General features: G+C 55.2%; 52 protein-coding genes and 1 pseudogene (2 of these 53 running past the window's edge). 24 read left to right on the forward strand and 29 right to left on the reverse strand.

Annotated elements, in window-relative coordinates:
- Nucleotides 1-1,698: the 5' portion of a TonB-dependent receptor PqqU gene (gene pqqU, locus AOY23_RS13335; RefSeq protein ID WP_054180096.1), read on the reverse strand. It extends 414 nt beyond the left edge of the window; 1,698 of the gene's 2,112 nt are visible here — the first part of the coding sequence; the start codon lies at nt 1,696-1,698; its stop codon lies beyond the left edge, outside the window.
- A 218-nt stretch (nt 1,699-1,916) separates the two neighbouring features.
- Here pqqU and AOY23_RS13340 point away from each other — a divergent pair, with 218 nt between their 5' ends.
- The 4 genes from AOY23_RS13340 to AOY23_RS13355 all read left to right on the forward strand — a co-directional run bounded on the left by AOY23_RS13340 (nt 1,917) and on the right by AOY23_RS13355 (nt 4,645).
- The gene (locus tag AOY23_RS13340) at nt 1,917-2,549 is read left to right on the forward strand and encodes a glutathione S-transferase family protein (protein WP_054180097.1); all 633 of its coding nucleotides are present in this window, start codon (nt 1,917-1,919) and stop codon (nt 2,547-2,549) included.
- 56 nt (nt 2,550-2,605) lie between these two features.
- Nucleotides 2,606-2,833 carry a tautomerase PptA gene (gene pptA, locus AOY23_RS13345; RefSeq protein WP_054180098.1) on the forward strand — a complete coding sequence of 76 codons (228 nt, stop codon included), beginning with the start codon at nt 2,606-2,608 and terminating at the stop codon, nt 2,831-2,833.
- A gap of 138 nt (nt 2,834-2,971) precedes the next feature.
- Nucleotides 2,972-3,673: a cysteine hydrolase family protein gene (locus tag AOY23_RS13350; RefSeq protein ID WP_054180099.1), complete on the forward strand. Its 702-nt coding sequence runs from the start codon at nt 2,972-2,974 to the stop codon at nt 3,671-3,673.
- 18 nt (nt 3,674-3,691) lie between these two features.
- A complete protein-coding gene (locus AOY23_RS13355) occupies nt 3,692-4,645 on the forward strand; it encodes a GlxA family transcriptional regulator (protein WP_054180100.1) in 954 nt (317 codons plus the stop codon).
- A 2-nt stretch (nt 4,646-4,647) separates the two neighbouring features.
- Here the strand turns inward: AOY23_RS13355 and AOY23_RS13360 are convergent, their stop codons facing one another.
- Complete coding sequence (locus AOY23_RS13360) at nt 4,648-5,226, reverse strand: flavin reductase family protein (RefSeq protein ID WP_054180101.1); 579 nt, start codon at nt 5,224-5,226, stop codon at nt 4,648-4,650.
- A 133-nt stretch (nt 5,227-5,359) separates the two neighbouring features.
- Here AOY23_RS13360 and nhoA point away from each other — a divergent pair, with 133 nt between their 5' ends.
- The gene (gene nhoA, locus AOY23_RS13365; protein ID WP_054180102.1) at nt 5,360-6,205 is read left to right on the forward strand and encodes an N-hydroxyarylamine O-acetyltransferase; all 846 of its coding nucleotides are present in this window, start codon (nt 5,360-5,362) and stop codon (nt 6,203-6,205) included.
- A 33-nt stretch (nt 6,206-6,238) separates the two neighbouring features.
- Here the strand turns inward: nhoA and AOY23_RS13370 are convergent, their stop codons facing one another.
- A complete protein-coding gene (locus tag AOY23_RS13370; protein WP_054180103.1) occupies nt 6,239-6,838 on the reverse strand; it encodes a TetR family transcriptional regulator in 600 nt (199 codons plus the stop codon).
- 302 nt (nt 6,839-7,140) lie between these two features.
- On the opposite strand from AOY23_RS13370, the gene AOY23_RS13375 reads away from it, so the two are divergent.
- Nucleotides 7,141-8,628, forward strand: a complete 1,488-nt coding sequence (locus tag AOY23_RS13375) for an MFS transporter (protein ID WP_054180104.1) — start codon at nt 7,141-7,143, stop codon at nt 8,626-8,628.
- A 1-nt stretch (nt 8,629) separates the two neighbouring features.
- Here the strand turns inward: AOY23_RS13375 and yddG are convergent, their stop codons facing one another.
- Nucleotides 8,630-9,508 (reverse strand): aromatic amino acid DMT transporter YddG, encoded by an 879-nt coding sequence (gene yddG / locus AOY23_RS13380; RefSeq protein ID WP_054180105.1) that lies wholly within the window; start codon nt 9,506-9,508, stop codon nt 8,630-8,632.
- Between the two features lie 226 nt (nt 9,509-9,734).
- On the opposite strand from yddG, the gene fdnG reads away from it, so the two are divergent.
- Genes fdnG through fdnI form a run of 3 tightly spaced genes read left to right on the forward strand, consistent with a single transcriptional unit; the run spans nt 9,735 to nt 14,328 of the window.
- Nucleotides 9,735-12,782, forward strand: a complete 3,048-nt coding sequence (gene fdnG, locus AOY23_RS13390; RefSeq protein WP_152958547.1) for a formate dehydrogenase-N subunit alpha — start codon at nt 9,735-9,737, stop codon at nt 12,780-12,782.
- A gap of 12 nt (nt 12,783-12,794) precedes the next feature.
- Nucleotides 12,795-13,679, forward strand: coding sequence for a formate dehydrogenase subunit beta (gene fdxH / locus AOY23_RS13395; protein ID WP_054180108.1), 885 nt, complete (start codon nt 12,795-12,797; stop codon nt 13,677-13,679).
- Nucleotides 13,672-14,328 (forward strand): formate dehydrogenase-N subunit gamma, encoded by a 657-nt coding sequence (gene fdnI / locus AOY23_RS13400; RefSeq protein ID WP_054180109.1) that lies wholly within the window; start codon nt 13,672-13,674, stop codon nt 14,326-14,328. Before fdxH ends, fdnI begins: the two co-directional genes overlap by 8 nt.
- Nucleotides 14,329-14,382: 54 nt before the next feature.
- Here fdnI and AOY23_RS13405 read toward each other — a convergent pair whose 3' ends face one another.
- The 4 genes from AOY23_RS13405 to sra form a co-directional block, all read right to left on the reverse strand.
- Nucleotides 14,383-15,156, reverse strand: coding sequence for an ATP-grasp domain-containing protein (locus AOY23_RS13405; protein WP_054180110.1), 774 nt, complete (start codon nt 15,154-15,156; stop codon nt 14,383-14,385).
- 191 nt (nt 15,157-15,347) lie between these two features.
- Nucleotides 15,348-17,051: an ABC-F family ATP-binding cassette domain-containing protein gene (locus tag AOY23_RS13410; protein ID WP_054180111.1), complete on the reverse strand. Its 1,704-nt coding sequence runs from the start codon at nt 17,049-17,051 to the stop codon at nt 15,348-15,350.
- Nucleotides 17,052-17,351: 300 nt separating this feature from the next.
- Nucleotides 17,352-19,049 (reverse strand): NAD-dependent malic enzyme, encoded by a 1,698-nt coding sequence (locus AOY23_RS13415; protein ID WP_054180112.1) that lies wholly within the window; start codon nt 19,047-19,049, stop codon nt 17,352-17,354.
- 174 nt (nt 19,050-19,223) lie between these two features.
- The gene (gene sra, locus AOY23_RS13420; protein ID WP_054180113.1) at nt 19,224-19,364 is read right to left on the reverse strand and encodes a stationary-phase-induced ribosome-associated protein; all 141 of its coding nucleotides are present in this window, start codon (nt 19,362-19,364) and stop codon (nt 19,224-19,226) included.
- Nucleotides 19,365-19,613: 249 nt separating this feature from the next.
- On the opposite strand from sra, the gene AOY23_RS13425 reads away from it, so the two are divergent.
- Together AOY23_RS13425 and AOY23_RS13430 are read left to right on the forward strand one after the other, a co-directional pair.
- A complete protein-coding gene (locus tag AOY23_RS13425; RefSeq protein ID WP_054180114.1) occupies nt 19,614-20,663 on the forward strand; it encodes an NAD(P)-dependent alcohol dehydrogenase in 1,050 nt (349 codons plus the stop codon).
- Nucleotides 20,664-20,844: 181 nt separating this feature from the next.
- On the forward strand, nt 20,845-22,104 hold the full coding sequence (locus AOY23_RS13430; protein ID WP_054180115.1) for an MFS transporter: 1,260 nt from the start codon (nt 20,845-20,847) through the stop codon (nt 22,102-22,104).
- Here the strand turns inward: AOY23_RS13430 and cho are convergent.
- The 3 genes from cho to bdcA form a co-directional block, all read right to left on the reverse strand.
- Nucleotides 22,101-22,961 carry an excinuclease Cho gene (cho, locus tag AOY23_RS13435; protein WP_054180116.1) on the reverse strand — a complete coding sequence of 287 codons (861 nt, stop codon included), beginning with the start codon at nt 22,959-22,961 and terminating at the stop codon, nt 22,101-22,103. The genes AOY23_RS13430 and cho overlap by 4 nt on opposite strands.
- Before the next feature lie 64 nt (nt 22,962-23,025).
- Nucleotides 23,026-24,390: a cytochrome P450 gene (locus AOY23_RS13440; RefSeq protein WP_054180117.1), complete on the reverse strand. Its 1,365-nt coding sequence runs from the start codon at nt 24,388-24,390 to the stop codon at nt 23,026-23,028.
- Between the two features lie 154 nt (nt 24,391-24,544).
- Nucleotides 24,545-25,258 (reverse strand): SDR family oxidoreductase, encoded by a 714-nt coding sequence (bdcA, locus tag AOY23_RS13445; RefSeq protein WP_054180118.1) that lies wholly within the window; start codon nt 25,256-25,258, stop codon nt 24,545-24,547.
- Nucleotides 25,259-25,335: 77 nt separating this feature from the next.
- Between bdcA and AOY23_RS13450 the strand changes: the two genes are divergently transcribed.
- Nucleotides 25,336-25,926, forward strand: coding sequence for a TetR/AcrR family transcriptional regulator (locus AOY23_RS13450; protein WP_054180119.1), 591 nt, complete (start codon nt 25,336-25,338; stop codon nt 25,924-25,926).
- 13 nt (nt 25,927-25,939) lie between these two features.
- Here the strand turns inward: AOY23_RS13450 and AOY23_RS13455 are convergent, their stop codons facing one another.
- From AOY23_RS13455 to AOY23_RS13475, 5 genes are all read right to left on the reverse strand, one after another.
- On the reverse strand, nt 25,940-27,016 hold the full coding sequence (locus tag AOY23_RS13455; protein ID WP_054180120.1) for an ABC transporter ATP-binding protein: 1,077 nt from the start codon (nt 27,014-27,016) through the stop codon (nt 25,940-25,942).
- The gene (locus AOY23_RS13460; protein ID WP_054180121.1) at nt 27,009-28,778 is read right to left on the reverse strand and encodes an ABC transporter permease; all 1,770 of its coding nucleotides are present in this window, start codon (nt 28,776-28,778) and stop codon (nt 27,009-27,011) included. Before AOY23_RS13460 ends, AOY23_RS13455 begins: the two co-directional genes overlap by 8 nt.
- Before the next feature lie 89 nt (nt 28,779-28,867).
- On the reverse strand, nt 28,868-29,956 hold the full coding sequence (locus tag AOY23_RS13465; protein WP_054180122.1) for an ABC transporter substrate-binding protein: 1,089 nt from the start codon (nt 29,954-29,956) through the stop codon (nt 28,868-28,870).
- 157 nt (nt 29,957-30,113) lie between these two features.
- Nucleotides 30,114-30,815, reverse strand: coding sequence for a response regulator (locus tag AOY23_RS13470; protein ID WP_054180123.1), 702 nt, complete (start codon nt 30,813-30,815; stop codon nt 30,114-30,116).
- A gap of 3 nt (nt 30,816-30,818) precedes the next feature.
- A complete protein-coding gene (locus tag AOY23_RS13475; protein WP_054180124.1) occupies nt 30,819-32,444 on the reverse strand; it encodes an ATP-binding protein in 1,626 nt (541 codons plus the stop codon).
- 187 nt (nt 32,445-32,631) lie between these two features.
- Between AOY23_RS13475 and AOY23_RS23145 the strand changes: the two genes are divergently transcribed.
- Both AOY23_RS23145 and AOY23_RS13485 read left to right on the forward strand, forming a co-directional pair.
- Entirely contained in the window at nt 32,632-32,820 is a 189-nt protein-coding gene (locus AOY23_RS23145) for a hypothetical protein (protein ID WP_054180125.1), read from the forward strand.
- A 311-nt stretch (nt 32,821-33,131) separates the two neighbouring features.
- Nucleotides 33,132-33,506, forward strand: coding sequence for a VOC family protein (locus tag AOY23_RS13485; RefSeq protein WP_054180126.1), 375 nt, complete (start codon nt 33,132-33,134; stop codon nt 33,504-33,506).
- Nucleotides 33,507-33,654: 148 nt separating this feature from the next.
- Here AOY23_RS13485 and AOY23_RS13490 read toward each other — a convergent pair whose 3' ends face one another.
- The 7 genes from AOY23_RS13490 to sad form a co-directional block, all read right to left on the reverse strand.
- Nucleotides 33,655-35,106, reverse strand: coding sequence for a tagaturonate reductase (locus AOY23_RS13490; protein WP_054180127.1), 1,452 nt, complete (start codon nt 35,104-35,106; stop codon nt 33,655-33,657).
- Nucleotides 35,107-35,194: 88 nt separating this feature from the next.
- Complete coding sequence (locus tag AOY23_RS13495; RefSeq protein ID WP_054180128.1) at nt 35,195-36,178, reverse strand: sensor domain-containing diguanylate cyclase; 984 nt, start codon at nt 36,176-36,178, stop codon at nt 35,195-35,197.
- 105 nt (nt 36,179-36,283) lie between these two features.
- Nucleotides 36,284-37,702 (reverse strand): GGDEF domain-containing protein, encoded by a 1,419-nt coding sequence (locus AOY23_RS13500; RefSeq protein WP_054180129.1) that lies wholly within the window; start codon nt 37,700-37,702, stop codon nt 36,284-36,286.
- A gap of 104 nt (nt 37,703-37,806) precedes the next feature.
- Nucleotides 37,807-38,166, reverse strand: a complete 360-nt coding sequence (locus AOY23_RS13505; RefSeq protein WP_054180130.1) for a DUF4186 domain-containing protein — start codon at nt 38,164-38,166, stop codon at nt 37,807-37,809.
- Between the two features lie 6 nt (nt 38,167-38,172).
- Entirely contained in the window at nt 38,173-39,099 is a 927-nt protein-coding gene (glsB, locus tag AOY23_RS13510) for a glutaminase B (RefSeq protein WP_054180131.1), read from the reverse strand.
- Nucleotides 39,100-39,162: 63 nt separating this feature from the next.
- Nucleotides 39,163-40,752: a methyl-accepting chemotaxis protein gene (locus tag AOY23_RS13515; RefSeq protein WP_054180132.1), complete on the reverse strand. Its 1,590-nt coding sequence runs from the start codon at nt 40,750-40,752 to the stop codon at nt 39,163-39,165.
- A 102-nt stretch (nt 40,753-40,854) separates the two neighbouring features.
- Nucleotides 40,855-42,240, reverse strand: a complete 1,386-nt coding sequence (gene sad / locus AOY23_RS13520) for a succinate-semialdehyde dehydrogenase (RefSeq protein WP_054180133.1) — start codon at nt 42,238-42,240, stop codon at nt 40,855-40,857.
- A 103-nt stretch (nt 42,241-42,343) separates the two neighbouring features.
- Here sad and ptrR point away from each other — a divergent pair, with 103 nt between their 5' ends.
- Nucleotides 42,344-43,219: a putrescine utilization regulator PtrR gene (gene ptrR / locus AOY23_RS13525; RefSeq protein WP_054180134.1), complete on the forward strand. Its 876-nt coding sequence runs from the start codon at nt 42,344-42,346 to the stop codon at nt 43,217-43,219.
- 100 nt (nt 43,220-43,319) lie between these two features.
- Nucleotides 43,320-44,516 (forward strand): sugar transporter, encoded by a 1,197-nt coding sequence (locus AOY23_RS13530; protein WP_054180135.1) that lies wholly within the window; start codon nt 43,320-43,322, stop codon nt 44,514-44,516.
- Between the two features lie 27 nt (nt 44,517-44,543).
- On the opposite strand, the gene AOY23_RS13535 is transcribed toward AOY23_RS13530, so the two are convergent.
- The gene (locus AOY23_RS13535; RefSeq protein WP_054180136.1) at nt 44,544-45,212 is read right to left on the reverse strand and encodes a MarC family NAAT transporter; all 669 of its coding nucleotides are present in this window, start codon (nt 45,210-45,212) and stop codon (nt 44,544-44,546) included.
- A 228-nt stretch (nt 45,213-45,440) separates the two neighbouring features.
- On the opposite strand from AOY23_RS13535, the gene marR reads away from it, so the two are divergent.
- From marR to marB, 3 genes are read left to right on the forward strand one after another with little or no spacing between them, the layout of a single operon-like run.
- A complete protein-coding gene (gene marR, locus AOY23_RS13540; RefSeq protein WP_054180137.1) occupies nt 45,441-45,875 on the forward strand; it encodes a multiple antibiotic resistance transcriptional regulator MarR in 435 nt (144 codons plus the stop codon).
- 17 nt (nt 45,876-45,892) lie between these two features.
- Entirely contained in the window at nt 45,893-46,276 is a 384-nt protein-coding gene (marA, locus tag AOY23_RS13545) for an MDR efflux pump AcrAB transcriptional activator MarA (protein ID WP_054180138.1), read from the forward strand.
- A 29-nt stretch (nt 46,277-46,305) separates the two neighbouring features.
- Complete coding sequence (gene marB / locus AOY23_RS13550) at nt 46,306-46,524, forward strand: multiple antibiotic resistance protein MarB (RefSeq protein WP_054180139.1); 219 nt, start codon at nt 46,306-46,308, stop codon at nt 46,522-46,524.
- A gap of 31 nt (nt 46,525-46,555) precedes the next feature.
- On the opposite strand, the gene eamA is transcribed toward marB, so the two are convergent.
- On the reverse strand, nt 46,556-47,458 hold the full coding sequence (eamA, locus tag AOY23_RS13555) for an O-acetylserine/cysteine exporter (protein WP_054180140.1): 903 nt from the start codon (nt 47,456-47,458) through the stop codon (nt 46,556-46,558).
- A 191-nt stretch (nt 47,459-47,649) separates the two neighbouring features.
- Between eamA and ydeE the strand changes: the two genes are divergently transcribed.
- The gene (gene ydeE / locus AOY23_RS13560; RefSeq protein WP_054180141.1) at nt 47,650-48,840 is read left to right on the forward strand and encodes an efflux MFS transporter YdeE; all 1,191 of its coding nucleotides are present in this window, start codon (nt 47,650-47,652) and stop codon (nt 48,838-48,840) included.
- Nucleotides 48,841-48,943: 103 nt separating this feature from the next.
- A complete protein-coding gene (locus tag AOY23_RS13565; RefSeq protein ID WP_054180142.1) occupies nt 48,944-49,411 on the forward strand; it encodes a helix-turn-helix domain-containing protein in 468 nt (155 codons plus the stop codon).
- Between the two features lie 13 nt (nt 49,412-49,424).
- Here AOY23_RS13565 and AOY23_RS13570 read toward each other — a convergent pair.
- Nucleotides 49,425-50,436, reverse strand: a pseudogene (locus tag AOY23_RS13570) (MFS transporter).
- Between the two features lie 134 nt (nt 50,437-50,570).
- Here AOY23_RS13570 and AOY23_RS13575 point away from each other — a divergent pair.
- Entirely contained in the window at nt 50,571-51,350 is a 780-nt protein-coding gene (locus tag AOY23_RS13575) for a hypothetical protein (protein WP_054180143.1), read from the forward strand.
- A 156-nt stretch (nt 51,351-51,506) separates the two neighbouring features.
- Here AOY23_RS13575 and dcp read toward each other — a convergent pair whose 3' ends face one another.
- A complete protein-coding gene (dcp, locus tag AOY23_RS13580; protein ID WP_054180192.1) occupies nt 51,507-53,558 on the reverse strand; it encodes a peptidyl-dipeptidase Dcp in 2,052 nt (683 codons plus the stop codon).
- Between the two features lie 143 nt (nt 53,559-53,701).
- Here dcp and ydfG point away from each other — a divergent pair, with 143 nt between their 5' ends.
- Both ydfG and AOY23_RS13590 read left to right on the forward strand, forming a co-directional pair.
- Nucleotides 53,702-54,448 carry a bifunctional NADP-dependent 3-hydroxy acid dehydrogenase/3-hydroxypropionate dehydrogenase YdfG gene (gene ydfG, locus AOY23_RS13585; RefSeq protein ID WP_054180144.1) on the forward strand — a complete coding sequence of 249 codons (747 nt, stop codon included), beginning with the start codon at nt 53,702-53,704 and terminating at the stop codon, nt 54,446-54,448.
- A 90-nt stretch (nt 54,449-54,538) separates the two neighbouring features.
- Nucleotides 54,539-55,225, forward strand: coding sequence for a GntR family transcriptional regulator (locus AOY23_RS13590; RefSeq protein ID WP_054180145.1), 687 nt, complete (start codon nt 54,539-54,541; stop codon nt 55,223-55,225).
- A gap of 43 nt (nt 55,226-55,268) precedes the next feature.
- On the opposite strand, the gene AOY23_RS13595 is transcribed toward AOY23_RS13590, so the two are convergent.
- Together AOY23_RS13595 and AOY23_RS13600 are read right to left on the reverse strand one after the other, a co-directional pair.
- Nucleotides 55,269-56,729: a mannitol dehydrogenase family protein gene (locus AOY23_RS13595; protein WP_054180146.1), complete on the reverse strand. Its 1,461-nt coding sequence runs from the start codon at nt 56,727-56,729 to the stop codon at nt 55,269-55,271.
- 165 nt (nt 56,730-56,894) lie between these two features.
- A protein-coding gene (locus AOY23_RS13600; RefSeq protein WP_054180147.1) for an MFS transporter crosses the window boundary here: on the reverse strand, nt 56,895-57,509 show its end. Its footprint extends 930 nt past the window's final position; only the last 615 of its 1,545 coding nucleotides appear in the window; the start codon falls outside the window, past its right edge; its stop codon occupies nt 56,895-56,897.

Below are 57,509 nucleotides of genomic sequence, written 5' to 3' on the forward strand. Positions count from 1 at the left end.
CCGCCAGTTTTCAGCAAACTGCTGATCCAGCGACAGCTCCGCGCCCTGACGGCGGGTTTTCCCGGCATTTTTGTAGCTGGCGCGCCCGCTGTTGTTGCCGTTAACCACGATTTCGTTATCGGTGTCGGTCTGGAACAACGCGGCTGTCAGCAGGCCGTTGCCAATGCGGGTTTTGCTGCCCACTTCGACCGTGGTGTTGGTTGACGGTTTCAGATCCAGATTCAGGCCGTCCGTAGTGCCTGATTTATAGGACAGTTCACTGATGGTCGGCGTTTCAAAGCCGCGACCGGCAGAAGCGTAGAGATTCCAGGCGTCAGTCACCGCATATTTCAGCGAGCCTGCCGGTAGCCATTCATGGTAATTCGACTCGCCGCTGGAGTCAGCATTGCCCGTTGTGACGTAATGATCATTGGAATCGAACCACACCGAGCTGTAACGCACGCCCGCATCCAGCGTCAGCTTTTCGGTGAGCTGCCATTGCGTTTGCAGATAAGGGTCGAGGTTCCACATCAGGTTACGCTCATCACGGCGTAACGCGCCTTTTTCGCCAAACTGCGGTGCGCCATCCACCATCACGAAGTTCTCAAAGCCCTTGCGCTTTTCGCTCATATTTTCGTAATCAAGCCCGGTGGTGAAGGTCACCGGCACGCCGAGCTCGCCCTGGTGCGTCCAGCGGGTATCAATGCCCTGATAATGACGTTCAAGATCGATAACGCCACCGGAATGGGAAGAGCGCAGCTGCGGCGCCATCGGTATGGACTGATATTGCGTGGTCTGCCGTTCCCCGGCGTACATCATCACGCTGAGCGCATCCTGTTCGCTCAACTGGCGGTCATAGCGCAGGCCCGCCTGGGTCTGTTTGATGTCTTTGCGGGTATTAAAGCTATCACCGCGCGGTGACTGGCGTGGGTTCGCCTGCCATTCGCTGTACGTCAGACCGCCAGGATCGTTCGCTTTCACATCGACGCTGTTAAATAGCAGCGTCAGTTTGCTGTCTTCGTTCAGCCGGACACCCAGCTTAGCGTTAGCGAGATTTTTGCGCGCACCGCTGTGGTCACGATAGCCGTGAGTGGCAAAACGGCTGGTGGAGACAGTGTAATCGACATCGCCGGATTGCGTACCGTCGCCCACGGCACCGGTGGCTTTCAGCCCGTAGCGCCAGGAGCCATAGCTGCCGTAATAGCTGCTGGCCTCAATGGTGGCAGGCTGTTTCCCGGTCTCGGTAGTGACGTTCAGCACGCCACCCGAGGAGTTGCCATACAGCGCGGAGAACGGGCCGCGCAGCACGTCGATATGATCGATGCTGTTGATATCAATATTCGACGTCTGCCCCTGTCCGTCGGGCATGGTGGCCGGAATGCCATCCACATACATCCGTACGCCGCGCGTACCGTAGGTTGAGCGCGAACCGAAACCGCGGATTGACAGTTGCAGATCCTGCGCATAATTCTGCCGGTTTTGTACCTGTAACCCCGGCACGCCGCTGAGGGACTCTGACAGATTCACGCGCGGGGTGGCATGACGCATATCATCACCCGTCACCACGCTGACGGCGGCAGGGGTATCCAGTTCAGAGACCGCCTGTGGTGTGGCGGTGACGATAAGCGTTTGCTCGTCGTCTGCCCGGGCGTCTGAAAGGGAGATAAAGGGAAGGAGAAGAGCCGGAAACGCAACCCGGCGAACAGAACTTATTTTCATGACACTCACTTGTGCGGAGGAACCCAAAAAAAACAACCCGGGAATGGTAATAAATTTGTTAACAACAAGAAAAGTTTAACGGCACATTTGGTTAATTCCAGGATTAAAAATGTTTCTCTGGCGTAACCTGATGATGTGATAAGGATTGCGTTGTAAGGCGAGGCAAGCAGAAGCAGTCATCCGCACCTATACTCTGTTTTTGTCTGAGGAGGTCGCTGATGATTACCGTTTATGGCGTACCGGGCTGGGGATCTGCCATCAGTGAAGTGATGCTGACGCTGGCGAAAATCCCCTATAAATTCGTCGATGTCGCCGGATTTGACCAGCCCGGTCCGCAGCAGGACGCGCTTTCGGCGCTGAATCCGCTGTGTCAGATCCCCACATTGAAAATGACCGATGGCAGTGTGATGACCGAAACCGCCGCCATCGCGTTGATGATCCTCGATGAGTATCCGACGCTGGCACCACCGCCCGATACGCCGCAGCGCCGCCAGTTTCAGCGGTTGCTGATCTGGCTGGTGGCGAACGTCTACCCGACATTTACCTACGCGGATTACCCTGAACGCTGGACCGAAACCGGCGCCCGTGAACTGGTGGAAAGCTGTCACAAATACCGCAAAACGCTTTATCTGTGGCTCGAAAACCAGCTCGCAGCCGCGCCGTATGCGCTGGGGGAACACCTGACGCTGATTGATGTGTATATTGCCGTCATGCGCAGTTGGGGACCGCGCCACGACTGGTTTAAAGCCAATACGCCAAAACTCTATGCCATCGCGGAGACGGTGTACCAGCACCCTGAGTTGCAGGACGTACTGCGGCGCAATGACATTATTCCCGGCACGAACGGGTAAAGCGCGGATTAAAGGTGTGTTAGTGTTTAACGCTCACCACCCTAAGGAGTCCTGCTATGCCGCATATCGACATCAAATGCTTTCCCCGCGATCTGACTGACGAACAAAAAACGGCGCTGGCCGCTGCTATCACCGACGTCATCGTTCGTCATCTCAACAGCAAGGACCGCTCCGTCAGCATCGCGCTGAACCAGGTGCAGGAAGCGGACTGGAAACAGGTGTGGGACAGCGAAATCGCGCCACAACTGGAGACGCTTATCAAGAAACCCGGCTACAGCATGTAGTTGCCCAGGCACGGCCTGCGGGCCGTGCACATTTCCTTCCGTTTGGCCCAAAACGATCGCTTTTGGGGATGCAGATACCTGCTGCGCCACGTTATTTACAGGAATAATGACCGCATCCATCACACAAGGAGTGCCATGATGAAGATGCTGTTATGCAAAACATTCTTGTTCGCCGCGATGCTTTCTGCACCTGCGCTGGCAAATACTGAGGAGTTGTCACCTGTGAATACCCAAACCATTCGTACCATGAGTGGCGCGACCGCCACCACATCGCTCTCTGCGCCCGCTACCGGGCTGCTGGTCATTGATATCCAGAACGAATATTTTCCTGGCGGCAGGATGGTGATCCCGGACGGCATGAAAGCACTCAACAACAGCAAAAAGCTGGTGGAATTCGCGCACCAGAAGGGAATTCCGGTGTGGTTTGTGCGCCACGTTGGCGCGAAAGGCGGCCCGTTGTTCGCTGAAGGCTCCGTTTTTGCTGAGTTTCATAAAGATCTTCAGCCGACAAAAGACGATCGTATAATTACCAAAGCGACGCCCAGCGCCTTTGTCGGCACTGATCTTGAGCAACAGCTCAAGGCGAAAGGGATTAAACAGCTGATTGTCACCGGCCTGATGACGCATATGTGTGTTTCCACCACCTCGCGCGATGCCGTGCCGAAGGGCTTCAGCGTTATCATTCCTGAAGATGCGACAGCCACGCGCAATATTGATGATTCTCGCGGCGGAGTGATTGATCACGCGTTGTTGCAACGTGCGGCGATTGCCGGTGTTGCGGATGTGTTTGCTGAAATACGCACCACGCAGGAGGTCCTGGATCTGCCGGTGACACCGTAACGTTATCTGAAGGGAGTGATGATGACCCGTATTGGTATTGTGGTATTTGAAGGCATTATTCCATTTCATCTGTCCGTGCCCTGCGCCGTTTTCGAACTGGTGGTTTCACCGGCCGGGGCGCCGCTGTGCGAGGTCACCATCTGTGCCACGATGCCGGGGCAGATGAAAACCAATACCGGGTTTTCGATTGTTGTCGATAAAGGGCTGGATGCGCTGAGCGGCATGGATATCGTCGTGGTGCCGAGCTGGGATCCGGCAGTGGTCCGGCCCGACGAGCGGCTGCTGGCGGCGTTGCGCGCTGCGCATCAGGCTGGCGCCCGTATCGTTGGTCTCTGCATGGGCGCATTTGTGCTGGCGGCGGCGGGGTTGCTGGATCATCGTCCGGCCACCACCCACTGGCGCTGGGCGGCGGATTTTCAGCAGTTGTATCCGTCAGTCCGTATGGATCGTGATGTGCTGTACGTTGACGATGGTGATGTAGTGACCTCGGCGGGAACCGCCGCCAGCATCGACTGCTGCCTGCATCTGGTGCGGCAAAAGTGGGGCGCGGAAATCGCAAACAGCGTCGCGCGTCTGCTGGTCGTGCCGCCGCACCGTCAGGGCGGGCAGGCGCAATATGTGGAATTACCGGTGCAGAATACGCGGCGCGGCGACAGTTTTTCCGTGGCGCTTTCCTGGGCGACGGAAAATCTCCATCAGCCGTTGACGATCGATATGCTGGCCGATCGCGCCTGTATGAGCCGCCGCAGCTTTACCCGACGCTTTCAGCAGACCACCGGCGAGAGCTTTTCACGCTGGCTGCTGGATCAGCGCATCATCGTGGCGCAGCGTTTTCTGGAGAAAACCGACCAGCCCATCGATCTTATCGCCAGTCAGGTGGGTTTTGCCTCAGCCACGTCACTTCGCCGCCATTTCCTGAAATCGCTGAAAACCTCGCCGTCCCGCTATCGCAAGGAATTTCGCGGCGTCTGAGGTTAGTCCTGTGTGCTGGCTTTCAGCAACCTGCCGCTGCTGACGAAGGTGCCAGCGCCGAGGTGATGCAGCGTGTTGCGCTTGTCGTCATCAAACTGCCAGCGACCATTGATAAACGCATTCTCATCGGCGGCTGCGGCGACCACTTCACCAAATAAGGTGTCGTATTTCTCCTGCGCGGCGGTGGGCGGCAACAGGCGACACTCCATCCACGCCAGGCATTTTTCTTCGATCAGCGGTAGCCCCAGTACCGGTCCTCTTATCACCGGAATGCCATAGCAGTTGAATTTGTCTTCATCGCGACCGGTGACGCTACCCACGGCGTAAGTCCAGTTGGTGGCCTCCACGCAGGGAACGACGATGCCAAACTGACCGCTACGCTCGATAAGCTCCCGCGACCAGGTGGATTTATCCACCACAATGGCGATTCGCGGCGGATCGAACTCCACCGGCATTGACCACGCTGCCGCCATCACGTTGCGGCGTTCGGTCTGCTCGTCATAACTGGTGATGAGTATCGTCGGACCATGGTTGAGCAGACGGCTGGCATGGGTTAACTCCACCGGGCGAAAACGGCTCATAGCGACTCCTCAGAAAGGTCATTCAGCGGGTAAGGGTTTGTTTAGCATAGCATCGCCAGTCAACCGCACAAATTCACCGCTTACAATGAAAAAATACGTTATAAACAAGGGATACCGATAGCAGGAGATCCTGATGAGTCCTTTTTTAATGGCGTATTTATCTCGTCTTGGCTGGAGCGGCGAGACTGGCGTGACCCTTGAAACCCTGCAGGCACTGCATTTAGCGCACAACTGCACCATTCCTTTTGAAAACATCGATGTTCTGTTACCCCGTGAAATTCATCTTGATGACAGCGCGCTGGAGGACAAACTGGTTATGGCCCGTCGCGGCGGGTATTGCTTCGAACAAAACGGGCTGTTTGAACGGGCGCTGCGTGAACTGGGTTTCAACGTGCAAAGCCTGTTGGGGCGCGTCATTCTGGCGAATCCGCCGCAAATGCCGCCACGCACGCACCGGTTGCTGCTGGTTGATCTCGCCGGAGAACGCTGGATTGCCGATGTGGGCTTTGGCGGTCAGACGCTCACCGCGCCGATCCGCCTGTTATCAGATGTTCCGCAGCAAACGCCGCACGGCCTGTACCGGTTGCTGAACGAAGGCAACGACTGGACGCTGCAGATCAATCATCACGAGCACTGGCAGTCGATGTACCAGTTCGATCTCACGAAACCGTATTTTACCGATTATGTGATGGGCAATTTCTGGTCGGCCCACTGGCCGCAGTCGCATTTCCGCCACCATTTGTTGATGAGTCGCCATCTGCCTGACGGCGGCAAGCTGACGCTGACCAATTTCAGTTTTACCCATTGGGGAAACAGCCACGTGATTGAAAAGAGAGAACTGCCTGACGTCGAAGCGCTGTATGAGGTTATCCAGCAGCGTTTTGGCCTGGGGGTCGATAGCCGTAAACACGGTTTCAGCGTTCCGGAACTGGCGGCGATTATGGCGGCGTTTGAAACGCACCCGGAAGCGGGGAAATAGTGATTTGCCCGGTGGCGCTTCGCTTACCGGGCCTCACACCTTATGACGAGATGAGGGCGTAAAAAGCTCCACCGTAATAGCCTGCTGGAGGTGGTGGACGAATGCGGCATCATCCATTCCTTCCAGCCCCAGGGCGTAGATGCCATCCAGCCCGCAGACCAGCGAGATCAAACGCCAGGCAATACCGGAAGGGGTATCATTAAGCGTAAACTCTTTCGCTTCAACACCATTCTGGATAATCGCGACTGTTTCATCATGCCACATGGTCATTGTTAACAGATAAGCGGCTTTAATATCACTGTCACTGTCAGCCAGTATCTGCGCTTCACGCCAGAGCCGCAGATGCGGGCCGAGCTTTCCTTCTTCGCTGTAGAGCATGACGAACAGTTTTTCGCGCCAGCTGGCGCAGTCGGCAGCCAGCGGGACATCCAGCATTTCGCGGACCACGCGCACAAAAGCTTCAGCCTTTAACTCGCCGGAAGAGGTGAAATGGTGGTGGACCTGGCCGGAAGCCATACTGGCCTCCTGGGCGATATGTCGCACCGTCATGGCGGAGAACCCGCGGGAAAGTGCGACACGCATCGCCGCCTGTACAATGGCTTCACGGCGCGCTTCCCGATTCAGATAGCTCATGATGACCCCGCCCGTAATGATGATATCGCGATGATAACAAATCCCTGGACGGGCGTTCAATTTGCTTTGTTCTCTTACCGACTAAGCGGATGGATTGATACTCTGGAAAAAGGCTGCCTTTGCAGCCCTGATGATGGCGCTACTTCACACCCGGAAAGGTAAATGTTTCGGGTTGGTAATTGAAGGCTGACCAGTATTTGAGATACGAAACCGATTTAATAAAAATTGGACAGTTGTTCAAATTTCACGGAGAATTGCCGTGTTGGACGCTTGTCCAGGATTTGTCACGAAAGGAAAGTAGTATGTTTCGCCAATGGTTAACGTTAGTTGCGATCGTGCTGGTGTATATCCCCGTCGCAATTGATGCCACCGTTTTACACGTAGCCGCCCCGACACTGAGCGTGTCACTGGGGGCCAGCGGTAATGAATTACTCTGGATCATTGATATCTATTCCCTGGTGATGGCTGGCATGGTGCTGCCGATGGGGGCGCTGGGGGATAAAATTGGCTTCAAACGCCTGCTGCTCACCGGTAGCGGGCTGTTTGGTCTGGCATCGCTGGGGGCGGCAATGGCCGACAATGCGCTGTGGCTAATTGCTGCCCGGGCGCTGCTGGCTATCGGCGCGGCGATGATCGTGCCCGCGACGCTCGCAGGGATCCGCAATACCTTCGCTGACGCGCGTCATCGCAATATGGCGCTCGGTCTGTGGGCCGCGGTCGGTTCAGGCGGCGCCGCGTTTGGTCCGCTGGTCGGCGGGATGCTGCTGGAGCATTTCTACTGGGGATCGGTATTCCTGATTAACGTACCGATTGTGCTGGTGGTGATGGCGCTTGGCTGGCGAGTGGTGCCAGCGCAGCAAGGACGTCACGACCAACCCATACACATCGGTCAGGCATTAATGCTGATTATCGCCATCCTGATGCTGGTCTACAGCGCAAAAACGGCGTTGAAAGGGCAGCAGGCGATATGGCTGACCGGGCTGATCCTGACGGTGGGGGCGATATTACTGGTCAGGTTTGTCCGCATTCAACTGGCGGCCCGTACGCCGATGATTGACATGCGCCTGTTTCTGCACCCGATCATCCTGAGCGGGGTGATGATGGCGATGACATCGATGATCACCCTGGTGGGTTTCGAGCTGCTGATGGCGCAGGAGTTACAGTTTGTCCACGGTAAAACGCCGTTCGGGGCGGGAATGTTTATGTTGCCGGTGATGCTCGCCAGCGGTTTCAGCGGCCCGATTGCCGGGATGCTGGTTTCCCGCTTTGGTCTGCGTCGGGTGGCGACGGCCGGGATGGCGATGAGTGCCCTGAGCTTCCTCGGCTTGTCAGCCCTCGATTTCAGCACGCAACAATTGCAGGCATGGATACTGATGACCCTGCTGGGCTTTAGCGCCGCCAGTGCGCTGCTGGCCTCGACGGCGGCGATCATGGCGGCAGCGCCAAAAGCGAAAGCGGCCGCCGCCGGGGCGATTGAAACCATGGCCTATGAGCTGGGCGCCGGTCTGGGTATCGCGCTGTTTGGTCTGATCCTGACCCGCAGCTACCACGATTCTATCGTACTGCCGAACGGGCTGGATGGCGCTATCGCTACACGAGCGGCGTCATCCATTGGTGAAGCGATGCAAGTGGCGAACAATCTGCCTGCGTCGGTCGCGGATGCGCTGGTGAGCGCCGCTAAAACGGCATTTATCACCTCACACAGTGTGGCGCTGTTTAGCGCGGGCGCAATGCTACTGGTGCTGGCGGTGGGGATCTGGTTTGGGCTGGCGAAAGCGTCAGAGCGTTAAGTCACTTTCGCGTCGCATACCAGCACAGCAGGGAGCCGAGGCACACCATTCCGGCGCCCTGCCAGAAGGACCAGGACAACGGCGCATTGAGTAAAAATGAGGCCAGCGCTGAAGAGAGTACCGGAGTGAAATAGGAGCCGACCGCCAGCAGGCTAACATTGCCGTGGAGAATGCCGATATTCCACGCCGCATAGGCAAATCCCAATGACAATGCGCACATCAGCATTTTTATTGTCACCGGCCAGCTAAAATGCATCGGCGGCTGATCGGTCAGCAAATAGTGGATCCAGAGACTGAGCCCGGTCAGTAAAACAAAAAAAGTAATGCCGTTTTTTCCCTTCGCATAGCGTGCGGTGACCGTACAGTACGCTGCCCAGATAAACGCGCCGATAAAGGCGAGAATATAACTCAGCGGGCTGGAAATAATATTACTGATGATGTCATCGATATTCAGCCCCTGTTCACCGCCGAGCACCCAACTGACGCCAAACAGCGCCAGAATCAACCCCGGAATTACCCACAGCGTGGATTTTTGTCCGTTGAAGAGAATAGCGAAAAGGATTGTCAGACTCGGCCAGAGGTAATTCACCATCCCGACTTCAATCGCCTGCTGGCGCGTGGCGGCATAGCCCAGTGACAGGGCAAGGCATATTTCGTAACTGACAAACAGAAAGCAGCCTGCCAGCAGATAACGCGCGGAGAACTGGCGGATTTTCGGGATACCGACGGTGAAAACCAGTAACAGCCCGCTCAAAGAGTAGATCATCGCCGCACCCGCGACAGGGCCGAGCCCCTCGCTGACACCACGAATTAACCCGACCATGGTGCTCCAGAGAATAATGGCAACCAGGCCAATTAATGTTGCGCGTTGTGTCGTCATCTTTTTTTTCTTAATTCAGCGTCAATCTTAACAGCAGAATTTATAACACTTTTTTGCCGTTTTCGGGATTAAAATTTCCAGAAATTACTCCTTTGGGAGTAACGGGAATCAACAAATCAAACTATTTAGTGGGCATCAGAGATCGTTATTGATTTGCCGCAAAAAAAACCACACCTGCGCTGTTACTTTTCCCCGTGAAGTCACCCCATCAATAATGAGGAAAACAATGGACGTCAGCCGCAGACAGTTTTTTAAAATCTGCGCGGGCGGTATGGCCGGGACGACGGTAGCTGCGCTGGGTTTTGCACCCAAAATGGCGCTGGCACAGGCGCGAAATTATAAATTAATGCGTGCCAAAGAGGTTCGTAATACCTGCACATATTGTTCCGTAGGTTGTGGGCTTTTGATGTATAGCCTTGGCGACGGTGCGAAAAACACCCGAGAATCGATTTACCACATCGAAGGAGATTCCGACCATCCCGTCAGCCGGGGGGCGTTGTGCCCGAAAGGGGCCGGGTTGCTGGACTATGTCCACAGCGAGAACCGACTGCGTTATCCCGAGTATCGTGCGCCAGGCTCTGACAAATGGCAGCGCATTTCGTGGGATGAGGCTTTCAGCCGTATCGCTAAGCTGATGAAAGCGGACCGTGATGCCAACTTTATTGAGCAAAACGCGGCTGGCGTGACGGTCAATCGCTGGCTTTCCACCGGCATGCTGTGCGCCTCCGCGGCGAGTAATGAGACCGGTATGCTGACGCAGAAATTTGTGCGTTCGCTTGGCATGCTGGCGGTAGACAACCAGGCACGCGTCTGACACGGACCAACGGTAGCAAGTCTTGCTCCAACATTTGGTCGCGGTGCGATGACCAACCACTGGGTGGATATCAAAAACGCCAACGTGGTGATGGTGATGGGCGGTAACGCCGCTGAAGCGCATCCGGTGGGTTTCCGCTGGGCGATGGAAGCGAAAAATAACAACGATGCCACGCTCATCGTTGTCGATCCGCGCTTTACCCGTACCGCGTCAGTCGCTGATATCTATGCGCCGATTCGTTCTGGTACCGACATTACGTTCCTGTCGGGCGTTCTGTTGTACCTTATCGAAAACAACAAGATTAACGCCGAATACGTTAAACACTACACCAACGCCGCGCTGCTGGTGCGGGATGACTTTACGTTTGATGACGGGCTGTTCAGCGGCTATGACGCGGAAAAACGTCAGTACGATAAGTCCTCCTGGAGTTACCAGTTCGACGAAAGCGGCATGGCGAAACGTGACGATTCGCTGACGCATCCGCGCTGTGTATGGCAGTTGCTGAAAAAACATGTTTCCCGCTATACACCGGACGTGGTGGAAAACATCTGCGGTACGCCAAAAGCGGATTTCCTGCGGGTGTGCGCCGTGCTGGCCTCAACCAGCGCGGCGGATCGCACCACCACGTTCCTGTATGCGCTGGGCTGGACGCAGCATACCGTCGGTGCGCAAAACATCCGTACCATGGCGATGATCCAGTTGCTGCTCGGGAATATGGGCATGGCGGGCGGTGGTGTTAACGCGCTGCGCGGTCACTCCAATATTCAGGGCTTAACGGATCTGGGACTGCTGTCTACCAGTCTGCCGGGCTATCTGACGTTGCCGTCCGAGAAGCACACTGATCTGCAAAGCTATCTGGCGGCCAATACGCCAAAAGCGATGCTCGCGGAGCAGGTGAACTACTGGAGCAACTATCCCAAATTCTTCGTCAGCCTGATGAAAGCGTTCTACGGCGATGCGGCGCAGCCGGAGAATAACTGGGGTTACGACTGGTTGCCGAAATGGGATCAGGCCTGGGACGTCATCAAGTATTTCAACAAGATGGACAAAGGCGAAGTCAATGGCTACATCTGCCAGGGCTTCAATCCGGTCGCCTCGTTCCCGGACAAAAACCGCGTCGTCAGTAGCCTGAGTAAGCTGAAATACCTGGTGATCATCGATCCACTGGTGACGGAAACCGCTAACTTCTGGCAGAACCACGGCGAGATGAATGACGTCGATACCGCGTCCATTCAGACTGAAGTGTTCCGTCTGCCGTCGACCTGCTTTGCAGAAGAAGATGGCTCCATCGCCAACTCCGGCCGCTGGCTGCAGTGGCACTGGAAAGGAGGCGAAGCGCCAGGGGAAGCGCGTACCGATGGCGAAATTCTGGCCGGGATCTTCCATCGCCTGCGGGATATGTACCGCAACGAAGGTGGAAAAGGGGCGGAGCCGCTGCTCAACATGCGCTGGGCGTATAAACAGCCGGATCACCCGGAATCAGACGAAGTGGCGAAAGAGAACAACGGCTATGCGCTGGCGGATCTTTACGATGCTAACGGCGTGCTGGTGGCGAAAAAAGGCCAGTTGCTGAGCAGTTTTGCGCTGTTGCGTGATGATGGCAGCACATCGTCGTCATGCTGGATCTACACCGGCAGCTGGACCGAGAAAGGCAACCAGATGGCGAACCGCGACAACGCCGATCCGTCCGGTCTTGGTAATACGCTGGGCTGGGCATGGGCGTGGCCACTGAACCGCCGTGTACTGTACAACCGTGCATCGGCCGATCCGCAGGGTAGACCGTGGGATCCGAAACGGATGTTGATCCAGTGGGATGGGGCGAAGTGGAGCGGGAATGACATTCCTGACTTCAGCACCGCCGCACCGGGCAGCGCTACCGGGCCGTTCATCATGCAGCAGGAAGGTCTGGGGCGTTTGTTTGCGCTCGACAAACTGGCGGAAGGGCCATTCCCCGAGCATTACGAGCCGATGGAAACGCCGCTGGGTACCAACCCGTTGCACCCGAACGTGATCTCCAGTCCGGTCGTACGTTTGTACGAAGAAGATGCGCAGCGGATGGGTAAGAAAGAGCAGTTCCCGTACGTCGGCACCACTTATCGTCTGACCGAACATTTCCACACCTGGACGAAACATGCGCGTCTGAATGCAATTGCTCAGCCGCAGCAGTTTGTCGAAATCAGTGACACGCTGGCGAAGTCCAAAGGCATCGCTAACGGCGACAGCGTTAAGGTCAGCAACAAGCGAGGTTTTATTCGTGCAGTTGCGGTGGTTACACGCCGTTTGCAGGCGCTGAACGTTCATGGTCAGCAGGTGGAAACCATCGGTATTCCGCTGCACTGGGGCTTTGAAGGGGTGACGCAGAAAGGTTACCTCGCCAACACCCTGACCCCGAACGTGGGCGATTCCAACTCGCAAACGCCGGAGTACAAAGCGTTTCTGGTCAACATCGAGAAGGCGTAAAGGAGCGTATTTATGTCAATGGAAACACAGGACATTCTCAAGCGCTCCGCCACCAATCCCATCACGCCCGCGCCGCGTGCGCGTGATTACAAAGAGGAAGTGGCGAAGCTTATCGATGTCTCCTCCTGCGTAGGCTGTAAAGCCTGCCAGGTGGCCTGCTCTGAGTGGAACGATATTCGCGATGAGGTAGGGCACTGCGTCGGCGTGTACGACAATCCCGCCGATCTGAGCGCCAAATCCTGGACGGTGATGCGTTTTAGCGAAACCGAACAGAACGGCAAGCTGGAGTGGCTGATCCGCAAAGATGGCTGTATGCATTGTGAGGATCCGGGCTGCCTGAAAGCCTGCCCGTCCGCGGGGGCTATCATTCAGTACGCTAACGGGATCGTCGATTTCCAGCAGGAAAACTGCATCGGCTGCGGCTACTGCATCGCGGGCTGCCCGTTCAATGTTCCGCGTCTCAATAAAGAGGACAACCGCGTCTACAAATGTACGCTCTGTGTCGATCGCGTCAGCGTCGGCCAGGAGCCGGCATGCGTGAAAACCTGTCCGACGGGTGCCATTCACTTTGGCACCAAAAAAGAGATGCTGGAGGTGGCGCAGGCGCGGGTCGATAAGCTGAAAGCGCGCGGTTATCCGCAGGCGGGGATCTACAACCCGGAAGGCGTTGGCGGTACGCACGTCATGTACGTTCTGCATCATGCCGACGAACCTGAGCTGTACCACAACCTGCCAAAAGAACCGAACATTGATACCAGCATCAATTTGTGGAAAGGGGCGCTGAAACCGCTAGCGGCGGCAGGGTTTATCGCGACCTTCGCCGGGCTGATTTATCACTACATCGGTATTGGTCCTAACAAGGAAGTGGACGACGACGAGGAAGGCCATGATGAATAAATCGAAAATGATTGTGCGGACAAAATTCATTGACCGCGCCTGTCACTGGACGGTGGTCATCTGCTTCTTTCTGGTTTCGCTGTCGGGGATTTCGTTTTTCTTTCCGACCCTGCAATGGCTGACGGAAACCTTCGGGACGCCGCAGATGGGGCGCATTCTGCATCCTTTTTTCGGCGTGGTGATCTTCTTCGCACTGATGTTTATGTTTGTGCGTTTCGTTCGTCACAATATCCCTGACAAAAAGGATATTCCGTGGCTGAAAGGGATAGTCGAAGTCCTGAAAGGCAACGAGCATAAAGTGGCCGATGTCGGCAAATACAATGCCGGGCAAAAGATGATGTTCTGGTCGATCATGAGCATGATTTTCGTGCTGCTGGTCACCGGTATTATTATCTGGCGTCCGTACTTTGCCGACTATTTCCCGATGCAGGTGATTCGCTACAGCCTGCTGCTTCATGCGACCTCGGCCATTATTTTAATCCACGCCATTCTGATCCACGTTTATATGGCGTTCTGGGTGAAAGGGTCCATTAAAGGCATGATCGAAGGGAAGGTGAGTCGCCGCTGGGCGAAGAAACATCACCCGCGCTGGTATCGCGACGTCGAGAAAATGGAAGCGAAAAAGGAGAGCACAGAAGGGATTAAATAACACCTGTGCTGATGAAATCCCCGCGCTCTTAACGGAGGCGGGGATTTTTGCTGTTTAGCGAAATATCGCGACAAATTTTTCGACATTCCACTCTTTGACGTCAGATACCTGTCCATCGCCAATCTCAACCAGTCGCAATTCACCGTCGGTATTCATCACCACGTCAATCGAGTAAAACGGCGTATCCACACAGTGGGCGATGGCGGCAACCTGTTCAGGGACCTGGTCGTCAGCGGAAAACACATGACCGTTAAGCACAAAATACCGGCGTTCTGTATCGTTGACGAAGTGCTCGAAACGACGCAGGCTGACACCGCCTTCAAGGGTGCCACGGTAGTGCGCAATCAGCTTCAGTACCTCGCGGATCTCTTCTGCGTTGTGAGCCACTGATCCGCGGGACGTAGTCAGCGATTTTACGTAATCCTTCACAAAATAGGCAGGCCACTGCAACTGGCCGGTCAGCGCGTCAAAATCGGCCTCTGGCGTCGTCAGCACAGTTTCCGGGGTGAAGGCTTTGCAGCGATCATACCAGCCGTTAATGTGATGGTTGCGCAAATACTGCTCTGTCGATTCGAGCATCTTTCCGCCGCGCGCCTCCACGGCACGAGCCAGCTGGCGATATTCAACCTCACTGAGCATCCATCCGCGCCAGATAACGGGAACATCAGGTTCAATCGCGCCGGAGAATTTGTACTTACCCACGGCGGCCGCTTCGGAAGCCAACAACAGGCAGGTTATGCCGCGTTGTTGGGCACAAAAATACTCCTGCGCGAAGGTTTCGTCCGGTCTGGCCTGACTGGAATAATCATCGGGATAAATAATTTGCATACCTTGCTCCTTAGAATAGTAAGTCCTTTCGCTGACGCTATCACCGTGTCAGTTTGGGTTAAATAAACCCATCCGAAGTGTGGATACAGGATGCGGCTGTTGCAACAGCGCGTTATCAGGTAACCGATGAGGCTCGCAAAATTCCGATCGTCAGGTAACAAAAAGGCGGCGACTCGCGCCGCCGCCATGGCTTACAGTTTCGCGTTAAGCCGCGCAATCTCGCGTCGCCATTGCGCTTGCAGCGCGGGTTTTTGATGTTTCGGCTTGCGCGCCAGATCCTCCGCCAGGCGGGTTTCCAGCTCGATAAGCCGTTCCAGCAGATGCTCTTCCTGCGTCGGTACTACGGCAGGTTCAGGCTTAGCGATGGCGTCGCTCACCGCTGCTGTTGTTCGCAGTTGCTCTGCTACCGCTTCCAGGTCGTGCCACTCGCTAAGCGTGCCGTTATCAATCAGCCAGAAACGGTTGCAGCTTTCGCTAATCAGTTTCCGGTCATGACTGACCAGCAGCACGCCACCCGCGTAATCTCGCAAGGTCTCCGCCAGCGCTTCTTTGCCCTCCATATCCAGGTGGTTGGTTGGCTCATCCAGCATCAGCAGGCTGTAGCGCGCCAGCGACAGGCCGACGAACAGCAGACGCGATCGCTCGCCGCCGCTCAGCGTACTGACATTCTGACCGTGCTGTGCCCAGGGAAAACCGGCACTGATCAGCGCTTTCTTGCGTACCTCGGCGGCCGGGGCGAACGGCTCCAGCGCCTCCAGCAGCGTGGCGTTATCCGGCAACTGATGCAGCGTCTGGTCGTAATAACCTGGGCTGACGCGGGGATGAAGCTTTATCTGTGCGTTCTGAACGCCCTGATAGTGCTGCCAGATCTGCCTGAGTAGCGTTGATTTTCCGCAACCGTTGCGACCCATAATAGCCACCCGATCACCGCTTTTCAGGCGGGCGAGCGGGGCGGTGAACAGCGGCGGCACGCCGGGCGCCGGAGAGACGCTCAACGCTTCCATTTCCAGCAGACGGTCAGCGCGAAGCGCGTCACCATGCAGTTGCAACTGCCAGTGGCTACCGGCAGTGACCTCCGTCTGGTTCTCCTTCAGCCGTTCAATCTGCTTTTCCATCTGTTTGGCTTTCCGTGACAGGTCTTCGTTGTCGTATGTGCGCCCCCATATCGCCAGCCGTTTCGCGCTGGTGGTGATGCGCTCAATCTCCTTTTGTTCAGCTTTGAAACGCAGCGCATCGCTCTCATCCTGCGCGGCTCGCGCTTCTCGTGCTGCTGTACATGGCAGGGTAAAGCTGTAGAGCGTGTTATCGCGCAGGAGTAAAGTTCCATTAGTTACAACATCCAATAACTGGCTATCATGGGAGACCAGTATGAAGCTTCCATGCCAGTTTTTAAGGAAGCTTTCCAGCCATAACAGGGTCGGAAGATCGAGGTGGTTACTGGGTTCGTCCAGCAACAACAGATCGGGCTGGAGGATTAATGCCCGGGCTAACAACAGCCGGGTATGCTGGCCGCCACTGAGCGTGGCCGATTGCAACCGGATATCCGCGTCGCTGAACCCCATTTCTGCCAGCAACGCATCGGCGCGCCAGCCCTGGTTTTCGCGTTCGCCGGGCGGCAGTTGCGTCAGAACGGCATCACGCATCGTCAGCGGGTAAATTTCAGCGGGAAGGTGCTGCTCAACGCGGGCCAGCAGACAATGATTTGCCCGTGAAACGCTGCCCGAGGTGGGTGAGAGAGTACCGTCCAGCACCTTTAACAGCGTGCTTTTGCCGCAGCCATTGTAGCCAATTAAGCCGAGGCGATCGCCTTTTTTCAGCGTGAAAGAGATGTCAGAAAACAGCGGACCGAACGCGGTGTCCACGTGGAGAGATTGTACAGTCAGTAATGTGCTCATTGCTTACTCAAGAGTTACAGGTACAGTCGTACCTCGTCATACATCGCTGACGATAACCCGGTAAGCCCGAGGGAAGGGTTTAAGACAGTGTTTCTTCGCTCAAGCCGAAGTTATCGCAGCACGAAACCGATAACGCTTGAGCTGGCACGATCGCCAAATGCACGTGAAACAATAAGATGTTCACAGTACAGCATGGGGATCCTCCTTTTTTATTCAGTAAGTTGACGGGTGAAAGGAGTGTAGCGGGGAAAAGCGCGCTTGACCAGCCCGGCAGACCGCGCTGCCGGGAGGAAAGGGGGATTAAATGGAGGTTCTGCGGTAGCTGCGGTATTCCGGTAACCAGAAGTTATCGTCAATCGCCTGATGCAGTGCTTCGGCGGACGTTTTCACCGCCACACCCTGTTGCTGCGCCATTTTACCCACGGCGAAGGCGATAGCCCGGGAAACGTCTTTGATCTCTTTCAGTGGCGGCAGCACCATCCCTTCGCCATTATTGACCAGCGGCGAGTACTCGGCCAGCGTTTCACTGGCGGCCATCAGCATTTCATCGGTAATGCGTGATGCGCCGGAGGCGATGACGCCAAGACCGATACCGGGGAAAATATAGGCGTTGTTGCACTGGGCGATGGGGTAAATTTTATCTTTCCACACCACCGGGGCAAACGGGCTGCCGGTCGCCACCAGGGCGTTGCCTTCCGTCCAGGCGATAATATCCTGCGGCGTCGCTTCCACGCGTGACGTGGGGTTTGACAGCGGCATAACGATAGGGCGCGGGCAATGCTTATGCATTTCACGGATGATCTCTTCCGAGAACAGCCCAATCTGGCCCGATACGCCAATCAGAATATCCGGTTTAACGTTACGCACCACGTCAAGTAGCGACAGGGCGTCGTTTGCCGTGTCCCAGCAACTCAGATTTTCGCGTTTCTGCACCAGTTTTGTCTGGAACGACAGCAAGTTTGGCATCTGATCGGTCAGCAACCCGAAGCGGTCGACCATAAAGACGCGCTGGCGAGCCTGCTCCTCACTGAGTCCTTCGCGCTGGATCTGCGCCACAATTTGCTCGGCGATACCGCAACCCGCGGATCCTGCGCCGAGAAAAACAATCTTTTGCTCGCTTAACTGGCTGCCAGCCGCGCGACTGGCGGCGATCAGCGTGCCAACGGTCACCGCCGCAGTGCCCTGAATATCGTCGTTAAACGAACAGATTTCGTCGCGATAGCGGGTCAGCACCGGCATGGCGTTGTTCTGTGCGAAATCTTCAAACTGCAACAGCACATCAGGCCAGCGATGTTTGACGGCCTGAATGAAATCATCAACGAACTGGTAATACTCTTCGCCGGTAATGCGCGGATGACGCCAGCCCATATACAGCGGATCATTCAGCAATTGCTGATTGTTGGTGCCGACATCCAGTACCACCGGCAGCGTATAGGCCGGGCTGATGCCACCGCAGGCGGTGTACAGCGACAGTTTGCCGATAGGAATGCCCATCCCGCCGATACCCTGATCGCCAAGGCCGAGGATGCGCTCGCCGTCGGTCACCACGATCACTTTGATATTGTGGTTAGGGACGTTTTGCAGAATGTCGTCCATGTACTGCCGGTTTTCGTAGGAGATGAACACCCCGCGCGCGCGGCGGTAGATCTCAGAGAAGCGTTCACAGGCAGCGCCCACCGTCGGGGTGTAGATCACCGGCATCATCTCTTCGAGATGGTTTTCGACCAGCCGGTAGAAAAGGGTTTCGTTGGTGTCCTGGATATTGCGCAGGTAAATATGTTTGTCGATTTCCGTCTTAAAGCCCTGATACTGGATCCAGGCGCGTTCTGCCTGCTCTTCGATGGATTCCACCACTTCAGGCAGCAGCCCAAGCAGGTTAAAACTGCGACGTTCTTCCATACTGAAAGCACTGCCTTTATTCAGCAGCGGAAATTCGAGCAGAACGGGGCCAGCGTAAGGGATATAAAGGGAACGGTTTTTTTTATGATTTAGTAACATCTCACTTCACTCCTTTGTCATCTTTCCAGTCCATGACAGGGTTTTGTAGGTACGACAGAAGCGCCAAAGTATAAATCAAATGTTAATGAAAAGGGTAAATCTGTATTTTTTACCCATAAAAAAACACCACCTTCAGCGGAAGATGGTGTTATGCGTCATCCTTTCAGCGAACGGTTACCCTTCGCGGCGTTTACGGCCGGTAGAGTGGGCGTGGTTGACCAGCGTTTCGTGATTGTCTTCGATAAGCACTTTTTTCTGATTCGAAAGCTTATAGTTCAAGCCGAGGATGTGACGTGCCTGACGGTTCGATTTCATTCTTACTCCTTAATCCTGTTCTGGTTTCAAGGACAAGCCCGGCGCTGCCGGACGAAATGTAACCCCATAGTGCATTGCAGCTATTTGATGCAGTAATGATAGTCGATCATCTCAACAGAAATAGCAAATTGCGCCACCGGCTTTAAGAACATTCACCTGCTGATTTCGCCTTTCTGCATTTGGCGTTATCATCGGGCGAGCATGCTTTGAGCCGTTACTCACCTTGTTATCATAATGAGGACGTTAACCATGAAAGTACTGGGTTATGCTGCACAAACACCGTCTGCGCCGCTGGCACCGTTTTTGTTCGACCGCCGTGCGCCGCGCTCTGATGATGTCACCATCGAAATTCTCTACTGTGGCGTTTGCCATTCTGATCTCCACCAGGCCCGCAATGACTGGGGTTTCAGCGAATATCCCATCGTGCCGGGCCATGAAATCGTCGGGCGGGTGACCGCTGTTGGTGACAGTGTCACTAAATTTAAGCCCGGCGATCTGGCGGCGATTGGCTGTATGGTCGATTCCTGCCGTGTCTGCGCACCCTGCAAAGAGGGGCTGGAGCAATATTGTGAAGAGGGTAATACGCAGACCTACAACGGCCGCGATCGCCACGACCACACGCAAACTTTCGGCGGCTACTCGCAAGTCATTCTCGCCAGTCAGGACTTCGTTCTGCATCTGCCAAAAGAGATGGATCTGAAGGGGGCGGCGCCGCTGCTGTGCGCCGGGATCACCACCTGGTCGCCGCTACGTCACTGGCAAATTGGCGCTGACAGTAAAGTCGCGGTGATTGGTCTTGGCGGGCTTGGTCATATGGCGCTGAAGCTGGCGCATGCGCTGGGCGCGGAGGTGACGCTGTTTACGCGCTCGCCAGGCAAAGAAGCGGATGCCCGTCGTCTCGGCGCGCACAACGTGGTGTTGTCAACGGACAATGCGCAGATGCAGTCCGTGCATAATCAGTTCGACCTGATTATCGACACCGTGCCCTATGAGCATGACATCAACCCGTATCTGCCGACGCTGACACGCGACGGCACGCTGGTTTTTGTTGGCCTGCTGGGCGACAGCCCGACCTTTAACACCATGCCGATGATCACCGGGCGCCGCAGCATTGCCGGTTCCTGTATTGGCGGTATCGCCGAAACACAGGAGATGCTCGATTTCTGCGGGGAACACGGCATTGTCTCGGACGTGGAAGTGATCAACATTCAGGATATCAATGCCGCGTATGAACGGCTGCTGAAGAGCGACGTGAAATACCGCTTTGTGATTGATATGGCGTCACTCTCCGCCGCGTAAACTCTGGTATCACTCTTTCGCCCGCGCTTGCGGGCGAATCAATTCCCTCTCAATTCCATGTCAATAATGTGACAAATCATGTGCAAAGCGGAAAGTGTTAACAAAATGTAATCATTAGCTTCGCGCTGACGTAAATTTACATGCTATATACAAAAAGATAACAACTGCCGGACATTATCTCATGTATACACCTTTCGACTGGAGCTCTAGACAACGGCACGTAGCGTTTGCCAGCTTTACCAGCTGGATGCTCGATGCCTTTGATTTCTTCATCCTTGTGTTTGTTTTAAGCGACCTCGCGGACTGGTTTCACGCCTCGGTCTCCGACGTTTCTATCGCCATAATGCTGACGCTGGCGGTGCGGCCGATCGGCGCATTGCTGTTTGGGCGACTGGCGGAAAAGTATGGTCGCCGTCCGATCCTGATGCTCAACATCCTGTTCTTCACCGTGTTTGAGCTGCTTTCCGCATGGTCACCAAGCTTTACCGCGTTTCTGGCGTTTCGCGTACTTTACGGCGTCGCGATGGGCGGGATCTGGGGTGTTGCGTCATCACTGGCGATGGAGACCATCCCTGACCGTTCGCGCGGGCTGATGTCCGGAATATTCCAGGCTGGCTACCCCTGTGGTTATCTGTTGGCGTCGATTATTTTCGGCCTGTTCTACAGCATGGTGGGCTGGCGCGGTATGTTCCTGATCGGCGCGCTGCCGATTGTGCTGCTGCCGTATATCTGGTTTAAAGTGCCGGAATCACCGGTGTGGCTGGCCGCCCGTGAGCGCAAAGAGAGTACCGCGCTGCTGCCGGTACTGCGCAGCCAGTGGAAATTGTGTCTGTATCTGGTGCTGGTGATGGCGTGCTTTAATTTCTTCAGCCACGGCACCCAGGATCTTTACCCGACGTTCCTGAAAGTTCAGCACGGGTTTGATCCGCACACGGTCAGCATTATCGCCATCGCCTATAACATCGCCGCGATGCTTGGCGGGATCCTTTTCGGTGCCATGTCGGAGCGGATAGGGCGCAAAAAAGCGATCATGATTGGCGCGTTTCTGGCGCTACCGGTGATCCCGCTGTGGGCGTTCTCCACCGGCTCGTTTAACATCGGTCTCGGCGCTTTCCTGATGCAGTTTGTGGTGCAGGGCGCGTGGGGCGTGGTGCCGACGTGGCTGAACGAACTGGTGCCGTCGAATGCGCGTGCCGTGCTGCCAGGTTTTGTCTATCAACTGGGTAACCTGCTGGCATCGGTCAACGCCACGTTGCAGGCGCGGATCGCGGAAACGCATGACGGTAATTATGGTCTGGCCATGGCACTGGTCGCGGGCGTTGTCGCCGTGTTGATCTGCGCGTTCGTCGCGTTTGGCCGCGAAACCCAGGGCGTGGTGATTTCAGGAGAAGGGCAACGCCGGGGAGCGGCAGGCGCGGTGCGTCACCAGCATCATCATTAAAGCGGGTGAAGGGTGAATGCCCCGCTGAGCATAGGGCGGCAAAGGATCTTGTAGCCGTCCTGATCGAACCCCGCGGGTAACTGCGTCAGCGTACTGGCCTGTGCCAGCGAATCGACAGCCCCCAGCCACAGCCAGTTATTAACGATATGAAACTGGGTCATGGTGTCGCCTTTTTCCTCCAGCGCCACGGCGCCCGCCCACGGCCAGCAAATCAGCTGAAGGTGCGCCATGGCCTCGCGAAGCCGTTGATTGTGCGCCGCGAGCGTTTCGCGGCCACAGCAGGCGCCTGCGCACCGGCCCAGCGACGAACGAAAACACGCCCGACCACGGTTTAACGGCTCCAGCCCCATTACGCTGTAGCAAAGCTTTTGTTCATCGGCGACCGATTTAAGCGCTTCCAGTGCGGCTCTGCGGTTCGCAAACAGGCCAAACAGGTTCTCTTTCAGGGCAAAATTGATTTCGTGCGCATAGACTACCTGCGGGCGATCGTCATTAAGCTGCAGCGAACAGAGCTGTTTGTTTCTTCTCAGCCGTTTGTTGAACAACGGCTGCATTTCTTTGATGAGCCTGGCTTCAAGCAACAGCGCGCCCAGTTCGCCTGCGGCAGGCTGCCAGCTGATGCGCCGGGCCTGCCGTAACATGGCCGCTTCATCAGGATTCCGCAGATGCGATAACACACGACTGCGGATATTGACACTCTTGCCGATGTAAAGCGGCATCGCGTCGCTTTCGCCGTGAAACAGGTATACGCCGGGCTGACCGGGCAGTTCATCGAGCCACGGACGCAGATGCTCGGGGTACTGGTAAATCGCCGCTGCTTCAAACTCAAGCCGCGGTGTGGAACTTCGCCTTGCCACGCTGACTCCTTATACTGATAATTTATCCAGTATACCCAGGAATTCAGCGCAAGGAAACGCAGCGTTAGCGCCTGATGATGGTGGCCCGGAAGTTTTGCGGCGCCATGGTGAAAGCAAACCGCTCCTGCACGGTTTCCGGCTCCTGCATCGGCACAATTTTGAATCTGCTGTAGATGGCATGCAGCGCCATTTTAATCTCCGTCAGCGCCAGGGAACGCCCGGGGCACATTCTGGCTCCGCCGCCAAACGGAAACAGTGCGCTTGTTGAGGCGCCTTCGCGTTTTATCCAGCGTGAGGGATCAAAAGTCTGCGGGTCAGAAAAGCTGGTGTCATCCAGAGTGCCTGCATGTAACGCCAGAAACAGCGGTGTTCCTTTAGTGACTTCAACGTCGCCGATCCGGGTATCCCGTACCGGCTCCAGATAAATCTGCGGCGCCACGGGTTTGAGTCGCATCGATTCCTTTATCACGGCATTCATCCACGGCAGGGACGGCAGCGGCCAGGGAAGCGGAGCGCCGTCATTGTATTGCTCAATCTCCTGAACCAGCGCCTGTTCCGCCTCCGGGCGACAACTGAGCAGATATGCCGTCCACGCCAGCGTGTTCGCCGTAGTATCTTCCCCGGCCAGGAGCAGTGTCAGCGCGTTGGCGACAATGTCCCGGTCGGTCAGCATCCGATGTTCCATTTGCTGAAACACCATGGCCTGCAAAAAATTCTCCGGCGTGGTGACGTCGCCGGCTGCAATGATCCGCCGTTGATCGTCAATTAACGTTGCAAGCGTGGCTTTGATCCGCCCCAGTCCTTCATCAAACGCTTTGTCTTCCGGACTGCGATACAGCCGCCAGAGCGGGAAGGGTGAGCGGCAGCGGCGGTGCAGAACAGGAAATACGGATTGCAGGGCAGACGATACCGGGTTGTCGCTGCTGCCTGTCAGGTTCATGTCTTTGCCGAAAGCCAGCATGGTGGTGATATCGGCGGTATAACGCCGGAATTCATCTGTCAGGAATACGCCCTGCGTCGCTGATGTTAATGAATCAAGCCGTTCGCTGAACCGGGCGGTGATGCTCTGCATATGCGGGTGAAACCGCGCGAGCTGTGCAGGTTGAAGTGCGCCCTCGACAATACGGCGACTGAATTTCCAGTTTTCGCCTTCGGAGGAGAAGACACCATTCATCCCCGCTTCCTCAAAAACCGCCTCAATGTTGCTGATACGCCTGAAGTCATGGGGCCGGGCTTTGAGTATCTCGCGAATGAGATCCACATCGGCAATGACCAGCGCTTTTTTCAGCCCGGCGCGCAGACGATACAGCGAGCCGTAGCGGTGCTGCCATTCCATCATTTGCCGGTGGATGTTTCCTTTCTTTAAATAGTGTACGTGGCCCAATAAGCCTTTTTCGGGGGGAGCAGGGAGCTGGCTTAGCTTTCGCATCGTTTATCTCCAGTAGCTTCAATGTTGTCGGTGAAAATGTTGTCGGTAAACATAACACCCGGCATTGAAGGGAGAGGAGCGCTTAGCGATAGGATTTTCTGATACTCAGCCACGCTGCAACGGCGCAGCATGGCTTTTTACACAGGCGGGAGAGTTACGCGCCAAACGCGCCATCGATGGTGTGCATCGCGCCGGTCACGAAAGAGGCCTCCGGCCCGGCAAGCCACGCCACCATTCCGGCGACTTCGTCCGGGGTTCCGTGCCGTTTTATCGCCATAAAGCTGTGCATCAGCTCTTTCATCGGGCCGTCTGCCGGGTTGGCATCAGTATCGATAGGACCGGGTTGCACGATGTTGATCGTTATCCCTCGCGGGCCAAAATCGCGTGCTAAGCCACGCGCCAGCCCCTGAAGCGCCGATTTGCTGACAGCATACGATGCCATTCCCGGGACGGGCATCCGATCGCCATTCACAGAACCAATAACGATAATGCGTCCGCCGTCTGGCATCTGACGGGCCGCCTCAACCGAAGCATGATAGGGCGCGTGGATATTAATACGGAACAGACGATCGACCGCGTCGATGTCCTGTTCCAGCGCATCACCAAAAATGGCAATGCCTGAGTTAACTACCAGAATATCCAGCGCTCCGGCGTCACGAACCAGTTTTATTACCGCGTCGCGATCGGCACTGTCCGCCTGGACAGCCGTGCTGCCGGTTTCTTTCGCCAGTTGTTCCGCTGCGTCATGCGACCCGGCATAACTGAAAACAACCGATGCGCCTTCGGCAGTAAAGCGTCGCACGATAGCTGCGCCAATACCGCGACTACCACCGATAACCAGAACAGATTTATTGTGAAAAGCAGCCATAGGAGTGTCCTTTGTGATATTGTAGTGGTGATTACAATATGTCGCAGTCGAACAGACTGTCAAGGAGTTATGTAGTAATGACTACAAAAAATAACCGCACGCCGGGGCGCCCCCGTAAATTTGATGCGGAGCAGGCAGTTGAAATTGCACAACATCTTTTTCATTCAAAAGGTTATGACGCACTGAGTGTGGCCGATCTGACAAAAGCATTCGGTATTAATCCGCCGAGTTTCTATGCCGCGTTCGGCAGCAAGCTCGGGTTATATGAGCGTGTGCTGGCGCGTTATTCCTGTACCGCCGCGATTCCGTTTGCGGTGCTTTTACGTGATGATCGCCCCGTCGCGCAGGGGCTTATCGGGGTATTAACAGAGGCCGCCCGGCGCTATGTTGCTGATCCGGTCGCGACCGGTTGCCTGGTTCTTGAGGGCACGCACAGTAATGATCAGCAGGCGCGTGAGGCCGCCTGTGATTTGCACAACGCGGCAGAAGCTCAGATTCGGGCTTTTATCGCCAGACGTTACCCGGACGATGCCGCCCGGATAACGGATTTTATGGTGACGATGATGGCGGGCCTTTCGATCAAGGCGCGGGCAGGGTATTCCCTGGAGCGTCTTCAGGAAACCGTGCGCCTGAGCGGCCTGGCGCTGGAACAGTTGCTTCCGGACTGAGACGTGAGGATGCTTATCCTTTTTTGGCGAAAACCCACACGTGTTTCTCAGGCAGCGAGAGGTGGCAATGCTGGGGATCGCGAACCTCGTGGCCATAGGCGCGGATCACTAAGTCATCGCCGCCTGACGGGCGGAACAGGTATTCCCACCGGTCGCCCAGATACATGCTGGTGAGCAACGGCAGTTCAAGCTGATTTTCTCCCGGGCCGTCCACTACCGCCACCCGCTCAACGCGGATCACCGCTGTGGCATCCTGACCGATTTGCACGCCTTCTGCCGCCTGGCCCCACAACGTCCAGCCGTTTCCCTCTATACGTGCTTTGCCATCGCGCATGTCGGTGATTTTGCCGTTCAGGCGATTGTTGCTGCCCATAAACTCTGCCGTAAACAATGTCTTTGGCGAGCCGTACATTTCCTGCGGCGTGCCTTGCTGCTCTATTTTGCCATTGTTGAGCAGCAGGATGCGGTCGGAAATGGACATCGCTTCATTCTGATCATGCGTCACCATCAACGCGGATAAACCCAATTTGATGATCAGTTCACGAAGGAATACGCGGGCTTCTTCACGCAGTTTGGCATCCAGGTTAGACAGCGGCTCATCAAGCAGGATCACCGGCGGGTTGTAAACCAGCGCCCGGCCAATCGCCACGCGCTGCTGCTGACCGCCGGAAAGCTGGTGCGGGTGACGTTTGCCAAGATGCCCAAGACCTAACTGATCCAGCACATCCTGAACCCGCTGGTTGATCTCGTTGGTGGCGACTTTGCGCAGTTTTAGCGGGTACGCCACGTTCTCAAAAACCGTTTTGTGCGGCCACAGCGCATAGGACTGAAATACCAGCCCCAGATTACGTTCTTCCGCCGGAATTTCGCTGCGGGGTGTGCCGTCATAGACTTTGTTTTTGCCAATAACAATCGACCCCTGAGTCGGTTTTTCCAGCCCCGCGACGGCGCGCAGCAGGGTGGTTTTACCGCTGCCGGAGGGCCCCAGCAGCGAGACCACTTCACCACGTTTCAGATCCATGGACACGCCTTTTAACACCGGGTTGTCGCCGTAAGTTAAATGCAGATTCTCGACCGCTAATTCAATCATGTAATTTGACTCCAAAACGAAGGGCAATACCCAGTCCGATCACGACCAGCAGGATGTTAATGAAGGAGAGCGCCGCCACGATATCAATGGCTCCGGCCGCCCACAGTGAAACCAGCATTGAACCAATGGTTTCCGTACCTGGTGAGAGCAGATAAACACCCGTTGAGTATTCGCGTTCAAAGATCAGGAACATCAGCAGCCACGACCCGATCAGACCATAGCGGGACAGCGGAATCGTGACGTGACGGGTGATTTGCCCGCGCGTTGCCCCTGTGCTGCGTGCCGCTTCTTCAAGCTCTGGCCCTACCTGCAACAGTGTTGATGAGATAAGCCTCAGCCCGTACGCCATCCACACCACGGTGTAAGCCAGCCAGACGCTGAAAATTGTGTTACGTAGCGAGCGCAACCAGACGATCAGGTTTTCGCGCATCCAGTCAGACCAGGCGAACTCAGAAAGCCAGCCGGATTTCAGCGAGTTATCGAGCCACATCGGCAGGAACAGGAAAACCCACAGAAACGCCAGCCCGGCGAGCAGACCAGGAACCGCACGCGGAACCAGCACGCTGTAATCGAGAAAACGCGTGATGTTGTCCGGTTTGCGGTGCATGGCAATGCCGACAAACAGATAACAGGTCACCGCCAGCGCACCACCAATCACGCCGATAGCCATTGAGTTGACGATGGCGCGCAGCAGGTTCGGTTGTGCCCAGATGGTGCGGAATGTGCTGAGAGAAAGCTCATCCCAAACTGAAACACCGACGCCCCAGTTAGAGATAAATGCGCGCAAAACCACGCCAAGCAGGGGAACGCCGATGGTGACGGTCAGCCAGAACACCACCACCGCACCGGCAACCCAGCGCCATTTCCCCAGCGGTAAGGCACGTGCTTGCGACGCTTTGCCTTTCACCGTCACGAAACGGTTAGCGGTGCGCATCAGCCGACGCTGTAACATCACCAGCGGGATGGTGATACAGATCAGTACCACGGCCACCGCTGCCATCAGGTGATAAGACGGGGTGCCGAGCTTGTTGGTGAGCTGGTACAGATAGGTCGCCAGCACCATGTTACCTTCCGGATCGCCGAGCACCAGCATCAGACCAAACACTTCCAGACCGAGAAAGAACAGCAGCACAATAGCGTAGAGGATCGACGGGCGTACCATCGGCAAACTGACGGACGTCATCACCTGTAAAGGGGAGGCGCCAGCCGTGCGCGCGGCCTCTTCAACATCAGAACCGACGCTGCGCAGCGCCGAGGAGATATAAAGATAGGCGTGCGGAACATGGGTCAGGCCAGCGATGACCACAATGCTCGACATGTCATAAATATTCCACGGCACAAAGCCGATCAGCGATTGCGCCCATAGCGATAAAAAGCCCACCGGCCCGGCCGCTACCACATAGCCAAACCCCAGCACCATCGGCGAAACAAAAATCGGCACCAGGATCAGAGGCTCAATCAGACGACGCCCTGGTAAATCGGTACGTACCATCAGAAACGCCAGCACGCCGCCGAGCGGTATGGCGATAATCACCAGCCCGAACGCGAGAATAAAACCACTTCTCAGCGCCTTATAAAAATCAGGATCGGTAAAAATGAAACCGAATGATTCCAGGCTCCATTCTTTTGCCGGTGAAAAGAAGGGGGCGGATAAGAAACTCTGGATCACGATAAACGACAAAGGAATGTAGATAACCAGCGCGGTTATCAACACCACAACGCCGCGCGGCAGACGTTGCCACTTTCTGTGTAATGTATTCATGGAGTATCCCTGGTACTGAAACCCGGAAAAACAAAATCAGGTCAGTGAAAAAGAGGCGCGACGGCACGCGTCGCGCTCAGGGCATCGCCTTATTTGGCGGCAGCTGTACGCCACTGTTTGATGTAATCCAGACGTTTTTTCGGCTGCAGGTACTCCAGCAGGCTTTCATCTACCGGGATCGGTTTCAGTGCGCTGCCCAGGACTTTTGTCAGACCGTCGATATCATTCTTGCCTTCGATATCGTTACGAATGGACGGAATATCCGCCTGACTGGCGAGAATGCTTTGTCCTTTTTCAGACAGAACATAGTCCAGCCACAGTTTTGCGGCGTTACTGTTTTGTGCCTGCTGACTGATGAAAGAGACGCGTGATAAGACCAGGGTATAATCTTTCGGGTAGGAAATCCCCAGTGACGGATCGTTCTTCGCGCGCGCTTCGGCGTAAGATCCCAGGATGTTAAAGCCAATCAGGTTTTCACCCGATGAAACCCTTTCCATCATGGTGCCGGTAGATGACTGCACCGCTAAGCCGCCTTTGGCGACGTCAGCCAGCGTTTTGAAATAGTTGGGATCAGCTTTGTAATCCTGCACGGAAAGCATAAAGCCAAGACCTGACTTTTCGATGTCATAGGTGGTGACTTTGCTCTTGAATTTGTCCGTCTGGCTGGCGATAAGTTTTGCCAGCGCCGCGTGTGAATCGGGCACATCACCGGCCGGGATCAGCCGTTTGTTGTAGATGAATACCACCGGCTCGTAGGTGGTGCCGTAAGCCTTATCACTCCAGACCGCCCATTTTGGCAACTGGCTTTGCTCAGGAGATTTGTATTCCATGGCATAGTCCGTGGCGAGTTTCAGCGCGGTATCCATGGACGAGCTCCAGACCACATCGCCGCTACCGCCGCCGGAGGCCTGTTCGCTGATAAAACGGTTGTACAGCTCGGTGCTGTTCATGTCGTTGTATTCAACTTTAATGCCCGGATAAGCCTTTTCAAAGCCCGCGATCAGCGGCCCGGCAGCTTTGGTATCGGTGGTGGAATAGATAACCACTTTGCCTTCTTTGGTCGCGGCATCCACGACTTTTTGATACTCAGCAGGGTAGCCCTGCGGTAACGCAGACAGTGCGGAAGATGAGATCAGTACGGTTGCGGTAAGCAGAGAAATTCGGAATGTGTTCGACATTATAGTTAACCTTTTAGTTACATTTAATGAACTAATCGTCAACATAGCCTATAGAATTGAGCAGGCAATAGGAGGAAGATGATCCAGCCCTTGAAGTGTGATTTTCGGCGTTGTTTAGGCAATTAACACCATTAAATCCGCGAAAATGAGCAATCGATCAGAGCTTGTCCGGCACTTTGCGATACAGCCTCCTCGGGTGGCCAATATTACCGTACAGCATTTCGATGCTGACAAATCCGCTTTCCACGCAATATTCGAGGTACCGGCGCCCGGTTGTTTTGCTGATCCCGACGTTTTCCACAACCTGTTCCACGGACATATTGCTCTCCGGATTATCCGCGAAAAATCGCTTAATGCGTTCCAGCGTATTAGGCTCAATTCCTTTGGTGGACGGAGGGTGAGGGGATTCAGCGGCAGGCAGATTAAACAGGCGATCCAGCGCATGCTGATCGACCACTTTGACTTTCTGTACGGTATGGATAAAACGCATAAACCGCTCCAGCGAGGCATGCAGGCGCTGGAAAAAGACCGGTTTGATCAGATAGTCAAACGCGCCGCTACGCATCGCATGGCTACAGGTTTGCATGTCGCTGGCGGCCGTGATGAAGATGACCGAACACTCAACGCTTTTCAGCAGCGGGCTGTCGATGAGCTCGACGCCTTTACCATCCGGGAGATAGTTGTCGAGAAGGATCAGCCGTGGGCGATGCTCACGGATCAGGCTATGCGCCTGTTCAATCGACGCGGCAATACCAACAACACGTAAATGAAAATTCTGTTCGATATACTCACGATGCAGTTCCGCGAGGTGGGGTTCATCCTCGACAATAACCACATTCAGTGCGCGGGTCGTCGTCATGTTTTAATCCTGCCGATAGGGAATAAACACTGAAAAAATAGTGCCTTGTGGGTTGTTATCGGTGATTTCTATATTGCCGCCAGCCTTATCAATATATCCTGCCACCAGAAACAGACCGATACCGTGCTCTGCACCGATGATTTCGTTACCGTTTTCAGGTTTACTGCTGAATCCCTGCCTGAAGATATGAGGCTTCATGGCGTCATCCACGCCGCAGCCCCGATCGGCCACTTCGATCAACAGCTCCTGGTTTCTGTCAGAAATATAGAGTTCGACGGGGTCGGTGGCAGCGGCTTTGAGGGTGGCATCAACCGCGTTATCCAGCAGATTACCGATGATGGACATCAGTTCCGTTTCGTTGATCGTGGCGGGCATCCGGGTGAGATGACACGCGGGATCAAACTGCAGTTCAATGCCTTTCTCCCGCGCGCTGACATACTTGCCCAAAAGCAGTCCGCACAAGGCCGGGGAGGCGAAATGAGCAGAGACGAAATCCAGCACTTTCTGTGCGCCTTCCGACTGCACCTGGATATAGCGTATCGCTTCGTCATAGTGTTTCATCTGCAACAGCCCGACCAGCGTCGCGGTCCAGTTCAGCTGTTCATGACGCATCATGCGTAAGTTATCCGCGTAGCGTTTGATCTGACTCAGCTGGCTACTGAGCGTGTTAATGTCATTTTTGTCGCGGAAACTATAGACCCAGCCGCTTTCAACACCGGGCTCGACCTCTATCGCCACGCGGTTAACAATCACTTCCCGCTGGTTAAGCACGGCAATCTGGTCATGGCTGCCGCTGCTTACCGACGCAAAACGCTGTGATAAAAAGCCTGGTGCCGTTTGCAGAACCGCTTCCAGAGGTTTACCGATAAGTTCTTTCTCACTTTGACGAATATCCAGCAACTCTCTGGCGGCACGGTTAATTAAAATCAGCCGCTTTTCATCGTTAACGGCAAATACGCCTTCATACATCGCCTCAAGCAATGCTTTTTGTTGCAGAACCAACTGAGCGATATCTTTCGGTTCGAGCCGGAACATCTGCTTTTTGAGGTTGCGGGTGAACAGCCAGGAAAAAATAAACAGCGACAGCAGAAGGGCGATGCCATACAGCCCGGACTGCCAAAGGATGCGGGCATTGACATTGGCAATATACGACGTCAGATAACCGACCGAGACAATCCCGATCACCTGATGCTGTGCATTAAAAATGGGCGCCTTGCTGCGTAATGAAACCCCAATTCCGCCTTTACGAACGGAAATGATAGTTTTACCCTTCAACACCTCGGCATTATCCCCACCAATCATCGGTAAATTAAGGCGTTCCGGTGATTCCGAGTGATACAGATGCTGCTCGTGGGTATCGCCGATAACAACATAACTGGCATCACTCTCATTACGCAGAGGCTGAATTAAACGGGCGATGGCGGGGATGTCTCTGGCGGCAACTTTTTCCGCAAGCCCTGGCATCAATGCTATTTGACTTGCCTGAACGCGGGCGCGTTGGCCAAGGTCGTGATGAAGTTGTCGGTCAATGAAATGAAACAGGATCACCCCAAGCAGGGCTAACAGCAGGCAGGAAAAGAACACCAGCGCCAGAAAAAGTTTTACCTGAAAAGAGAGTCTGCGTTTCATATGACCTGTGACAGGACAGAAGGAAAAACATCTGTGCAGACTAGCATGTGTAAATGGATGGTGTGATTTGTTAAGGAGAAGTTGTGAGCTGGAGCGGTGTAAAATTATTTGAGCGGGGTGAGGCGTTTAAAGCACAATGGGGCTCAGATAGTGAAATTGCAGACATCATTACCAGGATGGTTCGATAATGATGAATCTCATTAAAAGATTTTTCAGGCGGATGTTCAGGTCATTGATTTCGTATTATGGCCCGGCCGTACTGACAATAATGTTTGCTTTGGTTCAGGGGGTGTTATTTCCAGATAGCCCAATCTGGCTTATCCCCGTGTTCTTCGTGTTTGTGATCGTTATTTTTTATCGATATGTGGAATGGTAAGCTTCAAAAGCTATCACATTGAAGTAAAGGCGAAGACCAGCAGGTAAAGCAGGCAAGGGTTGCAAGGGTTATGAGTTGGTAAGCATTACAGTCAATTTAACATAATATTCATTATGCGTACCAACATAGAATCAGGCGGAATCCAGCGTTTTGCGGACCTGATTTGCCCTGGTCGACATGGGTTGTTTTTTTGTTCTATTCACTGCGGCCGTCGTGTCCTCGTCGAAAACTAACTGCAAATCACCCGGTACCTGCATCGAACTCCGTTTTTGCTAAACTCTATCCTTTACACATTCGGATCCGGAGATGCTATGTTCGACCACGTTAAGTTCGGCGTCAGCGATTTTGAAGCCAGCAAGACATTCTACCTCAATGCACTCGAACCTCTTGGCATCAGGCTGGTTTCTGAAGGCACACCCGATTACGGCGTTGAACTTAGCACGGATGACAAATCGTCGTTGTGTCTGTTCCTGTCTGATGAAAAACCCGCACACCTGCATATTGCGTTTGTCGCCGACACTCGACAGCAAGTTGATGCGTTTTACCATCAGGCGCTCGACGCTGGCGGTAAAGATAATGGCGCTCCGGGTTTACGTTCGCATTATCACGCGAATTACTACGCCGCCTTCGTTATTGATCCCGATGGACACAATATTGAGGTCGTCTGCCATCAACCTGCGCCCTGACCTTCTTTAACCTGATTGTCAGTTCACCCAATTAATCATCTCGTGTCCAGCAACAACATCCTCTCTGTGTTTTATCATCAGCTCGTATCCTTTCCAATAAAAAAGCGGAGAATACCAATATATCCTCCGCTTAAATAATTAAACTACCTTAGCACAGCGGCTGAACGGCGTTGCGCATGCCTTTTGTCAGGATGGTATCCAGGTCATGTGTCACCTGCTCTGCCAGCCCGGAAACGGTGCTGAGATCCTGTTCCCAGTGGGATGCCACTGACAGGACGCTGTCGACCAGTTGACGAGTGGTGATCTGATGATCGCGATGTTGCGCCCACAGCAGCTGGTAACGCTCAATCCACTCTGCATCGTCCTGCACCGGATACGTTTCTCCGCCACGTTCCGCACGGTAAAACGCGATCAATGCCGCCAGCGCAAAAGTCAGACGCGGCGGCAGTTTGCCGTTGGTTTTCTGGCCTGCCAGCAACTGAGGCAGAATGCGGGTGCGGAATTTGGTCATCCCGTTCAGGGCGATCGATAACAGCTGATGTTTGATGTACGGGTTACGGAAACGGCCGGTGACCGCACTGGCAAAAGATTCCAGCTCATTACGCGGCAAATCCAGTACCGGAATAATCTCTTCGTGAATCGCTTTCTCAACAAAAGCGCAGATTTCCGCATCGCTCATCGCTTCGCCGACAGTATTCAGCCCGGCCTGGAATGCCACCGGCACCAGTGCGGTATGCGCACCGTTGAGGATCGCGACTTTGCGTTCTTTATACGGCTTGATGTCGTCAACGATCAGTACGTTCAGTGGATATTTGTCCAGGTGCAGTTCAGCGGCCAGTGATTTTGGCCCCTGGATCACAAACAGGTAGAAGTGTTCCGCTGTGTCGAGGAAGCTGTCTTTATATCCCAGTCCGGCCTCGATGCTGGCCGCTTCATCACGCGGATAACCGGTCACAATGCGGTCAACCAGTGTTGAGCAGAAATGGTTGGCGCTGTTGAGCCATGCCACAAACGCCTGCGGCAGCGCCCATTCCTGTGCATAGTGCAGCACCAGCTCGCGCAACGCATCACCATTATAATCAATCAGTTCGCACGGAATAATCATCCAGCCTTTATCCTGTGCGCCGTTGAAATGGGTGAAACGCTCGAACAAGAGACGGGTCAGTTTCGCCGGGTAACTCACCGCTGGCGCATCATCAAACTTATCCCCTTCGTGATAGCTGATGCCGGCCTCGGTGGTATTAGAAAAGACAAAGCGCATCTCCGGGTTATGCGCCAGTTTCAGGAACTCCTGATAGTGTGAATAAACGCTGATTTCGCGACTGACCGAACGGATCAACCGGGCTTCGCTGACTGCCTCGCCCTTCTCATTCAGACCGCGAATGATGGTGGTATACAGGCCATCCTGCGTGCTGAGCGATGGCGGGAAATCGCTGCCGATCGGGCGAACCACCACCACACCTGAATTCAGACCGGTATGTTCGTTCAGCAGATCGATCTGCCAGTCGATGAAGGCGCGTAAGAAGTTGCCTTCACCGAACTGGATGATGCGCTCAGGGTACTGCGCGCCCGGAAAATCACGGCGGTTTAACGTTTTCACTATGGGTTCCCTCGGTTATTGGTAATACAACCTGTGTTATTGGTCTAATAACTTATCAGATTTATAAACCAAGGAACCCTGTTTTGAATCAAATATTATTGTTCCACTGATTAATATCGCGCTGGATTTTCATCTCATACATGCGTTTATCCGTTACCCGGAGCCAGCTTTGCAGGTCGCTATACTCGGCATGGTCGAACTCAGTAACGCCCCAGGAAAAGGCTAGACGCCAGGGTTTACCGGACGTGTTGTTGTATTCATCGGTGACTTCGGCCATATGTTGCATGGCGATAAACGCGCCGTCCTCATCAGTATCGAGAAACAGAATCGCAAACTCATCCCCGCCGTGTCGCACCAGCAGGTCGGATTCACGGAAGGTTTTACGCATCAGTTCGGCCAGCGCCCGGAGCGCGGCATCGCCCTGATCATGACCAAAGTTGTCATTAATCTCCTTGAACTTATCAAGATCGATCCAGCCTAGCGTCAGTGGTTCTGCACGGCGACTGGATGACGCAATGGCGTAATTTGCCAGATGCTCAAACCCGCGGCGGTTCAGTAATCCGGTCAGATCATCGGTGGTGGCCACGCTGAATACCGCAAAATCGTCTTCCACGATCGACGCCAGGTCTTTGAGCATCTCCTGCTCGGCAGGCGCGAAGCTACGGGTATCATGGTCAATCAGGCAGAATGACCCCACGATGGCGCCATCAGGCAGGCGCAGCGGATATCCGGCATAAAAGCGAATATGAGGACTCCCCGTCACCAGCGGATTATCGCTGAAGCGCTCGTCGGCGACAGCATCGGGAACAATCAGCGGACGCTCGCTGAGGATCGCGTGTCCGCAGAACGAAATATTACGCGGCAGTGATTTCCAGCTCACGCCTTCGGAAGATTTGAACACCAGTGTGGTCTCGTCAACCAGCGTCACCAGCGCCATCGGGACGTTAAACAGATGCTTCGCCAGCCGCGTGAGCCGGTCAAAGCGATGTGGATCGCCCGCGTCCAGCAAGCCGGAGTCACGTAATGCGGCCAGACGCTGGGCTTCATTTTTGGGGATTTCTGGCGTTTTCATGACTTTTCTCCAGAGGGAAGTCATTAAATTTTAGCGCAATATCGCCAAAAGCCCGGGAAATGCAGGTACGATTTTCAGGTATAAAGTGACAGTGTCACCTGTTAATTAAAATAACACCGGCTCATCCCGGCGGATACTGGTGCGATTGCGCCCCATCTTCTTCGAGCGGTAGAGATATTCATCTGCTTCCACCAACAACAGATTGAACGTCTCTGAGATCGGTGTGTTTCCCGGACTACGGGTGCCAATACCAATACTGACGGTCAGTCGCAGCGTGTCCTCACGCCAGCGGAACGGACAGGCCTCAATAGCACTGCGGATCCGCTCCGCCAGCGCATAACCCTCGGCGGCATCGGCGGTGAGCGTGGCGATAGCAAATTCCTCACCCCCCATACGCGCCACCAGCCCTTTTTCACCGACCAATGTTTTCACCTGCTGCGCGAACGAGGCCAGCACATAATCACCACATTCATGACCGTAGCTGTCGTTGATGCTCTTGAAATAGTCGAGATCCAGCAGCATCACGGTCAGATGACTATCATCCGTGTGCTCTATCTTTTTCAGCGCTTCATAAAGGCCGGAACGGGAATAAACGCGGGTCAGAAAATCGAAATCGGCGCGCAGCGCGACCTGTTTCATCAGGCGGCTGATGGCGTCAACGCTGGCGGCGACCATCACCGGGCTCATCACCAGCGCAGCGATACCAAGGCGTGTGGAAAACAGTTGCGGCGTCTGCAGCGGCGCCGCAACAGAGAGATTAATAATATTGTTGGCGACCAGCAGGATTTCAGCGCACCCGGCCACCAGCGTCAGCAGACAGGTCAACGGTAGCGGGTAACGCACGGCGCACCAGATAAGCGCTGGCAGAGGAAAGGCCAGGCTCCCTGCTCCGCCCACCAGGATTGAAGCGGCAATCGCGAGGAGCAGCGCCGCCACCGGAATCAGCGTACGTAAACGAAAACCGGACAGGTTCCCGGGCCATGTCAGCGTCATGATACAGGGCAAAAACAGCACGCCGGTGGAGAACTGCTCGCTGAACCAGTCCGCAAATAGTGGAAGAAAAGTTTGCCGATCAATACCCACTGATCCAACGGCACCAAGCAAAGAAGATAATATGGCAGCAAGCAGACAATAATAAAATAAATGCAAGGTACTTAGCGGACCGGGCATATAGTTTGTTCGTCTTTTATCGCGTAATACCAGTTGAGCTACGGTAACGATAAAAACCATATTTGACAGATTAATGACCAGCGATGCCATTCCCCATTGTGTGGTTATTGCATCATAGATGAGCATTGCAGCATAACAGATGGCGTAATGAATACCGCGATTGAGAAACGCGTAACGGGCGAAAACCCCGGCCATCACAGCGTTCAGCGGCCAGAACAGCGACAACTCCTGCACCATTCTCAGCATCGCGCCAAAGAAATAGAACAGCGTCGTTAAAATAAATACTACCAGCGCATCCCGCACGGGTTGTTCTTCACGAAACAACGTGAAAGACGTAAGTGAAAATGAGCGCATGAATATTTATCCGGTAATTACTTGCGTAATTAGTTTACGGTAGCAGGTGCAGCCATAATATTATCATGAAAAAAAATTACACGATATTTTGACCGGAAAATTAACTACCGCGAATTCATCTGAATGACCAGCCAGTGGTGGATCACCGCCACAATATAGCGCTGCTGTGCTTCACTCAGCGCCGCCCCCTGCGGGATCTGATGCCACTTTTGCAGGCAACCGCGGCAACAGGTGGCTGTCGCATGCTGCGCAATAAACACCGGATGACCGCGCATCGGCGTTTGTTTCCCGTCATTCTTCGGCTGGGCGGGCGCCAGGCGGCTGGCGATGAAATCAGCGGCGTGACGGTCGATCACCTCCGGGCCCTTATCAATGCAGTACTGCCGCTCTTTCGGGCCGAGACGAAACCGGGCGCGAAACGTCGAGCGCGCCAGGCGGGCAAAGAGAGAATCAAGAGGATCCATAATCAACTAGTAAACCGAGTGACCCATCTGTCGGGTCAGTTTTTCAAGAACAGCGATCCCTGCCAGTGAGTTCCCCGCGTCATCCAGTTCAGGGCACCATACTGCGATAGCCATCTCCTGTGGCACAATCGCCACGATCCCCCCGCCGACGCCGGATTTGGCCGGTAACCCCACGCGCCAGGCAAACTCCCCGGCGTTCTGATACATCCCACTGGTGGCCATCAGGGCATTGACCTGACGTGTCTGCAACGGCGTGATCACCGGTGAAGTGAGGTGCGGCGCCCTTCCCCTGTCCGCCAGAAACAGAAAGGTGCGCGCCAGTTCGGAGCAGCTCATTTTCAGGGAACAATAGTGAAAGTAGTTCTGCAACACCGTCGTCACGTCATGGTGAAAATTGCCAAACGACTTCATCAACCAGGCGATAGCGGCATTACGGGCAGCGTTTTCAAATTCAGAGCGGGCAACCACGGCATCATAACTGATGTTGTTTTCACCGCTGAGTTTGCGGACGATTTCCAGCATGCGCTGTCTGGGCGCGCTCAGCCGCCCCTGCAGCATATCGCACACCACCAGCGCTCCGGCGTTGATGAACGGATTGCGCGGAATGCCCTGCTCCATTTCCAGCTGTAACAGGGAGTTGAACGGCTGCCCGGAAGGATCTTTCCCCACCCGCTGCCAGATCTCCGCTTCCTGATAGTGGTTCATGGCGACAATCAGGCTGAGCACTTTAGAAATCGACTGGATAGAGAAACGTTCGTGCGCATCGCCCGCAGAAAAATGCTGACCGTCGACGGTGCTGATGGCTATGCCCAGTTTGTTTCCCGGTACACGGGCCAGCGCCGGAATGTAGTCCGCCACCTTGCCGCGCCCGATCAGCGGCCGGACGTCAGTCAGAATGGCGTCCAGCATAGTGTTATTGATGACCGTAGCCACTTACTGCTCCTTGCCCACAGGCCAGATTCGGCCTGCGAGTATACCAGAGCGACATGTCTGACGTCAGGCGGGAAGTCGAAAACGGGTGACGGCCTGCTTCAGCAGTTGCGAGCTTTCCTGCAACTTATCCGACGATTTCGTCGCATAGTCGACCAGTTCACCGGTCTGGCGTGCCACCTGGTTCAGCGTGTGCAGCTGTCGGGTCATCTGATGGATACTGTCTCCCTGGCTGAGGGTGGCCTGTGAGATCTCATTCAGTAAGCCGCTCAAATGGCCCACCAGTCCGGTGACTTTTTGCAGGTTATCTTCCAGGCGGTTTACTGCCCGCGATCCCTGTTCAATACCATCCAGCGAGTGGTTAATCAGCTCCTGAATGGTTTGCGTTGACTGACTGCTCTTGCGCGCCAGCAATCCAACCTCTTTGGCGACCACCGCAAAGCCGCGCCCCTGATTGCCTGCATGGGCCGCTTCAATGGCGGCATTCAGCGCCAGAATATTGGTCTGAAAGGCAACGCTGTCGATCATCGCCACGATCCCGCGCATTTCTGCGGAGCGGTCGACAATCGCCTGCATGGATTCATTCACCGTAACCATCATCCGGTCACCGCCTGCCGCCACCTGGCGCGCTTCATCCGCACGCTGGCTGGCGAGCTGCGCATAGCCGGTGTTGCCTTCAACGTGCGATTCCATACGGGCGATATGGGTAGTGACTTCATCGAGTTCCTGCGCCTGTTTAACCGACTGCTGGAGGAGTTTCTCATTCCCTTCTACCAGATGATCGATCTGCGTCATCATCGAGCCGGTAGCCTGGTTAACGCGGGTGACCAGTTGTTGCAGCCCGCGCTGCATGTCGCCAATGCTGAGACTCAACTGATCGATTTCGCGGTTAAAACGGGTAACGCCAGGCAGCGGACTGGAGAGATCGCCTGCTGCCAGGGTGTTGATATGGGCAATCAACCGTCGCAATGGAGAAATAACCCAGCGCGACATGCCGACCCATACCACCGCGGCAATCACCACCAGTAAAGCCGGGGCCAGCAAAAACAGTGTCTGCAGGGTGGACAGATTATTCATCAACGCCTGCCGACCCGCTTCCGCCTGGGTTTCGCTGGCCTGCTGAAAACGGGCGTAGTTGTCGTTAAAGTCAGACTGAAACGCCTGCACCGGCACAGCAAAAAAGGCATCGATTGACTGGGTTTTCGTCAGCCCGTCCGCCTGTTCCTTAATGGCGCCGTAAAACAGCTGATAGCTGTTGATCAATCCCTCGTCTTTCGCCGGATTCAGCGCCAGCCAGGCCTGCCAGGCGGTTTGCGACTGCACAAGCGCTTTCTGCGCCTCATCCATCAGGCTGTTCCAGCTTCCTACCGAGCCGGTTTCTTTATCCTGCATAAAGTAGACGCCTGCGCGGTTGAGCAGATCGCTCGCCGCCAGCAACGACACGCGCGCTTCGTCCACTTTCACTTGCTGAAGATGCGCCTGCTGATTGCGCTGTTCGTTACGCTGCGCATCTTTTAAGGAAAATGTGAGTAGAAATGAGGAGGTAATCTGCAACGCAGAGAATAAACCAATGATGCAAAAAATCCCTGCCAGCAGGCCGAACTGCCGTGGAAAAAAGCGCTGTGTGAAACGCCGAAAAGTTTGAGTTAAGTTCATGATTTTCATCTGTTACGACTAGACAGTCGCGAGTCTACGGAATGAAAATGACAGAACCATGACAGCAAAATGACGGGACGCCGTACGGCGCCCCGGGAGGGTTTAGCGGCGGTCTTTCCACACCGTTTGTACGTTGCAGAATTCCCGCAAACCGAAATGTGACAGTTCGCGACCAAAGCCGCTTTTCTTCACGCCACCGAATGCCACGCGTGCATCGCTGGCGCTGTAGCCGTTAATAAAGACGCCGCCGCATTCCAGCTCGCGGGCAAAACGCTGCGCCTGTGCATCGCTGGCAGTGAAGATGGTAGCGGACAGCCCGAACTCGCTGTCGTTCGCCAGTTCCAGCGCATGGTCGGCGTCGCGGGCGACAATGATCGCCGCGACCGGGCCAAACATCTCCTGGCGAAACGCGGTCATCTCGCGGGTGACGTTGCCGAGCACGGTCGGCGCATAATAGTTACCCTGCCCGGCAATCTTTTCTCCGCCCAGCAGCAGGGTGGCACCTTCGGCCAGCGTTTTCTGTACCTGTTGATCCAGTTCATCGCGCAGATCAAACCGCGCCATCGGGCCGAGGTAGTTCTGCTCCTCTTCCGGCGATCCCATTTTCAGCTTCGCCGTCGCGGCGACAAATTTCTCTGTAAAGGCGTCGGCAACACCCGCTTCGACGATAAAGCGCTTCGCGGCGGCACACACCTGCCCGGTGTTCTGATAACGGCCGGTGACGGCGGCCTGCACCGCAAAATCCAGATCCGCATCATTCAGCACGATAAACGGATCGGAACCGCCCAGTTCGAGTACGCATTTTTTCAGCGCCGCGCCGGACTGGGCGCCAATCGCTTTGCCTGCCCGTACGCTGCCGGTGACGGTCACTGCGGCAATACGTGCATCGTTAATCGCCTGGCTGACACCGTCGTTCGTGGCATTGACCCAGCCGAAAACGCCCTGTGGGATCCCGGCTTTTGTGAAGATCTCGCCGATTAATGCCGCGCAGCCCATCACGTTTGGCGCGTGTTTCAGTAAATAGCTGTTACCGGCCAGCAGAATCGGTACTGCGCCACGCACCACCTGCCACAGCGGGAAGTTCCATGGCATTACCGCCAGGATCGGGCCCAGCGGACGGTATTCAATGACCGCCTGCTGATCCTCGACCATCGTCGGTTCGGTCGCCAGCATCGCCGGGCCGTGTTCGGCATACCAGTCAAACAGGCTGGCGGATTTCGTCACTTCGCCACGTGCCTGGGCGATCGGCTTACCCATTTCACGAGTGATCAGTAACGCCATTTCATCGGCATGTTCGCGCAATGTCTTACCGACCGCACGCAGCGCATCGGCCCGTTCCGCGACGGTTTTCTGCCGCCACTGGCGATAGCCGCTGTCAGCATGCGCGATGGCGCTGTCGACCTGATCGGCGGTAGCCCACGGCAACGACGAGAGCACGTCGCCGGTTGCCGGGTTAACGGAAATTGCGTGGGTTGCAGGTGAGCTCATGTTTTCTCTCTCAGTCGATTGCGTTGTGCTCTCATCCTGGCCTACTCTTTCGTTTATGAAAAATGAATAATATTAACCATCCTGTTCACGAATCGAGAATGCTATGGATCTGACTCAGCTTGAGATGTTCAATGCCGTCGCCCACACGGGCAGCATTACCCTCGCCGCGCAAAAAGTTCACCGGGTGCCTTCTAACCTGACGACCCGTATCCGCCAACTGGAGGCCGATCTCGGCGTTGAGTTGTTTATCCGTGAGAATCAGCGTTTGCGGCTTTCTCCCGCGGGGCACAGTTTCTTGCGCTACAGTCAGCAAATCCTCGCCTTAGTGGATGAAGCCCGAATGGTGGTCGCGGGCGATGAACCGCAGGGCCTGTTCGCGCTGGGTTCGCTGGAGAGCACGGCGGCGGTGCGCATTCCGGAAACGCTGGCGCGCTATAACCAGCGCTACCCGAAAATTCAGTTTGATCTGGCGACCGGCCCGTCCGGTACCATGATTGACGGTGTGACCGAGGGTACGCTGAGTGCGGCGTTTGTCGATGGCCCGGTAATGCACCCCGGGCTGGACGGTATTCCGGTGTATCGTGAAGAGATGATGATTGTCACTCCGCATGGGCATGCGCCGGTTAAACGGGCCAGCGAAGTGAACGGCGCCAGCATTTATGCGTTTCGCGCCAACTGCTCCTATCGCCGTCATTTTGAGAGCTGGTTTCACGCCGACCGCGCCACGCCGGGGCGGATCCATGAAATGGAGTCCTACCACGGTATGCTGGCCTGCGTGATTGCCGGGGCCGGGCTGGCGATGATCCCCCGCAGTATGCTGGAAAGTATGCCCGGTCATCATCAGGTCGATGCCTGGCCGCTGGCGGAAAAGTGGCGCTGGCTGACCACCTGGCTTATCTGGCGGCGCGGCGCGATGACCCGCCAGCTGGAAGCGTTTATCGAACTGCTCAATGAACCGCTGCCGATGAAGGCGTCATAGCAAAAGAAAATGAGAGGTAAATCACAAAACGATTGTCTTTTCACCAGCAATCGCTTTAAGATCCCCTTCTCTTCTTTTGTAACCAATCCAGAACATTGTTATGACAACGAGCACAGTTTCACGCAGGCTTGCGTGGCTTCGGGTGGTCACGCTGGCGATTGCCGCTTTTATCTTTAACACCACCGAGTTTGTGCCGGTTGGGTTGCTGTCCGATATCGCCAGCAGTTTTCAGATGGAGACGGCGCAGGTGGGCATTATGCTGACCATCTACGCCTGGGTGGTGGCGCTGATGTCACTGCCGTTCATGCTGCTGACGCGTCAGGTGGAGCGACGAAAACTCCTCATTGCGTTATTTATCCTGTTTATCGCCAGCCATGTGCTGTCGTTTCTGGCGTGGAATTTCCAGGTGCTGGTGATTAGCCGTATCGGCATCGCGTTCGCCCATGCGGTGTTCTGGTCGATCACCGCGTCGCTGGCGATCCGCATGGCGCCCGCCGGGAAACGTGCGCAGGCGTTAAGCCTGATCGCTACCGGCACGGCACTGGCGATGGTGCTAGGCATTCCGGTGGGCCGCGTGGTCGGGCAACTCTTCGGCTGGCGGATCACCTTCTTTGCCATTGGCGTGGGCGCGCTGCTCACCCTGCTGGCGCTGATTAAACTATTACCGACGCTGCCAAGTGAACATTCCGGATCACTGAAAAGTCTGCCGGTGCTGTTCCGCCGCCCGGCGCTGGTCAGCATCTACATTCTGACGGTAGTAGTGGTGACGGCGCATTACACGGCCTACAGCTACATCGAACCGTTTGTGCAAAACGTTGCGGGACTGAGTGGTCAGTTTGCCACGGTACTGCTGCTGATCCTCGGCGGCGCCGGAATTGTCGGCAGTATTCTGTTTGGCCGTCTGGGCAACAATCACTCATCCATACTGATTAGCAGCGCGATTGCCCTGCTGCTAATCTGCCTGTTGTTACTGTTGCCTGCCGCACAGGGCGAAATGCACCTGGCTGTGCTCAGCATCTTCTGGGGCATCGCGATCATGATTATCGGCCTGGGCATGCAGGTGAAAGTGCTGGCACTGGCACCGGACGCCACTGACGTGGCGATGTCGCTGTTTTCTGGCATTTTCAACATTGGTATTGGCGCGGGTGCGCTGGTCGGGAGCCAGGTCAGCCTGTGGCTGTCAATGTCGTCGATAGGTTATGTCGGTGCGGTACCGGCGCTGGCGGCGCTCATCTGGGCAATTATCATCTTCCGCCGCTGGCCGGTGGCGATGCTGGAACCCCAGCATCATTCCTGATACGACCGGGGCGCAATGCGCCCTTTTTTATGCGTGATAATGGGTAATAATTTCCAGCACCCCATTAATAATAAACTGTACGCCCATGCAGACCAGCAGAAAGCCCATCAGCCGGGAAATGGCTTCGATGCCCCCTTTCCCGACCATGCGCATGATGGCGCCGGAACTGCGTAAACAGCCCCACAGGATCAACGCCACCGCGGCAAAAATCAGTGGCGGCGCAACCATAACCACCCAGGATGAAAAATTGACACCCTCTTTCACCGTGGAGGCGGAACTGATGATCATCGCAATCGTCCCTGGCCCGGCGGTGCTCGGCATGGCGAGCGGAACAAAGGCGATATTGGCATCCGGTTCATCCAGTAACTCTTCGGATTTGCTCTTCGCTTCCGGAGATTCATGCGCTTTCTGCTGCGGGAAAAGCATACGAAAACCAATGAACGCGACGATCAGGCCCCCGGCAATGCGCAGGCCTGGAATCGAAATGCCGAAGGTATTCATCACCAGCTGTCCGGCATAGTACGCCACCATCATAATCGCAAAGACATAAATCGATGCCATCATCGACTGGCGGTTACGTTCCGCGCTGTTCATGTTTCCGGCAAGGCCGAGAAACAGCGCCACGGTGGTGAGCGGGTTTGCCAGCGGCAACAGAACGACCAGCCCAAGGCCGATCGCCTGGAAAAGTTCCATCATAAGTGACCAGATTCCTGAAGGTTAATACTGAATTATATCGGCTTAAGTCAGTTTTGTGACCTTTTAAACATGTAATAAGCCCTGCATTTTATGTCGAAAATTCTTAGCAAATGCGACCCGTTGTAAACGATTTAGCAAATTGTGGCATCGGATAATTCATTCAGTTGACTTATGCTTGCCTGGGCAATAATATCCATCGCAATTAAACTACTTGCCAGGGCAACCATTGTGAAAAGCACAAGTGATCTGTTTAACGAAATCATTCCACTTGGACGCTTAATCCATATGGTCAACCAGAAAAAAGATCGTTTACTCAACGACTATCTGTCGCCGCTGGACATCACCGCTACGCAGTTCAAAGTGCTGTGTTCCATTCGCTGCCAGGTGTGTATTCCCCCGGTTGAACTGAAAAAGGTGTTGTCCGTTGATTTAGGCGCCCTGACCAGAATGCTCGATCGGCTGATTAGCAGGGGATGGATCGAGCGCCTGCCTAACCCGAATGACAAGCGTGGCGTGCTGGTGCAACTGACACCAGAAGGCGCCGCAATATGTGAGCAATGCCACCAACGCGTGGGCCAGGACCTGCACCAGGAATTAATTAAAAACCTAACGGCAGACGAACTTACTCAACTCGAACTGCTGCTCAAAAAAATTCTGTTATAAGCAGAAAGAGGTAGACGATGTCCAGACGAAATACCGACGCCATAACCATTCATAGCATTTTGGACTGGATCGAAGACAACCTGGAGACGCCGCTGTCGCTGGAAAAAGTGTCAGAGCGTTCCGGTTATTCGAAATGGCACCTGCAACGAATGTTTAAAAAAGAGACCGGTCATTCACTTGGTCAATATATTCGCAGCCGCAAGCTGACCGAGATCGCGCAGCAACTCAAACAGAGTAACGAGCCGATCCTCTATCTCGCTGAGCGCTACGGCTTTGAGTCACAGCAGACGCTGACGCGGACGTTCAAGAACTATTTCGACGTGCCGCCGCACAAGTACCGCGTGACCAATATGCCCGGTGAATCGCGTTATCTCTACCCTATTAATAACTGTAACTGTTAATCGCCTGCATTAGACGTATTGAGGAAATCATGAAACTGTTCGTCTCCGCCGCCCTCGCCTTACTGGCGCTGGCTTCCGGCCAGAGTTTTGCGGAGCAATCCACAACCCATGCCAGTCAACCCGCGCGTGACGCCATGATGATGCCGACCGCGCAGAACCAGTCGCCGTTTGATTTTAATCATATGGCGGCCGGTAGTGACAAATCCGACGAACTGGGTGTGCCTTATTACAATAAGCACAGCCAGTAACTCGTCTTGCCCCGCGATGCGGGGCTTTTTTTTAACCTCTCACCGCCTTCACCCGCCGCCGGAACCGCAGTCCGAATACGTTGATAAACAGTCCTGCCATAATCAGTACCGCGCCGACCATCTGCAGCCCTGTCAACTTTTCGCCCAGTAATATCGCGGCGCTCGCCAGCCCGACTACCGGCACCAGCAACGACAACGGCGCCACACGCCAGGTTTCATACCGCCCGAGCAGCGAACCCCAGATGCCATATCCCACAATGGTGGCGATGAACGCCAGATAGACCAGCGATAAAATCGTCGTCATGTCGATCTCCACCACGCTCTGCAGCATCGCCGCCGGGCCATCCAGTAACAGTGAGGCCAGCATAAACGGCACAATCGGGATCAGCGCACTCCACACCACCAGTGACATCACCGCCGGACGGCTTTCGTGTTGCATGATGATTTTATTGAAGATATTGCCGCTGGCCCAGCACAGCGCCGCCGCCAGGGTCAGGAAAAAGCCCAACATAGAGACATCCTGCCCGGTCAGGCTGCCTTCAATCAGCACCAGCACGCCGAACACCGCGAGCGTGATCCCGGCGAATTGTTTGCCCTGCAGACGTTCGCCAAAAACAAAGGCGCCGAGAATAATTGAAAAGAAGGCCTGCGCCTGCAGTACCAGCGAGGCGAGCCCGGCGGGCATGCCAAATTTAATGGCGCTGAACAGAAAAGCAAATTGCCCGAAACTAATGGTCAGCCCGTAGCCCAGCAGCAGCCGGAACGGGATCTTCGGTCTCATAACAAACAGCAAGGCCGGAAACGCCACCAGCATAAAGCGTAACCCCGCCAGCATCAGTGGCGGCATATTGTGTAAACCCACTTTGATGACGACAAAATTGAGCCCCCAAACCACAACCACCAGCAACGCCAGTAGCCCGTCTTTTCGCGTCATACCTCGCTCCGTTTGTTCAATTTATGTAAACAGAATTAAAGTAACGAAAAAATCAATGCGCTGATAGATCATTAAATCCAGGAGGGTCAAAAAGCACGTGTCGACATGTGTTCAGCTATACAACACCCCGCATGCCGTGTTACTCCTGATATGACACAACCTCATGACAAAAAAAATATCTGGGCAGGAAAATGAACTCAAACACCCGGCGCTCAACCTCAGCGCTGCTGGCGTCGTCGTTGCTGTTAACCATTGGCCGTGGCGCAACATTACCGTTTATGACCATCTACCTGACGCGGCAGTTTGCGCTTGGCGTCGATCAGATTGGTTACGCGATGACGGTCGCGATGACCATTGGCGTGGTCTTCAGTCTGGCGTTCGGCATTCTCGCCGATAAGTTTGATAAAAAACGCTACATGCTGATTTCCATCGCCGCATTTATTAGCGGTTTTGTCGCTATTCCGCTGGTGAATAACGTTGTGTTGGTGGTGCTTTTTTTCGCCGTCATCAACTGTGCCTATTCCGTTTTTGCGACAGTACTGAAAGCCTACTTTGCCGATACGCTGGAGTCCGCCGCGAAAGCGCGCATTTTCTCGCTCAACTACACTTTCCTGAATATGGGCTGGACCGTCGGGCCGCCGCTCGGCACCTGGCTTGTCATGTACAGCATCAACCTGCCGTTCTGGCTGGCCGCCATTTGCGCCGCTTTCCCGATGGTGTTTATTCAGCTGTGGGTGCAACGCATTGCGGTAACCGCATCGCAAGAAAACGCCAGTGCCTGGTCGCCGTCGGTGTTGCTGCATGATCGCGCGTTATTCTGGTTCACCCTCTCCGGGCTGCTGGCCTCGTTTGTGGGCGGATCGTTCGCCTCGTGCCTGTCACAGTATGTGCTGGCGGTGGCCAACAGTGATTTTGCCGAAAAAGTGATTGCCGTGATCCTGCCGGTAAACGCGGCGGTGGTGGTCACGTTGCAGTACGCCATTGGCCGTAAGCTGACGGCGAATAACATTCGCCCGCTGATGACCGTCGGTACGCTCTTTTTCCTGCTTGGACTGGTGGGCTTTATGCTTTCCGGGTCCAGCCTGATTTTCTGGGGAATTTCCGCCGCTGTCTTTACCATTGGCGAAGTGATTTATGCACCTGGCGAATACATGCTGATCGACAACATCGCACCGCCGGGGCTGAAAGCCAGCTATTTTTCCGCTCAGGCGCTGGGCTGGCTTGGCGCGGCGTTTAACCCGCTGATCACCGGTGCTATTCTGACGACGCTGCCGCCCTGGTCGCTGTTCGCCATTCTGATGGCCGCGATTGTAGTGGCATGGATGATGATCCTGCGAGGGATGCGCGTCAGCCCGCGCGAAGGGTTGTTCAGCGCCGTCTGACAGCTGTCGGGTCGCTGTCGTCCTGCTGTCGGGTTGGGATCGTGTTGCTTTCTCATGCCCTGTCGGACACTCAATGCGGAATTATTCATTCGGAGAAGGTGTTATGAACGGCACTAACCAGGTAAAAGCATTACGTCTGAAAAGAGCGTGGTCGCAGGAGCAACTGGCCGAGATGACAGACGTCAGCGTACGAACCATTCAACGCATTGAAAATGGCGAAAGACCAAGCCTTGAGACATTGAGCGCGCTGGCGGCAGTGTTTGAAGTCAGCGTGGCGGATCTGTCGATGGCGCCTGTCGACGGTGAAGCACCGCTCGATCAACGCATCAGCGACGCCCGGCAGCAGGTTGAGCAGGAATCGCATTTCTGGCGCGCGGTACTGACCGCCGTAGTGATTTGCGCACTGCTATTTGTGCTCAATCGCATGACCGGACCCGGCTATCTCTGGTCATTATGGGTGATGGCTATCTGGGGGGCACTGCTGGTAATCCGCGGGCTGCGCCTGTTCATGTTTGCCGGGGCTATTGAGCGCTGGAAGAAAACCCGCTTACAGCGTTTGTTAAGGAAGTGACAGTGTCACGAATTTATACTTCACTCACCTGCATATTGGCAGGCGTGAAGCGCAGATAAAGCAGCGTTAGCAGGCAAATCGCCGCGCCAGCCCAGAACGTATACTCTGCACCCCACTGTTCCCAGATCACACCGGCGCAGACGCTGGCGAGTAACAGCCCGACGCCACTGACCATGCTGAAAATACCGAAAGCCGTGCCCCGCAGATCCTGGGGTGCGGTTTTCGCGATCATCGCCGCCAGTAACCCTTGTGACATCCCCATATGTACGCCCCACAAGGCCACACCAATAATGATGCCGACCCAGTGAGAACTGATTGCCAGCACGATGTCAGCGGCAATCAGCACAACCACACCCAGTTGCAGCAACCGGGTGTGGCTCATGGCATCAGAGAGTTTACCGAAGGGATACGCGGAGAAAAAATAGAGCAGATTCATAGCCACCATCACCAGTGGGATCAGCGCCAGCGGAATGCCAGCCTGCTGGGCGCGCAACACCAGAAACGCCTCGCTGAAACGTGCGAGGGTGACATAGCAGCATCAGTGCAACGGCCAGTAGCGGTCCCATAAACGCGCCGATGGTGTCCATCGACTGGCGCAGGCCGTAGGCCGCACCGCGGATTTCAGGCGGGGTGACATCCGCGACCAGCGCATCGCGCGGCGCACCACGGATCCCCTTCCCGACCCGGTCGATCAGCCGGGCACTGAGGATCATTCCTGATGTCGACGCGATGGCAAATAACGGTTTGCTCAGCGCTCCCAGCCCGTAACCGAGCAGCGCCAACCCTTTACGTTTTCCCAGATAGTCGCTGATCGCCCCTGAAAAGACTTTGATGATAAGCGCAGTGGCTTCCGCCAGCCCTTCGATAAGACCAATCAGAATAACGCTGGCGCCCAGAGTGGTGGCCATAAACAGCGGAAGTAAACTGTGGATGATTTCTGACGAGATATCCATCAGCATGCTGACGCCCCCGACGACCCAGACACCCTTTGGGATACGGCTTAACGTTGAGAACCGGGAAAACATGTGGCAACTCCAGAGACACGAAAACCCGCATTAAAGCCTGAAAACGGGGCAATTATCAATAAACAGACAATACGCGAGCGTATAGTGGCAGAAACGAAGCGCGAACGCGCCTGACGAAGGATTGTTTGCCCGATATGGAATTGCTGTTTTTTAAGCTGGTTGCCACACCGCTCTTATTGCTCGCCGCCACCCTCGCCGGACGCCGCTGGGGGGAAACGGTCGGCGGGCTTGTCGTCGGATTGCCGCTGACTTCCGGCCCGATATCACTGTTTCTGGCGCTCGAACAGGGGCCGGAATTTGCCACCCATGCCACCTCAGGATCGCTGTGCGCCACGGCGGCGCAGGCCTGTTTTGCTGTGGTGTATTGTCGCACGGCACAGTCTGGCTGGGGGAAAGCTCTGCTCGCGGCGACGGTTGCTTTTGCGCTTTCCGCTGGCCTGTTGCAGGGAAGCGCGTTCTCGCAAACGGCGCTGTTTGTCATCGATATTCTGGTGATGGCGCTGGCGCTGATTTTCATTCCGAAAACCACCTTCAAAAGCAGCAAACTCAGGCCGCCGCGTTGGGATCTGCCGGTCAGAATGCTGCTGATTGCGGCGCTGGTTGTGGCCGTCACGCTGCTGGCGCCGTTTGTCGGCGCGGGGGTGAGTGGTATCCTGGCGGCGTTCCCGCTGATGGCGACCATTCTGGCGGTGTTTGCCCAACGCAATCACGGCCCGCAGGCCGCACAGCAGGTGATGCGTGGGATGGTCGCAGGCTCGTTCAGTTTCGCGGTTTTCTTCTGGTCCCTTAGTCTGTTACTTCCCCGCTTCAGCCTGTTGATGGCCTACGCCATTGCTGTCGTGCTTGCGCTGCTGGTGCAGTCCATCTCTTTATTCCGCATGCAACGACCGACGCCGAACACGCTGGCACATTAAGGCAGGCAAAAAAAACCGCCAGTGACTGGCGGCAAATGCTTGCATGGATAGATTCGTTTTTTACTTTTCGCACAAACCCTCTTTTCCGTGTGGCGTTTATGCGATCAGCACTACGCTATCATGCGTATCTTCAATAGAGTCTAAACGACGGCAGTATTATGCCTCGTCGCTTAATCCCCGGTTTTTCAGCATCGGTTCGATAGCCGGATCGTGACCGCGCCATGTGCGGTACAGCGCTTCCAGATCTTCGCTGTTGCCCCGGGAAAGGATCGCTTCGCGAAAACGCTGGCCGTTTTCCCGGCTCAAACCACCCTGTTCGACAAACCACTGGTAGCCATCGTCCGCCAGCATTTGCGTCCACAAATAGGCGTAATAGCCCGCCGCATAGCCGCCACCAAAAATGTGGGCAAAATAGCTGCTGCGATAGCGCGGCGGTACCGCCTCAAGCAGCAGGTTTTCCGCCCGCAACGCCGTCTCTTCAAACTGCACCACATCCCCAGGCAGCGTCTGCGTTTGCAGACTGTGCCAGTGCATATCCAGCAGCGCCGCGCTCAGCAGCTCCGTCATGTCATAACCTTTGTTGAAGGTCGCGGCGCGGAACACACTGTCGCGCAGCGCATCCGGCATCGGCTCCCCACTCTGGTAATGACGGGCGTAATGGGCAAACACCTGCGGTTCGCTGGCCCAGTGTTCGTTGATCTGCGACGGAAACTCGACAAAATCGCGCGGCGTGCGGGTGCCGGACAACCCCGGATAGCGTTGTTCGGCAAACAGCCCGTGTAGCGCATGGCCAAACTCATGAAACATCGTAATGACGTCATCCCAGGAGAGCAGCGCGGCGCATCCGGCGGCAGGCTTCTGGTAATTGCAGACGTTGTAAATCACCGGGCGCGCGTCGAGCAGCGTCGATTGCTGGACAAAGTTATCCATCCACGCGCCGCCGGATTTCGAATCACGGGCAAAAAAATCGCCATAGAACAGCGCCAGCCCTTCACCATTCGCATCAAATATTTCCCAGACGCGGACATCCGGGTGATACACGGGAATATCCGGGCGCTCAACAAAACGCAGGCCGAACAGCTGCGAGGCCGCCCAGAATACGCCGTCATGCAGTACCCGGTTGAGTTCGAAATAGGGTTTAATCTGGCTTTCATCAAGGGCGTATTTCGCCCGGCGCACCTGCTCGCTGTAGAACAGCCAGTCCCACGCCTGAACCGTAAAGCGGCCCTGTTGATCGTCGATCACCTTCTGGATGTCGGCCTGTTCCGCCAGTGCACGATGACGTGCCGCAGGCGCGATTTTACGCATAAAGTCCAGCGCCGCCTGCGGCGTTTTCGCCATCTGATCGGCAATGCTCCAGCTGGCATAATCGTCAAAACCGAGCAGCTCCGCCTGGCGGGCGCGAACGGCGACGATCTTCAGTACCAGCTCGCGCGTATCGTTGGCATCCCCTTTCAGATTGCGCATTTTGCCCGCGTTGAACAGGTTTTCCCGCGTCTGCCTGTCGGTCAGTGCCGCCAGCGCCGGTTGTTGCGTGGTGTTGGTCAGCGTCAGCAGCCAGCGATCGTTCAGTCCTTTCGCCTGCGCGGCTTCTTTGGCGGCGGTAATGTCGTCATCGGACAGCCCGTCAAGTTGATGGCGGTAATCCACCACCAGTCCGCCCGCTTTGACGGCGGCCAGCAGTCGCTGACTGAACTGGCTGCTGAGTGTGGCGATTTGCGTATTAAGCGCTTTCAACTCGCGTTTCTGCTCTGCCGGAAGCGTCGCCCCGGCCAGTAAAAATTGCTGTCTGACCACCTCGGTCAGGCGTAAGGATTCCGCATCCAGCCCCAGCGAATCCCGCTGTTGCCAGACTGTTTCGACCCGGCTGAACAGCGCATCATTGAGATAAATATCGTTCGCCAGTTCGGCAAGCTCCGCCGAAAAGGCTTCATCCAGTTGCTGGAGTGTGTCGTTGGTATTGGCCGACGCCATCGCGAAAAAGACCTGCGTCACCCGGGACAGCATCTCGCCGCTCTTTTCCAGCGCCTCGAAGGTATTGGTAAACGTCGCGGGCGCCGGGTTACTGGCAATTGCCGCAATCTCTGCCCGTTTGTGGCGCACACCTTCATCAAAGGCCGGACGGTAGTGGCTGTCCTCGATGCGGTCAAACGGCGGCGCCTGATACGGCAACAGGCTGGCTTCGAAAAAGGGGTTATTTGCAGGCATCATCTTCTCCCGGAATTTCAGTACATTGCCCAGAGTAGGCGTCACCTGCGAAAACCGCAATGCTTTCGCCGCTGGCATACTTTTTCACCCGTGCCAGATCGTGCTATGGTAGTACGACATAAAAAGCGTTGAGGAACAGTGAGATGATTGTACTGGTAACCGGAGCAACTGCAGGTTTTGGTGAATGCATTACTCGTCGTTTTGTCGCCAACGGGCATAAAGTGATTGCCACGGGCCGTCGCCAGGAGCGTTTGCAGGAATTAAAAGAGGCGCTGGGCGACAATGTGCTGACCGCTCAACTGGACGTGCGCAATCGCGCCGCCATCGAAGAGATGATCGCTAACCTCCCTGCCGACTGGCGCGACATCGATGTTCTGGTGAACAACGCCGGTCTGGCGCTTGGCATGGAGCCTGCGCATAAGGCCAGCGTGGAAGACTGGGAAACGATGATCGACACCAATAACAAAGGGCTGGTTTACATGACCCGCGCGGTGCTGCCGGGCATGGTGGCGCGCAACCGCGGTCACATTATCAACATCGGTTCGACCGCGGGTAGCTGGCCGTATGCCGGTGGCAACGTGTATGGCGCCACAAAAGCGTTCGTTCGTCAGTTCAGCCTGAATCTGCGCACCGACCTGCATGGCACGGCGATCCGTGTGACGGACGTTGAGCCTGGCCTCGTGGGCGGAACCGAATTCTCCAACGTACGTTTCAAAGGCGACGACGCGAAAGCGGATAAGACCTACGAAAATACCACGGCGCTCTCCGCCGAAGACGTGACGGAAACCGTTTGGTGGGTGGCGACACTGCCAAAACATGTCAACATCAACACGGTCGAAATGATGCCGGTCAGCCAGTCCTTCGCCGGTCTGAACGTCCATCGTTCCTGATAATCCCCCTGCCCGGCGTCTCGCCGGGTATGGGCGTGATGATGAATTAAGCGTAAAATAGCGCTGTTATTTACCAGAAAGTAAGAGCCAATGGCCGTCGAAACGCAACTGAACCCAACACAGCCCGTAAATCAGCAAATCTACCGGATTTTGCGCCGGGATATTGTGCATTGCCTGATCCCGCCGGGAACGCCGCTGTCAGAAAAGGACGTCTCCGTGCGCTTTGATGTGTCGCGCCAGCCGGTGCGGGAAGCGTTTATCAAACTGGCTGAAAACGGCCTGATTCAGATCCGCCCCCAGCGTGGCAGCTACGTCAATAAAATCTCCCTCTCCCAGGTCCGTAACGGCTGTTTTGTCCGTCAGGCTATTGAGCGCGCCGTTGTTCGTCGCGCGGCTGGCATGATTAACGATGCCCAGTGCTACCAGCTGGAGAAAAACCTGCAACAGCAGCGTATTGCCATCGACCACCACCAGATCAACGATTTTTTCCAGCTTGATGATGAATTTCATCAGACGCTGTCAGGCATTGCCGACTGCCAGCTGGCGTGGGATACCATCGAAAACATTAAAGCCACCATTGACCGGGTGCGCTACATGAGTCTGGATCACATCTCCTCGCCGGAAATGTTGCTGCGTCAGCACCACGATATTTTCGCCGCGCTGGAAAAGCGCGATGCCGACGCCGTGGAGAATGCCATGGCGTTGCATCTGCATGAAATCAGCGAATCGGTGTTGTTGATAAAACAAGAAAACAGCGACTGGTTTAGCGAAGAGTAAAAAGCAAAACCCCCTCAGCGAGGGGGTTTTTACTGGCTGACGCTTAGCGTTTAGCGAACTGCGCAACGGTGGCTTTGGCGCCTTTTTCCAGCAGCAACAGATAAGCCGAGGTGACGTTTTTGACGAACGCGCTTTCCAGCGGCAATTCTTTGCCGAAGACAGCCTCGATACCGAGCAGCGCCTGAACGCGCGCTTCCCCTTCCTGGCTCTCTTTTACCGCTTGTTGAATCACCGGCAGCAATGGATCGCACACTTCAATGGCGTTCCCTTGTTCATCCACACCACCGACGTAACACATCCAGCCCGCCACGCCGAGCGCCAGTAAATCAAAGCTGCTCTGATGGGCAAGGTGCCAGCGTACGGAATCCAGCATACGCTGCGGCAGTTTCTGGCTGCCGTCCATCGCGATCTGCCAGGTACGGTGACGCAGCGCCGGGTTGCTGTAGCGTTCAATCAAGAGATCTGCATAGTGCGCGAGATCCACGCCCTTCACTTTCAGCGTTGGTGCCTGCTCTTTCAACATCAGGGTATGCGCGGCGTGACGGTAGTTTTCGTCTTCCATGCAATCATTGATGTGCTGATAACCCGCCAGATAGCCCAGATACGCGAGGAATGAGTGACTGCCGTTGAGCATCCGCAGTTTCATCTCTTCAAACGGGATAACATCTTTCACCAGCTCAGCACCGGCTTTTTCCCACGCCGGACGCCCCGCCACGAAATTGTCTTCAATCACCCACTGACGGAACGGTTCACAGGCCACACCGGCCGGATCGCGCACGCCAGTGATGTGCTCAATTTTGTCCAGCGCGTCGGCGGTAACGGCAGGCACAATGCGGTCAACCATGGTCGACGGGAACGTGACGTTTTTCTCGATCCACGCGGCCAGTTCTTTATCGACGGCGCGTGCGTACGCGCAAACCACATTGCGCATTACATGGCCGTTTTCCGGCATGTTGTCGCAGGACATCACGCTGAACGCCGGAAGACCGGCCGCTTTACGACGCGCCAGCGCTTCCACCACCACGCCCGGCGCTGACTTCGGCTGATGCGGATTTTGCAGGTCAGCGGCAATTAACGGGTGATCGAGCATCAGTTCCCCGGTCGCCGGTGAATGGCAATACCCTTTTTCGGTAATGGTCAGCGAGACGATCGCCACCTGCGGCTCGCACATCGCCGCCAGCACAGTTTCCAGACCATCGACCTGTGCGTGCAGCGCCTGTTTCACCACACCCACAACGCGCGCGGTCCAGGCGTCGGCAGACATTTCCGCCACGGTGTAGAGCTTATCCTGCTGATTGAGATCGGCTATCTGCTGTTCGCCGCCGATCAGGTTCACCTCGGTATAGCCCCAGTCACTGCCATGTTCTGCTGCCAGAATATCTGCATATACTGCCTGATGCGCGCGATGGAAAGCGCCAAAACCCAAGTGCACAATACGCGGCACCAGTTTGTTGCGATCGTAGCCAGGAAGTGTTGCCTTAGCCGTCAGTAACGTGTTTTGCATTTTAATACTCACAGTGTAGAAAACGGGTTGCCATACTAGATTAACGAGTGTTTTCGTCGGTGTTTTGACTTACGTTAATTTATTGGTAAGTGGTATAACATCATTTTAAAGTTGTGTGACACCACGACCGTTACACGTCTGGCAACCCAGCCATTATTTCGCCATTCAGCTCAGCGTGGAGGCCTGTTTGACTTCCGGGCTCGCCTGCTGCGTTGCACTGCACCACAGTTTGTCGTAGTTGTAGCCGGTCAAATCCTCAACAATATGGCGTGTTTCGGCGGTAACGTCGGATTTCAGACCATGCGCTTTAAGACGTTCCACTTCATCGACAAAAATCTTGTGAGTGCGTTTGTTCAGGTGGAAAGTCAATGCCTGCCAGAGAGCAATCAACAACAGACCTGCAGTACCGATGAATAACAGCATGGCGATGGTGTTAATGGCTTCCTGTGGCTGCACCTGGCTGCCTTTGACAAAACCACCGCTTTGCAACAGCAGACCGACAACAAACGTGGCGATAGCAACCGTGGTTTTCCGCGAGAATGTCATCACCGCCGCAAACAGCCCTTCACGACGCTGGCGGGTGATCATTTCATCAATATCAGGAATGAACGGGAAAACGTTCCACGGAGTAAATTCCAGTACACAACGCCCGACCTGGTAGACCCCGGCGAGGATCACCAGCAGCATGACTTTGTTATCAGTCGGGAACTGGTAAACCAGGAAGAAACCACCCAGGCACAGCATCATCAGGCTGTAGGCAAAAATGTAGAGTCGTGACGG

It is taken from the genome of Trabulsiella odontotermitis, from assembly GCF_001297775.1.
GTDB classification, from domain to species: domain Bacteria; phylum Pseudomonadota; class Gammaproteobacteria; order Enterobacterales; family Enterobacteriaceae; genus Trabulsiella; species Trabulsiella odontotermitis.

What these genes read in the sequence shown, in the direction of transcription:
- AOY23_RS13340 (WP_054180097.1), top strand. Translation starts at nt 1,917, where the DNA reads ATGATTACCGTTTATGGCGTACCGGGCTGGGGATCTGCCATCAGTGAA.
- pptA (WP_054180098.1), top strand. Translation starts at nt 2,606, where the DNA reads ATGCCGCATATCGACATCAAATGCTTTCCCCGCGATCTGACTGACGAA.
- AOY23_RS13350 (WP_054180099.1), top strand. Translation starts at nt 2,972, where the DNA reads ATGAAGATGCTGTTATGCAAAACATTCTTGTTCGCCGCGATGCTTTCT.
- AOY23_RS13355 (WP_054180100.1), top strand. Translation starts at nt 3,692, where the DNA reads ATGATGACCCGTATTGGTATTGTGGTATTTGAAGGCATTATTCCATTT.
- AOY23_RS13360 (WP_054180101.1), bottom strand. Translation starts at nt 5,226, where the DNA reads ATGAGCCGTTTTCGCCCGGTGGAGTTAACCCATGCCAGCCGTCTGCTC.
- nhoA (WP_054180102.1), top strand. Translation starts at nt 5,360, where the DNA reads ATGAGTCCTTTTTTAATGGCGTATTTATCTCGTCTTGGCTGGAGCGGC.
- AOY23_RS13370 (WP_054180103.1), bottom strand. Translation starts at nt 6,838, where the DNA reads ATGAGCTATCTGAATCGGGAAGCGCGCCGTGAAGCCATTGTACAGGCG.
- AOY23_RS13375 (WP_054180104.1), top strand. Translation starts at nt 7,141, where the DNA reads ATGTTTCGCCAATGGTTAACGTTAGTTGCGATCGTGCTGGTGTATATC.
- yddG (WP_054180105.1), bottom strand. Translation starts at nt 9,508, where the DNA reads ATGACGACACAACGCGCAACATTAATTGGCCTGGTTGCCATTATTCTC.
- fdxH (WP_054180108.1), top strand. Translation starts at nt 12,795, where the DNA reads ATGTCAATGGAAACACAGGACATTCTCAAGCGCTCCGCCACCAATCCC.
- fdnI (WP_054180109.1), top strand. Translation starts at nt 13,672, where the DNA reads ATGAATAAATCGAAAATGATTGTGCGGACAAAATTCATTGACCGCGCC.
- AOY23_RS13405 (WP_054180110.1), bottom strand. Translation starts at nt 15,156, where the DNA reads ATGCAAATTATTTATCCCGATGATTATTCCAGTCAGGCCAGACCGGAC.
- AOY23_RS13410 (WP_054180111.1), bottom strand. Translation starts at nt 17,051, where the DNA reads ATGAGCACATTACTGACTGTACAATCTCTCCACGTGGACACCGCGTTC.
- AOY23_RS13415 (WP_054180112.1), bottom strand. Translation starts at nt 19,049, where the DNA reads ATGTTACTAAATCATAAAAAAAACCGTTCCCTTTATATCCCTTACGCT.
- sra (WP_054180113.1), bottom strand. Translation starts at nt 19,364, where the DNA reads ATGAAATCGAACCGTCAGGCACGTCACATCCTCGGCTTGAACTATAAG.
- AOY23_RS13425 (WP_054180114.1), top strand. Translation starts at nt 19,614, where the DNA reads ATGAAAGTACTGGGTTATGCTGCACAAACACCGTCTGCGCCGCTGGCA.
- AOY23_RS13430 (WP_054180115.1), top strand. Translation starts at nt 20,845, where the DNA reads ATGTATACACCTTTCGACTGGAGCTCTAGACAACGGCACGTAGCGTTT.
- AOY23_RS13440 (WP_054180117.1), bottom strand. Translation starts at nt 24,390, where the DNA reads ATGCGAAAGCTAAGCCAGCTCCCTGCTCCCCCCGAAAAAGGCTTATTG.
- bdcA (WP_054180118.1), bottom strand. Translation starts at nt 25,258, where the DNA reads ATGGCTGCTTTTCACAATAAATCTGTTCTGGTTATCGGTGGTAGTCGC.
- AOY23_RS13450 (WP_054180119.1), top strand. Translation starts at nt 25,336, where the DNA reads ATGACTACAAAAAATAACCGCACGCCGGGGCGCCCCCGTAAATTTGAT.
- AOY23_RS13455 (WP_054180120.1), bottom strand. Translation starts at nt 27,016, where the DNA reads ATGATTGAATTAGCGGTCGAGAATCTGCATTTAACTTACGGCGACAAC.
- AOY23_RS13460 (WP_054180121.1), bottom strand. Translation starts at nt 28,778, where the DNA reads ATGAATACATTACACAGAAAGTGGCAACGTCTGCCGCGCGGCGTTGTG.
- AOY23_RS13465 (WP_054180122.1), bottom strand. Translation starts at nt 29,956, where the DNA reads ATGTCGAACACATTCCGAATTTCTCTGCTTACCGCAACCGTACTGATC.
- AOY23_RS13470 (WP_054180123.1), bottom strand. Translation starts at nt 30,815, where the DNA reads ATGACGACGACCCGCGCACTGAATGTGGTTATTGTCGAGGATGAACCC.
- AOY23_RS13475 (WP_054180124.1), bottom strand. Translation starts at nt 32,444, where the DNA reads ATGAAACGCAGACTCTCTTTTCAGGTAAAACTTTTTCTGGCGCTGGTG.
- AOY23_RS23145 (WP_054180125.1), top strand. Translation starts at nt 32,632, where the DNA reads ATGATGAATCTCATTAAAAGATTTTTCAGGCGGATGTTCAGGTCATTG.
- AOY23_RS13485 (WP_054180126.1), top strand. Translation starts at nt 33,132, where the DNA reads ATGTTCGACCACGTTAAGTTCGGCGTCAGCGATTTTGAAGCCAGCAAG.
- AOY23_RS13495 (WP_054180128.1), bottom strand. Translation starts at nt 36,178, where the DNA reads ATGAAAACGCCAGAAATCCCCAAAAATGAAGCCCAGCGTCTGGCCGCA.
- AOY23_RS13500 (WP_054180129.1), bottom strand. Translation starts at nt 37,702, where the DNA reads ATGCGCTCATTTTCACTTACGTCTTTCACGTTGTTTCGTGAAGAACAA.
- AOY23_RS13505 (WP_054180130.1), bottom strand. Translation starts at nt 38,166, where the DNA reads ATGGATCCTCTTGATTCTCTCTTTGCCCGCCTGGCGCGCTCGACGTTT.
- AOY23_RS13515 (WP_054180132.1), bottom strand. Translation starts at nt 40,752, where the DNA reads ATGAACTTAACTCAAACTTTTCGGCGTTTCACACAGCGCTTTTTTCCA.
- sad (WP_054180133.1), bottom strand. Translation starts at nt 42,240, where the DNA reads ATGAGCTCACCTGCAACCCACGCAATTTCCGTTAACCCGGCAACCGGC.
- ptrR (WP_054180134.1), top strand. Translation starts at nt 42,344, where the DNA reads ATGGATCTGACTCAGCTTGAGATGTTCAATGCCGTCGCCCACACGGGC.
- AOY23_RS13530 (WP_054180135.1), top strand. Translation starts at nt 43,320, where the DNA reads ATGACAACGAGCACAGTTTCACGCAGGCTTGCGTGGCTTCGGGTGGTC.
- AOY23_RS13535 (WP_054180136.1), bottom strand. Translation starts at nt 45,212, where the DNA reads ATGATGGAACTTTTCCAGGCGATCGGCCTTGGGCTGGTCGTTCTGTTG.
- marA (WP_054180138.1), top strand. Translation starts at nt 45,893, where the DNA reads ATGTCCAGACGAAATACCGACGCCATAACCATTCATAGCATTTTGGAC.
- marB (WP_054180139.1), top strand. Translation starts at nt 46,306, where the DNA reads ATGAAACTGTTCGTCTCCGCCGCCCTCGCCTTACTGGCGCTGGCTTCC.
- eamA (WP_054180140.1), bottom strand. Translation starts at nt 47,458, where the DNA reads ATGACGCGAAAAGACGGGCTACTGGCGTTGCTGGTGGTTGTGGTTTGG.
- ydeE (WP_054180141.1), top strand. Translation starts at nt 47,650, where the DNA reads ATGAACTCAAACACCCGGCGCTCAACCTCAGCGCTGCTGGCGTCGTCG.
- AOY23_RS13565 (WP_054180142.1), top strand. Translation starts at nt 48,944, where the DNA reads ATGAACGGCACTAACCAGGTAAAAGCATTACGTCTGAAAAGAGCGTGG.
- AOY23_RS13575 (WP_054180143.1), top strand. Translation starts at nt 50,571, where the DNA reads ATGGAATTGCTGTTTTTTAAGCTGGTTGCCACACCGCTCTTATTGCTC.
- dcp (WP_054180192.1), bottom strand. Translation starts at nt 53,558, where the DNA reads ATGCCTGCAAATAACCCCTTTTTCGAAGCCAGCCTGTTGCCGTATCAG.
- ydfG (WP_054180144.1), top strand. Translation starts at nt 53,702, where the DNA reads ATGATTGTACTGGTAACCGGAGCAACTGCAGGTTTTGGTGAATGCATT.
- AOY23_RS13590 (WP_054180145.1), top strand. Translation starts at nt 54,539, where the DNA reads ATGGCCGTCGAAACGCAACTGAACCCAACACAGCCCGTAAATCAGCAA.
- AOY23_RS13595 (WP_054180146.1), bottom strand. Translation starts at nt 56,729, where the DNA reads ATGCAAAACACGTTACTGACGGCTAAGGCAACACTTCCTGGCTACGAT.